Origin of the sequence: Pantoea sp. E2023-21 (assembly GCF_051302795.1) — a bacterium.
Classification (GTDB): domain Bacteria; phylum Pseudomonadota; class Gammaproteobacteria; order Enterobacterales; family Enterobacteriaceae; genus Pantoea; species Pantoea ludwigii_A.
Genome location: NZ_CP195344.1, coordinates 398187 through 455857 on the forward strand (window position 1 = coordinate 398187; position 57671 = coordinate 455857).

The 57671-nt window shown below is 57.5% G+C and carries 50 protein-coding genes (2 of these 50 cut by a window edge); 31 read left to right on the forward strand and 19 right to left on the reverse strand.

Features of this window, described 5'->3' with window-relative positions; all coding sequences use genetic code 11:
• The 3 genes in view from ACRQ84_RS01950 to ACRQ84_RS01960 are tightly spaced (each overlapping or abutting the next) and all read right to left on the reverse strand, a layout consistent with a single transcriptional unit that may run on beyond the window.
• A protein-coding gene (locus ACRQ84_RS01950; RefSeq protein WP_064740631.1) for a lysylphosphatidylglycerol synthase domain-containing protein crosses the window boundary here: on the reverse strand, positions 1-217 show its beginning. It extends 758 nt beyond the left edge of the window; 217 of the gene's 975 nt are visible here — the first part of the coding sequence; it begins with the start codon at positions 215-217; its stop codon lies beyond the left edge, outside the window.
• Positions 214-1461 carry a cardiolipin synthase ClsB gene (gene clsB / locus ACRQ84_RS01955; RefSeq protein ID WP_064740632.1) on the reverse strand — a complete coding sequence of 416 codons (1248 nt, stop codon included), beginning with the start codon at positions 1459-1461 and terminating at the stop codon, positions 214-216. The genes ACRQ84_RS01950 and clsB overlap by 4 nt, the downstream gene beginning before the upstream one ends.
• Positions 1458-2219: an endonuclease/exonuclease/phosphatase family protein gene (locus ACRQ84_RS01960; RefSeq protein ID WP_483817037.1), complete on the reverse strand. Its 762-nt coding sequence runs from the start codon at positions 2217-2219 to the stop codon at positions 1458-1460. The genes clsB and ACRQ84_RS01960 overlap by 4 nt, the downstream gene beginning before the upstream one ends.
• A gap of 177 nt (positions 2220-2396) precedes the next feature.
• Between ACRQ84_RS01960 and ACRQ84_RS01965 the strand changes: the two genes are divergently transcribed.
• The 4 genes from ACRQ84_RS01965 (at position 2397) to ACRQ84_RS01980 (ending at position 6742) form a co-directional block, all read left to right on the forward strand.
• The gene (locus ACRQ84_RS01965) at positions 2397-2789 is read left to right on the forward strand and encodes a YbhQ family protein (RefSeq protein ID WP_064740634.1); all 393 of its coding nucleotides are present in this window, start codon (positions 2397-2399) and stop codon (positions 2787-2789) included.
• A gap of 215 nt (positions 2790-3004) precedes the next feature.
• Complete coding sequence (gene rhlE, locus ACRQ84_RS01970) at positions 3005-4396, forward strand: ATP-dependent RNA helicase RhlE (RefSeq protein ID WP_064740635.1); 1392 nt, start codon at positions 3005-3007, stop codon at positions 4394-4396.
• 4 nt (positions 4397-4400) lie between these two features.
• Positions 4401-5351, forward strand: a complete 951-nt coding sequence (gene dusC / locus ACRQ84_RS01975) for a tRNA dihydrouridine(16) synthase DusC (protein ID WP_483817038.1) — start codon at positions 4401-4403, stop codon at positions 5349-5351.
• 182 nt (positions 5352-5533) lie between these two features.
• Entirely contained in the window at positions 5534-6742 is a 1209-nt protein-coding gene (locus ACRQ84_RS01980) for an MFS transporter (RefSeq protein ID WP_483817039.1), read from the forward strand.
• On the opposite strand, the gene ppk2 is transcribed toward ACRQ84_RS01980, so the two are convergent.
• The gene (gene ppk2 / locus ACRQ84_RS01985; RefSeq protein ID WP_483817868.1) at positions 6739-7659 is read right to left on the reverse strand and encodes a polyphosphate kinase 2; all 921 of its coding nucleotides are present in this window, start codon (positions 7657-7659) and stop codon (positions 6739-6741) included. The genes ACRQ84_RS01980 and ppk2 overlap by 4 nt on opposite strands.
• Before the next feature lie 12 nt (positions 7660-7671).
• Positions 7672-9282, reverse strand: coding sequence for an inorganic phosphate transporter (locus ACRQ84_RS01990; protein WP_483817040.1), 1611 nt, complete (start codon positions 9280-9282; stop codon positions 7672-7674).
• Between the two features lie 165 nt (positions 9283-9447).
• On the opposite strand from ACRQ84_RS01990, the gene ACRQ84_RS01995 reads away from it, so the two are divergent.
• Positions 9448-10473, forward strand: a complete 1026-nt coding sequence (locus ACRQ84_RS01995; protein ID WP_483817041.1) for a transporter — start codon at positions 9448-9450, stop codon at positions 10471-10473.
• 80 nt (positions 10474-10553) lie between these two features.
• Here ACRQ84_RS01995 and ACRQ84_RS02000 read toward each other — a convergent pair whose 3' ends face one another.
• Both ACRQ84_RS02000 and ACRQ84_RS02005 read right to left on the reverse strand, forming a co-directional pair.
• The gene (locus ACRQ84_RS02000) at positions 10554-11606 is read right to left on the reverse strand and encodes a L,D-transpeptidase family protein (RefSeq protein ID WP_483817042.1); all 1053 of its coding nucleotides are present in this window, start codon (positions 11604-11606) and stop codon (positions 10554-10556) included.
• A 195-nt stretch (positions 11607-11801) separates the two neighbouring features.
• Positions 11802-13616, reverse strand: coding sequence for a glycoside hydrolase family 15 protein (locus tag ACRQ84_RS02005; RefSeq protein WP_483817043.1), 1815 nt, complete (start codon positions 13614-13616; stop codon positions 11802-11804).
• A gap of 117 nt (positions 13617-13733) precedes the next feature.
• On the opposite strand from ACRQ84_RS02005, the gene ACRQ84_RS02010 reads away from it, so the two are divergent.
• Positions 13734-14510, forward strand: a complete 777-nt coding sequence (locus ACRQ84_RS02010) for an SDR family oxidoreductase (protein ID WP_483817044.1) — start codon at positions 13734-13736, stop codon at positions 14508-14510.
• On the opposite strand, the gene ACRQ84_RS02015 is transcribed toward ACRQ84_RS02010, so the two are convergent.
• Positions 14511-15086, reverse strand: a complete 576-nt coding sequence (locus tag ACRQ84_RS02015) for a DedA family protein (RefSeq protein WP_277975792.1) — start codon at positions 15084-15086, stop codon at positions 14511-14513.
• Positions 15087-15251: 165 nt separating this feature from the next.
• On the opposite strand from ACRQ84_RS02015, the gene ACRQ84_RS02020 reads away from it, so the two are divergent.
• From ACRQ84_RS02020 to ACRQ84_RS02030, 3 genes are all read left to right on the forward strand, one after another.
• Positions 15252-15839 carry a Yip1 family protein gene (locus ACRQ84_RS02020; protein WP_064740644.1) on the forward strand — a complete coding sequence of 196 codons (588 nt, stop codon included), beginning with the start codon at positions 15252-15254 and terminating at the stop codon, positions 15837-15839.
• Positions 15840-16102: 263 nt separating this feature from the next.
• Positions 16103-17032 carry a D-alanyl-D-alanine endopeptidase gene (gene pbpG, locus ACRQ84_RS02025; RefSeq protein WP_064740645.1) on the forward strand — a complete coding sequence of 310 codons (930 nt, stop codon included), beginning with the start codon at positions 16103-16105 and terminating at the stop codon, positions 17030-17032.
• A gap of 252 nt (positions 17033-17284) precedes the next feature.
• The gene (locus tag ACRQ84_RS02030; protein ID WP_483817045.1) at positions 17285-19729 is read left to right on the forward strand and encodes a DUF3772 domain-containing protein; all 2445 of its coding nucleotides are present in this window, start codon (positions 17285-17287) and stop codon (positions 19727-19729) included.
• 111 nt (positions 19730-19840) lie between these two features.
• Here ACRQ84_RS02030 and dld read toward each other — a convergent pair whose 3' ends face one another.
• Positions 19841-21550, reverse strand: coding sequence for a D-lactate dehydrogenase (dld, locus tag ACRQ84_RS02035; RefSeq protein ID WP_483817046.1), 1710 nt, complete (start codon positions 21548-21550; stop codon positions 19841-19843).
• Between the two features lie 156 nt (positions 21551-21706).
• On the opposite strand from dld, the gene bglX reads away from it, so the two are divergent.
• Positions 21707-24004, forward strand: a complete 2298-nt coding sequence (bglX, locus tag ACRQ84_RS02040; protein ID WP_483817047.1) for a beta-glucosidase BglX — start codon at positions 21707-21709, stop codon at positions 24002-24004.
• A 112-nt stretch (positions 24005-24116) separates the two neighbouring features.
• A complete protein-coding gene (locus ACRQ84_RS02045) occupies positions 24117-24980 on the forward strand; it encodes an oxygenase MpaB family protein (RefSeq protein ID WP_064740649.1) in 864 nt (287 codons plus the stop codon).
• A 2-nt stretch (positions 24981-24982) separates the two neighbouring features.
• Here the strand turns inward: ACRQ84_RS02045 and ACRQ84_RS02050 are convergent, their stop codons facing one another.
• Positions 24983-25276 (reverse strand): hypothetical protein, encoded by a 294-nt coding sequence (locus ACRQ84_RS02050; RefSeq protein ID WP_064740650.1) that lies wholly within the window; start codon positions 25274-25276, stop codon positions 24983-24985.
• A gap of 225 nt (positions 25277-25501) precedes the next feature.
• Here ACRQ84_RS02050 and ACRQ84_RS02055 point away from each other — a divergent pair, with 225 nt between their 5' ends.
• From ACRQ84_RS02055 to idi, 3 genes are all read left to right on the forward strand, one after another.
• On the forward strand, positions 25502-26614 hold the full coding sequence (locus ACRQ84_RS02055; RefSeq protein WP_064740651.1) for a suppressor of fused domain protein: 1113 nt from the start codon (positions 25502-25504) through the stop codon (positions 26612-26614).
• Positions 26615-26766: 152 nt separating this feature from the next.
• Positions 26767-28662: a methyl-accepting chemotaxis protein gene (locus ACRQ84_RS02060; RefSeq protein ID WP_483817048.1), complete on the forward strand. Its 1896-nt coding sequence runs from the start codon at positions 26767-26769 to the stop codon at positions 28660-28662.
• Between the two features lie 230 nt (positions 28663-28892).
• Positions 28893-29426, forward strand: coding sequence for an isopentenyl-diphosphate Delta-isomerase (gene idi, locus ACRQ84_RS02065; RefSeq protein ID WP_064740653.1), 534 nt, complete (start codon positions 28893-28895; stop codon positions 29424-29426).
• Between the two features lie 71 nt (positions 29427-29497).
• Here idi and ACRQ84_RS02070 read toward each other — a convergent pair whose 3' ends face one another.
• Positions 29498-30964, reverse strand: coding sequence for an MFS transporter (locus ACRQ84_RS02070; protein WP_483817049.1), 1467 nt, complete (start codon positions 30962-30964; stop codon positions 29498-29500).
• A 215-nt stretch (positions 30965-31179) separates the two neighbouring features.
• On the opposite strand from ACRQ84_RS02070, the gene osmF reads away from it, so the two are divergent.
• The 4 genes from osmF to ACRQ84_RS02090 are packed head-to-tail and all read left to right on the forward strand — an operon-like array spanning position 31180 to position 34917.
• The gene (gene osmF, locus ACRQ84_RS02075) at positions 31180-32088 is read left to right on the forward strand and encodes a glycine betaine ABC transporter substrate-binding protein OsmF (RefSeq protein WP_483817050.1); all 909 of its coding nucleotides are present in this window, start codon (positions 31180-31182) and stop codon (positions 32086-32088) included.
• 3 nt (positions 32089-32091) lie between these two features.
• On the forward strand, positions 32092-33258 hold the full coding sequence (locus ACRQ84_RS02080) for an ABC transporter permease (RefSeq protein WP_483817051.1): 1167 nt from the start codon (positions 32092-32094) through the stop codon (positions 33256-33258).
• A complete protein-coding gene (locus ACRQ84_RS02085) occupies positions 33251-34186 on the forward strand; it encodes an ABC transporter ATP-binding protein (protein ID WP_483817052.1) in 936 nt (311 codons plus the stop codon). The genes ACRQ84_RS02080 and ACRQ84_RS02085 overlap by 8 nt, the downstream gene beginning before the upstream one ends.
• Positions 34186-34917, forward strand: coding sequence for an ABC transporter permease (locus tag ACRQ84_RS02090; RefSeq protein WP_483817053.1), 732 nt, complete (start codon positions 34186-34188; stop codon positions 34915-34917). The genes ACRQ84_RS02085 and ACRQ84_RS02090 overlap by 1 nt, the downstream gene beginning before the upstream one ends.
• Before the next feature lie 170 nt (positions 34918-35087).
• Here the strand turns inward: ACRQ84_RS02090 and ACRQ84_RS02095 are convergent, their stop codons facing one another.
• The gene (locus ACRQ84_RS02095; RefSeq protein ID WP_064741200.1) at positions 35088-35822 is read right to left on the reverse strand and encodes a MerR family transcriptional regulator; all 735 of its coding nucleotides are present in this window, start codon (positions 35820-35822) and stop codon (positions 35088-35090) included.
• Positions 35823-35973: 151 nt separating this feature from the next.
• Between ACRQ84_RS02095 and ACRQ84_RS02100 the strand changes: the two genes are divergently transcribed.
• Entirely contained in the window at positions 35974-36537 is a 564-nt protein-coding gene (locus ACRQ84_RS02100; RefSeq protein ID WP_483817054.1) for a helix-turn-helix domain-containing protein, read from the forward strand.
• Positions 36534-37052, forward strand: a complete 519-nt coding sequence (locus ACRQ84_RS02105; protein WP_483817055.1) for a GNAT family N-acetyltransferase — start codon at positions 36534-36536, stop codon at positions 37050-37052. The genes ACRQ84_RS02100 and ACRQ84_RS02105 overlap by 4 nt, the downstream gene beginning before the upstream one ends.
• Before the next feature lie 72 nt (positions 37053-37124).
• Here the strand turns inward: ACRQ84_RS02105 and ACRQ84_RS02110 are convergent, their stop codons facing one another.
• On the reverse strand, positions 37125-38096 hold the full coding sequence (locus ACRQ84_RS02110) for a LysR family transcriptional regulator (protein ID WP_483817056.1): 972 nt from the start codon (positions 38094-38096) through the stop codon (positions 37125-37127).
• Between the two features lie 155 nt (positions 38097-38251).
• On the opposite strand from ACRQ84_RS02110, the gene argH reads away from it, so the two are divergent.
• Genes argH through ACRQ84_RS02145 form a run of 7 tightly spaced genes read left to right on the forward strand, consistent with a single transcriptional unit; the run spans position 38252 to position 45264 of the window.
• The gene (gene argH / locus ACRQ84_RS02115) at positions 38252-39679 is read left to right on the forward strand and encodes an argininosuccinate lyase (RefSeq protein WP_483817057.1); all 1428 of its coding nucleotides are present in this window, start codon (positions 38252-38254) and stop codon (positions 39677-39679) included.
• 10 nt (positions 39680-39689) lie between these two features.
• Positions 39690-40565, forward strand: coding sequence for an amino acid ABC transporter permease (locus ACRQ84_RS02120; protein ID WP_483817058.1), 876 nt, complete (start codon positions 39690-39692; stop codon positions 40563-40565).
• A gap of 13 nt (positions 40566-40578) precedes the next feature.
• Positions 40579-41343 (forward strand): amino acid ABC transporter ATP-binding protein, encoded by a 765-nt coding sequence (locus ACRQ84_RS02125; RefSeq protein ID WP_007887797.1) that lies wholly within the window; start codon positions 40579-40581, stop codon positions 41341-41343.
• A gap of 16 nt (positions 41344-41359) precedes the next feature.
• A complete protein-coding gene (locus ACRQ84_RS02130; RefSeq protein ID WP_483817059.1) occupies positions 41360-42181 on the forward strand; it encodes an ABC transporter substrate-binding protein in 822 nt (273 codons plus the stop codon).
• Between the two features lie 12 nt (positions 42182-42193).
• Positions 42194-43039 carry a polysaccharide deacetylase family protein gene (locus tag ACRQ84_RS02135; protein ID WP_483817060.1) on the forward strand — a complete coding sequence of 282 codons (846 nt, stop codon included), beginning with the start codon at positions 42194-42196 and terminating at the stop codon, positions 43037-43039.
• Positions 43032-43919, forward strand: a complete 888-nt coding sequence (locus ACRQ84_RS02140) for a polysaccharide deacetylase family protein (protein ID WP_483817061.1) — start codon at positions 43032-43034, stop codon at positions 43917-43919. The genes ACRQ84_RS02135 and ACRQ84_RS02140 overlap by 8 nt, the downstream gene beginning before the upstream one ends.
• Positions 43903-45264, forward strand: a complete 1362-nt coding sequence (locus ACRQ84_RS02145) for an MmgE/PrpD family protein (protein WP_483817062.1) — start codon at positions 43903-43905, stop codon at positions 45262-45264. The genes ACRQ84_RS02140 and ACRQ84_RS02145 overlap by 17 nt, the downstream gene beginning before the upstream one ends.
• A gap of 65 nt (positions 45265-45329) precedes the next feature.
• Here the strand turns inward: ACRQ84_RS02145 and ACRQ84_RS02150 are convergent, their stop codons facing one another.
• Both ACRQ84_RS02150 and speB read right to left on the reverse strand, forming a co-directional pair.
• On the reverse strand, positions 45330-46415 hold the full coding sequence (locus tag ACRQ84_RS02150; protein WP_483817063.1) for an iron-containing alcohol dehydrogenase family protein: 1086 nt from the start codon (positions 46413-46415) through the stop codon (positions 45330-45332).
• Entirely contained in the window at positions 46415-47371 is a 957-nt protein-coding gene (speB, locus tag ACRQ84_RS02155; RefSeq protein ID WP_483817064.1) for an agmatinase, read from the reverse strand. Before speB ends, ACRQ84_RS02150 begins: the two co-directional genes overlap by 1 nt.
• 124 nt (positions 47372-47495) lie before the next feature.
• On the opposite strand from speB, the gene ACRQ84_RS02160 reads away from it, so the two are divergent.
• The 3 genes from ACRQ84_RS02160 to ybiB are packed head-to-tail and all read left to right on the forward strand — an operon-like array spanning position 47496 to position 51612.
• Complete coding sequence (locus tag ACRQ84_RS02160) at positions 47496-48392, forward strand: LysR family transcriptional regulator (RefSeq protein WP_483817065.1); 897 nt, start codon at positions 47496-47498, stop codon at positions 48390-48392.
• A 54-nt stretch (positions 48393-48446) separates the two neighbouring features.
• Positions 48447-50591, forward strand: coding sequence for an ATP-dependent DNA helicase DinG (dinG, locus tag ACRQ84_RS02165; RefSeq protein ID WP_483817066.1), 2145 nt, complete (start codon positions 48447-48449; stop codon positions 50589-50591).
• 52 nt (positions 50592-50643) lie between these two features.
• Complete coding sequence (ybiB, locus tag ACRQ84_RS02170) at positions 50644-51612, forward strand: DNA-binding protein YbiB (RefSeq protein ID WP_483817067.1); 969 nt, start codon at positions 50644-50646, stop codon at positions 51610-51612.
• 76 nt (positions 51613-51688) lie between these two features.
• Here the strand turns inward: ybiB and ACRQ84_RS02175 are convergent, their stop codons facing one another.
• From ACRQ84_RS02175 to hutH, 3 genes are all read right to left on the reverse strand, one after another.
• Positions 51689-52846, reverse strand: a complete 1158-nt coding sequence (locus ACRQ84_RS02175) for a M20 aminoacylase family protein (RefSeq protein ID WP_483817068.1) — start codon at positions 52844-52846, stop codon at positions 51689-51691.
• Between the two features lie 197 nt (positions 52847-53043).
• On the reverse strand, positions 53044-54729 hold the full coding sequence (gene hutU / locus ACRQ84_RS02180; RefSeq protein ID WP_483817069.1) for a urocanate hydratase: 1686 nt from the start codon (positions 54727-54729) through the stop codon (positions 53044-53046).
• A 10-nt stretch (positions 54730-54739) separates the two neighbouring features.
• Positions 54740-56293, reverse strand: a complete 1554-nt coding sequence (hutH, locus tag ACRQ84_RS02185; protein ID WP_483817070.1) for a histidine ammonia-lyase — start codon at positions 56291-56293, stop codon at positions 54740-54742.
• Positions 56294-56613: 320 nt separating this feature from the next.
• Here hutH and hutC point away from each other — a divergent pair, with 320 nt between their 5' ends.
• The gene (gene hutC, locus ACRQ84_RS02190) at positions 56614-57369 is read left to right on the forward strand and encodes a histidine utilization transcriptional repressor HutC (RefSeq protein ID WP_064740674.1); all 756 of its coding nucleotides are present in this window, start codon (positions 56614-56616) and stop codon (positions 57367-57369) included.
• On the opposite strand, the gene ACRQ84_RS02195 is transcribed toward hutC, so the two are convergent.
• A protein-coding gene (locus tag ACRQ84_RS02195; protein WP_483817071.1) for a HutD/Ves family protein crosses the window boundary here: on the reverse strand, positions 57353-57671 show its 3' portion. Its footprint extends 221 nt past the window's final position; only the last 319 of its 540 coding nucleotides appear in the window; its start codon lies beyond the right edge, outside the window; the stop codon is at positions 57353-57355. The genes hutC and ACRQ84_RS02195 overlap by 17 nt on opposite strands.

Below are 57671 nucleotides of genomic sequence, written 5' to 3' on the forward strand. Positions count from 1 at the left end.
GCCCGATCAAATCGTACAGGCCATAGGTGAGATAACTCACCACCACCAGGGCGGCGGCGCTCAACACCACATAGCGGTTATAGCCGACGATGACGGTATAGACATCTTCCCAGTTCACCTTGCGCGCATACACCACCAGCAGCACGATCACCGCGATAAAAAACAGCCAGGTAAGGATTTTCTTCGTCAATTGCCAGCGCGGATTCTTTTTCGTCATGAGGGTTTTGCTCCTGAGTTATCGGCTTCGACCCGATCCTGGGTTTCCATTTCGGGTTGTACCGGTGGAGCGACCTGTGACAAACGCGGCGTATGCGCAGGCAACCAGCCAGCGATGGCCGGGAAATGGCGTAAAAAGTGGAACACAATCACGCCTTTGGTCAGCTGCCACCAGTTGCGCGGCGGCAGTTTGTCATCGTCCACGCGTACGCAGTCCTGCTGAATCAGCAATTCCAGATTGTCACGCAGCGTCTGGTTGAAGGCGCGATCGTGCACCATCAAATTGGCTTCCAGATTGAGCGACAAACTCAGCGGATCGAGGTTACTGGAGCCGACGGTAGACCACTGCTGATCCTGTACCGCAATTTTGCCGTGCAGCGGGCGGCGACAGTATTCATACACTTCTACGCCGCCATCGACCAGATAGTTGTACAACAACTCGGCCCCGACTTTCACAATCGGCATATCGGGTTCGCCTTGCACAATTAGCCTCACACGTACGCCGCGCTGTGCCGCGCTGCGCATCTCACGCAGCAGGCGATAGCCAGGGAAGAAGTAGGCATTTGCGATGATCACGTCCTTCTGTGCCTTGCGCAGCATGGCGAGATAATGCTGCTCAATGTCATCGCGGTGTTCGTCGTTATCGCGATACACAAACAGCACCTGCGCTTCGCCGGGCATCGCATTCACCGCCGGACGATGGGAACGCGCGCCCCACCAGCGCCGGGTGTGCTGTTCGCTGCCCATTTGTTGCTGCACATATTGGGTAATATCCAGCACCACCGGACCTTTCACCTCCACCGCATAATCCTGTTTGGCTTGCGCACCGAAATCGATGTTGTGTTCGGCAGAGAAATTAATGCCGCCGACAAAGGCGATCGCGTCATCGATCACCACAATTTTGCGGTGCAGACGACGAAACACATTGGTACGCATGCCGAGTACCAGCGGACGCGGATCGTAATAGATAAAACGCACGCCGGCGGCCGTCAGGCTATCAACAAACCGATCGGACAGATCTGGCGAGCCGTAGCCATCCACCATCACTTCGACTTTCACGCCGCGCTGCGCCGCCTGCAACAGTGCTTCGTGCAGGTCTGTGCCCACTTCATCTTCAAACAGAATGAAGGTTTCCAGCAGCAGCGTGCGCTCGGCGCGTTGGATCGCGCCCAATACGCGCGGGAAAAATTGGTCCCCATTTTCTAACAGACGGAGCTGGTTACCGTCGCGCCAATTGAAACTCATAGGAAAATCTCCACCGCTAACGGCGCATGATCGGACAGGTGGGACCAGGGTTTAACCGGTAACGCCCAGGGTTTACTCACCGTGGCGTTGCGGATGTAGATACGATCGAGCCTCAGCAACGGGAAACGTGCCGGGAAGGTGCGGGCAGGGCGACCGGTTTTGATACTGAATACTTCCTCTAAGCCGACCGCGCGTTTAAGAAAGCGATTGGCGCTAACCTGCCAGTCATTGAAATCACCTGCCACGACCAATGGCGCATCGGGTGGCAGCGTATCAATGAAGTCGCACATCATCTTCATTTGCGCCTGGCGATGCTTCTCCTTCAGGCCGAGATGCACGCAAAACACATGCAGCGGCTCGGCCCGATCCGGCAGGCGGATCTTGCAGTGCAACATGCCGCGCTTTTCACTCCCGGCGACGGAAATATCGCGGTTTTCATATTCAATGATGGGAAATCGTGACAATATCGCGTTCCCGTGATGTCCCTCAGGATAAACGGCGTTGCGGCCGTAGGCGAAATCGTCCCACATGGTATCGGCCAGAAACTCGTAATGCGAGGTTTCCGGCCAGTTATTAACGTTTAGCGAATGGATAGCGTGGGTGCCCATCACCTCTTGCAGGAAGACAATATCCGCTGAGGTTGCACGGACAGCGTCACGCAACTCCGGCAGGATAAAGCGACGATTGAAGCTGGTGAACCCCTTGTGGGTATTGATCGTCAGGACTTTAAATGAAAATCCTTGCTTATTTTGTGGCATACTGCGACGCGCTCCTTTTCATCATCAACAGCACAAAGTGTAGTCTTTGTCACAAATGAGTGGTGTTAAGGGCAGAAAATTAGGGCGTAATCCGAAATTTGCTTTACATTGAGGACGTTCGTCTGGCCTCCAGCCAGATACACTTGGGCGACCTATTGGGTCTGCCAGGAGAAGAGAATGAAATGGTCTAATCGTGTTCAGATTGTTACCGGACAAACCTGTTTGCACATTGCAATGCACCTGCTGGTGGTTGCTGCGCTGGTTTGGGGCTGGAAACATAGGGCGCTGGTTGAAGTGAGCAGTACCCTGGTGGCAGCTTATGCGGTGGTATTTATTACCATGCTGGTCATGCAGCGTAGTGCCCGTTTACGTAGAATGGGTGATTCCCTCGAAGAGGTGACCACCACTTACTACTTTGGTGCAGCAATGTTAACGCTGTTCCTGATCTCCCGCTTTATCCACAATAATTTGCTGATTGGTATGCTCGGCGTGGTGATGTTGGTGGGGCCGGCGCTGGTTTCTCTGCTGGCGAAAGAACCGGTTCGCCGCATCGAGAAGAAGCGCAGTTAATCGATTGAGGACCGCAGCAATGCGGACTCAATAAAAAGGAGCCACATGCGGCTCCTTTTTTTATGGATGCTGTAACGGCGGAAAGCTGCTAAACTCGCGCCCTTACGCATGGTAGTTTGTGCCCTTTTCACACGTGAGCCCCGCGCTTGCGTCATATCCCTCCTGAAAACTACACCGCTAACGGCGGTCAGGACGGTTCGGAGTAATACACCTGCATGTCATTTGACTCTCTCGGCTTAAGTGCCGATATTTTGCGTGCGGTAGCAGAACAAGGCTACCAAGAGCCGACGCCAATTCAGCGTCAGGCCATTCCTGTAGTGCTGGCAGGTCGTGACCTGTTGGCGAGCGCCCAAACCGGCACGGGTAAAACCGCCGGCTTTACGCTGCCGTTGCTGCAGCGTCTCACGGCAAAACCGTCAGCGGCGCGTGGCCGCCGTCCGGTGCGTGCGTTGATCCTCACCCCGACCCGCGAACTGGCGGCTCAGGTTGGCGAGAACGTGCGTGAGTACAGCCAATATCTCGATATCCGTTCGCTGGTGGTATTCGGCGGCGTCAGCATTAACCCGCAGATGATGAAACTGCGCGGCGGCGTTGACGTGCTGGTGGCCACACCGGGCCGTCTGCTCGATCTGGCGCACCAGAACGCGGTTGATCTGTCACAGGTTGAAATCCTCGTGCTGGATGAAGCGGATCGTATGCTCGATATGGGCTTCATCCACGACATCCGTCGCGTGCTGGCGCGTCTGCCCGCTAAGCGTCAAAACCTGCTGTTCTCCGCGACCTTCTCCGACGAGATCAAAACACTGGCGGAAAAACTGCTCACCAACCCAGAACAGGTTGAAGTCGCGCGTCGTAATACCGCGTCTGAGCAAGTTTCACAGCAAGTACATTTCGTTGATAAGAAGCGCAAGCGGGAACTGCTGTCGCTGATGATTGGTCGTGATAACTGGCAGCAAGTGCTGGTGTTCACCCGTACCAAACACGGTGCAAATCACCTGGCTGAACAGCTGAACAAAGACGGCATTACCGCCGCAGCGATTCACGGCAACAAGAGCCAGGGCGCACGTACCCGTGCATTGGCTGACTTCAAATCCGGTGGCATTCGCGTGTTGGTTGCCACCGACATTGCGGCGCGCGGTCTGGATATCGAAGAGCTGCCGCACGTGGTGAACTACGAGCTGCCAAACGTGGCGGAAGATTACGTTCACCGCATCGGTCGTACCGGCCGTGCAGCGGCAACCGGCGTGGCACTGTCGCTAGTGTGCGTCGATGAACACAAACTGCTGCGTGATATCGAGCGTCTGCTGAAGCGTGAAATTCCGCGTATTGAGCTGCCTGGTTTCGAAGTCGATCCAAGCATCAAAGCGGAGCCAATCCAGAACGGTCGTCAGCAGCAGGGCGGTGGTCGCGGTCAGGGTCAGGGGCGTGGTCAAGGTCAGGGGCGCGGTCAGGGCGGCAATGTCTCTCGTCCGCACAGCGGCAATGCACCACGTCCGCAGGGTGAAGCGCGTTCAGCGCGTCGTCCAGCGCAGGGCGCCAGCCAGGCCGCGCCAGCAGCCAACAGCGGTCGTCGTCGTCCGGCACCGAAGAAAACCGGGAACGCCTAACGTCATGAGGGTTTTGCTGGCGCCAATGGAGGGCGTGCTCGATTCGCTGGTGCGTGAGCTGCTCTCCGGGGTAAATGATTATGACTTATGCGTGACTGAGTTTTTACGCGTGGTCGATCAGCTGCTGCCGGTAAAATCCTTCTATCGTTTGTGTCCTGAGCTGCATAACTACAGCCGCACACCGTCAGGCACGCGCGTTCGTATGCAGCTGCTCGGGCAATATCCCGAGTGGCTGGCAGAGAATGCCGCGCGCGCGGTGGAACTCGGTTCCTGGGGCGTTGATCTCAACTGCGGCTGTCCGTCGAAGTTGGTCAACGGCAGCGGCGGCGGTGCTACTTTGTTGAAAGATCCCGAACTGATCTACCGCGGCGCAAAAGCGATGCGTGAGGCGGTGCCGGATCATCTGCCGGTGACGGTAAAAGTGCGCCTTGGCTGGGATTCCGGCGATCGTCGCTTTGAAATCGCCGATGCAGTGCAGCAAGCCGGTGCCAGCGAGTTGGTCGTGCACGGTCGTACCAAAGAAGATGGCTATCGCGCCGAAAGTATTAACTGGCAGGCGATTGGCGAAATCCGCCAGCGTCTGCGTATTCCGGTGATCGCTAACGGTGAAATCTGGAACTGGCAGGACGCGCAGGATTGCATGCGTATCACCGGTTGCGATGCAGTAATGATTGGACGCGGTGCGCTTAACGTGCCAAATCTGGCGCGCGTGGTGAAGTACAATGAAGCGCCGATGGCATGGCCTGACGTGGTCGCTTTGCTGTTGAAATATACCCAGCTGGAGAAGCAGGGCGATACCGGCATGTATCACGTGGCACGCATCAAGCAGTGGCTTGGCTATCTGCGCAAGGCGTATCACGAAGCCGATGGCTTATTCAGTGAAGTCCGCACCCTCAAAGTCTCCGCCGAGATCGCCACAGCGATTGAGCGGCATGCATCGGTGATTGTTGTTTAACTCACATCACGCACATGTCGTAGCGGCGCAATTTATTGCGCGATAAATCGCGCCGCTACGACATGTGCGTTCATTATTTCCTCAAGCTGGTTAAAACTTTATAACTAAAAAATCCGCGATCTATTAGCAGGCTAAGGTTATAGTTACGCCTCAATTCATCACCGTTCCCGACGCCATCTTCCATGTCTGACGCCGCTGTACTGAGTAATGCTCAGTTAAATAAACGTATTCTCTCCGTGATTGTGTTTACCTTCTTTTGCTACCTTTCGGTGGGTTTGCCGCTCGCGGTGCTGCCTGGATTTGTGCATAACCAGCTTGGTTTCAGCTCGTTTATCGCCGGATTGATCATCAGCCTGCAATACTTTGCCACGCTGTTAAGCCGCCCGCACTCCGGTCGTCTGGCAGATCGTTTGGGTCCAAAACGCGTGGTGATGATGGGATTGGTGTTCTGTGGCATGAGCGGCGTGTTATCGATAATCGCCGCGCTGTGCAGCGATGTACCGCTGCTGAGCCTGGCGCTGCTGGCGGCGGGGCGCTTGTTCCTCGGCGTGGGTGAAAGCTTTAGCAGCACCGGATCGACCTTGTGGGGCATGAACATTGTCGGTCCGCTACAAACCGCGCGCGTCATTTCGTGGAACGGCGTGGCGACTTACTTCGCTATGGCGATTGGTGCGCCGCTTGGCGTGCTGCTTAACCAGTGGTTTGGCATCAGCGGCTTTGCTGGTTTGGTGGCGATCATGGGCGTTGCCGGATTCTGGATGGCGAGCCGCAAAGCGGGCGTCAGCGTCACTGCGGGCGTGCGTATCCCGTTTCATCGCGTGGTCAGCCGCGTATGGATGTTTGGCCTGGCGCTCGGTTTTGGCACCATCGGCTTTGGCGTGATCTCCACCTTTATTACCCTCTATTTTGCCAGCCGCGACTGGAGCGGTGCGGCGTTCGCGCTCACCTTATTCAGCCTCGGTTTCGTGATCGTGCGTCTCGGTTTTGGCCGCTATATCACGCGGTTTGGTGGCTTGAAAGTGGCGCTGATGTCGTTCGTGCTGGAGTGCGCCGGATTACTGCTCATTTGGCAGGCCGACAGCATCTGGCTGGTGGATGTGGGTGCCTTCCTGACCGGCGGCGGCTTCTCGCTGGTGTTCCCGGCGTTGGGCGTTGAAGCGGTGAAACGCGTACAGCAGCAGGATCAGGGCTCGGCGCTGGGTACCTATTCGGCATTTCTGGATTTAGGGCTGGGATTAACCGGTCCGGTGGCGGGGTTGCTGATTGGGCATTGGGGCATGCAGTCGGTCTATCTGGCGGCGGCGCTGATGGTGCTGGGCGCGTTTGCGATCACGCTGCGTCTGCTCCAGCAGCACGGCCGCCCGTCGGCCGCGCAAGCGGTGAGCGATTAATACTTCTCCGGCACCACCATGTGCTCGGGTACCGGCGCGCGGCGATAGTCTTCAGAACGTTCGCGCGTCGGTAACATTATCGGTTTGGCTTCGCTCTCTTCGTACGGCATCTGCTGCAGCAGATGGCTGATGCAGTTGAGGCGCGCACGTTTCTTATCTACGCCCTGCACCACCCACCACGGCGCTTCCGCAATGTTAGTGCGCTCCAGCATCTCCTCTTTCGCCTCGGTGTAGTCTTCCCAACGACGCCGGCTTTCCAAATCCATCGGGCTCAGCTTCCACTGCTTGAGCGGATCGTGAATGCGGCTGAGAAAACGCAGTTCCTGCTCTTCATCGGTGATCGAGAACCAATATTTGATAATCTGAATGCCGCTGCGCGTCAGCATTTTTTCAAACTCCGGCACGATGCGGTAAAACTCTTCCACTTCATCTTCGTCGCAGAAACCCATCACGCGTTCGACGCCCGCACGGTTGTACCAGCTACGGTCAAACATCACGATCTCACCGGCGGCTGGAAGATGGGCGATATAGCGCTGAAAATACCATTGGGTTTTCTCGCGATCGTTGGGCGCGGGCAGGGCGGCCACGCGGCAGGTGCGCGGATTGAGGCGCTGGGTGATGCGTTTGATCACGCCGCCTTTACCCGCCGCATCGCGCCCTTCAAACAGAATCACCACGCGATGTCCGGTACGCATCACCCAATCTTGCAGCTTGACCAGCTCGCCTTGCAGATGCAGCAGTTCGCGGAAATAGCGGCGACGAAAGGCTTTATCGTCCTCAGCCTGTGGTTCGCCGCTGTGGTTAAAACGCAGGTCATCCAGTTCCATCTCCAGCTCTTCGTCGTAGCTGTCGTAAAATTCCTGCAGCAGACGCTGGTTAAAGGTCTCGCTATGGAAACTATTGTCGTGTGTCGCCATCATTTTCTCCCGTTACAGGTGGATAAACAGGGCGTACAGCAGCCCCGAAAGTAAAACGGAGACCGGCAGCGTCAGCACCCACGCCATCGCCAGATTACGAAGGGTGGCGAGTTGCAGACCTGAGCGGTTGGCGGCCATGGAACCGGCGACGCCGGAAGAGAGCACGTGCGTGGTGGAAACCGGCAGGCCGAACACGTCGGCCGCGCCGATGGTCGCCATTGCCACCAATTCGGCGCTGGCCCCTTGCGCGTAAGTGAGATGCGTTTTACCGATACGTTCACCTACGGTGACCACAATGCGGCGCCAGCCGACCATGGTGCCGAGGCCCAGCGCAATCGCTACGACCACTTTCACCCACATCGGGATAAAGCGCGTCGCGGCATCCAGCTCTTTTTTCACCGCCGTCAGGTTGCGCGCGGTCTCTTCCGGCAGCGCTACTTTGGCATTTTGCAGATGCTTAATGGTTTCCGATGCCAGATACATGTCATTACGTGTATTGGTCACCGCCTGCGCCGGAATATTCTCCACCGCGCCGTAGCGGCGAATCTGGTCGCCGATATCACCCAGCATCATGCCGAGCGCGGGCAACACGTGAGGACGATTCTGGTTGGTACGCACGAATTCGGTCAGCACCTCACGCGGGGCGGGCATCGCCGCTGGCGTGGGTTGCAGCGTCAACAATTGCTGCTCGGTGACTTGGGTTAATGCGGCGACGCGCGGGATTTGATCCGGCGGCAGCGAACGGTTTAGGGCGTAGGCAATCGGCATGGTGCCGACCAGAATCAGCATAATTAAGCCCATGCCTTTCTGACCGTCATTCGAGCCGTGTGCGAAGGAAACGCCGGTGCAGGTGAGAATCAGCAAGCCGCGAATCCATATTGGCGGCGGCTGGTTGTCTGTTGGCGCTTCATACAGTTGGCGGTTACGGATAAAGGCTTTCATTGCCAGCAGCAGCAATCCAGCGCAGATAAAACCGACAATCGGCGACAGCAGCAGCGCGTAGCCGACTTTGATCGCCTGATCCCAGTCCACGCCGCTGGTGCCGCTTCGGCCATGTAGCAACGCGTTCGCCACGCCGACGCCGATAATCGAACCGATCAGCGTATGCGAAGAGGAGGCTGGCAAACCAAAATACCAGGTGCCGAGGTTCCAGATAATCGCTGAGAACAGCAGTGCATACACCATGGCAAAGCCGTTGCCGCTGCCCGCCTGCAAAATCAGCTCGACCGGCAGCAGCGAGATAATGCCGAATGCCACCACCCCGCTGGAAAGCAGCACACCGAGGAAGTTACAGAAACCGGACCACATCACCGCCACGCCCGGCGACAGCGAATGGGTGTAGATCACCGTCGCAACCGCGTTGGCGGTATCGTGGAAACCGTTCACAAATTCAAAACCGAGCGCAATGATCAGCGCGACGCCGAGCAGCACGAACGGCGTGTAACTGGTGACCACCGCGCCAGTCTCTTCAACGTCATTGAACAGGTTAATGCCGGCATACATCAGGCCAGCAATCAGTAACAGCACAAAGATCAGGCGTGAGGCAGGGCCGTTGCCGCGGTTAAGGTTCGGGCGTCCGCTGTGGGACGAGGATATCGATGCAGGTAAACTGTTTTCAGCCATAAAACACCTCAGTGTTAAATCACGATGCTCGAACGGCACCCTGTGACTTCCAGTGTGATACGGGGTTTGTATGACAGAATGATGATGGCGCACGCCCAATGTCATCTTGCTGCAACATCCCTGTCGCACGCTGTGGATCTGACCGCTACGGAATGATCTGTTGCCATGCTCCAGCCCGTATTACCGCTTACTTCTCTGCCGGACTTTAATAACGAAGTCGCCGGATTAATTCACGGTTATCTGTTTATCCCCGCGTCGCCGCCACAGCGGCTGAATGCCCGTGAAGCGGCCCAACTGGCGCAGCAGCAGCTGCCCGCGTCCTACTTTATCTGGCTGCATATCAATCTTAATCACGCGCGTGCGGAGCGCTGGGTTCAGGACCACTTTGGCGTAGACCATGACTTTTTCGACGAGATACATTCGGCTTCGCCGCGCACCCGTTTAGCTCATCAAAACGATGCGCTGCTGGCGGTGCTCAACGACGTCACCTTCAGTAAAGAGGAACGCAGCACGCAGAACGCCACGCTGTGGATGTGGTGCTGCCCGCGTGTGGTGGTTACTGCGCGTTTTCGCCCGGTGGGCATGATCGAACGTATGCATCAGCAGATGGATCGTCTGACGTTCGCTGAGCCAGATGCGATGCTGCTGTGGCTGCTCGGCGAGCAGGAAGCGCAGCTTGAGCAGGTGGTGCGGCGATCCAGCCAGGCGGTGGATGCCATAGAAGAGCGCTTGCTGAGTGCGGCGATCAAAACCAATCGCCGTGAGTTGGGGCAACTGCGGCGCATGCTGCTGCGCGTGCAGCGTCTGCTGGCACCGGAACCGGCGGCGCTATTTCGCCTGTTGAATCGTCCGCCTAAATGGCTGAAGCGCGAACCGTTAGGCGAGCTGCGGATTTTCACCGAAGAGTTCAGCGTAGCGTTGAATGATTTGGCGAGTTTGATGGAGCGGATTCGCTTGCTGCAGGAAGAGATTGCCGCGCGTCTGATGGAGCAAAGCAACCGCACGCTGTTTTTGCTGACGGTGATTACCGTGCTGGCGCTGCCGATCAATATCGTGGCGGGATTTTTTGGCATGAACGTGGGTGGCATTCCGCTGGCGAATAATCCGCACGGTTTTTTGCTGCTGGTATTAGTGGTGCTGGCGTTTACGCTGGTGGCGGGTTGGCTGGCGTTTCGACGCCCGCGGGATTGAATCATAATGCGCGATGAATCGCGCCGCTACGGTATGTGCACGTATTTGTAGCGGCGCAATTTATTGCGCTTGAACCGCGATTACAGGCTGGTCGCCGGCTGCGCGGCAGGCGCAGCGTCGTTTGCACCTTGCGGGGTCATGGGCTCTTCTTTCGGCAATGCATCAGAAGATTCCTGCACCGGAACCGGTGTTGGCTGTACTTCGCCTGCTGGACCGTTAATTTTGATCGGCATACCGTTACGCGCCTGGATAGCGTTGTTGACGGCATCCTGGTTGGTGCTGGCATCGGCAATCACTTTGGTCACGGCAGACGTCAGGTTGATTGGCACCAGTTCACGCGAGTTGAACTGCTCTTCCGTGGTCGACAGCGGGTTGTGGACTTCCACATAGCGCGAACCGTCTGGCTCAACGGACGCTTTCACCGGCTGATCGATGAACTGAACGCGTGTGCCGACCGGCACGTTATCGAACAGCCATTTGATGTCATCAGAACGCAGACGCACACAGCCGTGGCTCACGCGCAGACCAATACCGAAGTTGGCGTTCGTGCCGTGAATCGCATACAGGCGGCCGATATACAGCGCGTGCAGACCCATCGGGTTATCCGGGCCCGCAGGGAACACCGCTGGGATGCTCTCGCCGCGTGCCGCATATTCCGCATGCATCGCTTTGGTTGGCGTCCAGGTTGGGCCATCTTTCTTACGCTCAACCTTCGTTGTCCAGTTCATTGGCGTGTCTTTACCCAACTCGCCGATGCCGATTGGCAGCACAACCACGGTCTTGGTGCCTTTCGGATAGTAATAAAGACGCATTTCAGCACTGTTGATGATGATGCCTTCACGCGGTGCGTCAGGCAGAATCAACTGCTGAGGGATGATCATTTTAGTGCCAGCTTTTGGCAGATAAACGTCAACACCCGGATTGGCTTCCAGCATATTGCTGAGGCCCATCTGATACTGCGCAGCAAAGGCTTCCAGCGGAAGTTTGCTGTCATCAGGGACAGTGATTTCAATATTTTCGCCGATCAGACGGCTGTTAGCCGGCGGCAGCGGATAGACTACTGCAAGTGCCGACTGGCTGAACGCCGCCAGTGCGAGGGCGAGTGAAGCGAACGCGCGAATGCTCATTTTCATTTTTTTCAAGTCGTTATGGCCATGTTTCAGGCTTGTCAGTGTGTCGAATCCATCGTGGTCAGTATGACCCGCTGCGCATTATATGTGCATTGGTGCATTGATGGAAATCAGGATTTTTGCTGGCTGCGGATACTTTACTCAAATCCTTGTCTTTACCCGAATATTCTCTTGGATCCGCCGCCCAAAATGTGAATTTCACGGCTGCCACAGCGTCACTTCATTACTCAGTTTACGATTGAGGAAAAAAGCGGCACTGATTAATGCCAGATGCGTTAACGCCTGCGGCATGTTACCCAATGCTTCGCCATGCGACGTAAATTCTTCGGCATACAGACCCAGTGGATTGGCGTAACTCAGCAGCTTTTCAAACTCAAAATGCGCCTCATGCACGCGACCCGCTCGCGCCAGACACTCCACATACCAGAATGAACAGGCAGCAAATGAGCCTTCTCCGCCTTCTAAAGCATCGGCAGGCGTCTCGTGAATGTTATAGCGTCTGACTAAACCATCGCTCACCAGATGGGTTTTAATCGCGTCCAGCGTTGAAATCCAGTCGGGATCGGTCGAACTCACAAAGCGCACCAGCGGCATCAGCAGCATCGACGCATCCAGGAAATTGCCGCCGCGCGTGGCGGTGAAATGGCCCAGTTCCGGGTTCCAGAAGTTCTGCCAGATATCGTCGCGGATCTCGCTGCGCACCTTATCCCAGCGTTCGTAGGGCATTGGCAGCGAGCGTTTCAGGCCGAGACGCAGTGCGCGGTCGAGCGCCACCCAGCACATCAGGCGTGAATGCAGGAAATGCTCTGGCTCACCGCGCATCTCCCAAATCCCGGCATCGGGCTGGTTCCAGTTCACGCAGACGTAATCGATCATATCGGAGACGTACTTCCAGCCGCGATGCGAAATCGCTTCGCCGTATTTATTAGCGAGGTAGATGGCGTCCATCAATTCGCCGTAAATATCGAGCTGGGTTTGCCGCCATGCGTCATTACCGATGCGCACCGGACGCGAATTGGCGTAGCCGGAAAGATTGAGCAACTCGGTTTCGTGTAATTCGGTGCCGCTGTCGAGGCGATACATCACCTGCAGATGCGGCGTGTCGTGGTGGCTGTGCTCGACGCAACGGCCGACCCATTTGGTGAAGTCGCGCGCCTCCTCGGTGTAGCCGAGGCGCATCAGCGCGTACATGCTGAATGAGGCATCGCGGATCCACGAGGCGCGGTAATCCCAGTTACGTTCGCCGCCCAACTCTTCCGGTAAACCAAAAGTGGCGGCAGCGGCGATTGAGCCGTGCTGATGCGACGTCAATAGTTTCAGTGCCAGCGCCGATCTCGTGACCATTTCCTGCCAGCGCCCGCGATATGAACTGTGGCTACTCCAGCGGCGCCAGTACTCCAGCGTGTCGTGGAAACACTGCTCGGTGGCGATCACTGCCACGTGAGGATCGTCATCGTTGCCGAAAACAAATTCGGCGGATTCGCCGGCTTTAAGGGTAAATTCGGCCACCGCGCTGTGATTTTCGCGCGTCATCACCACCGTAGCGCTGAGGCGCAGCGTGGGTTGACCGCTGGCCAGGAAGGCGATGCCGCCGGGGCGCAGTTCGGTGGTGGTTTCCGCACGCGCATAGTCGTGACGCGGCGCGCACAGCAGATGAAATTTCGCCGTGCCGCGCACCATTTTCACACGGCGTACCAGACGCGGCGTTTTGCGGTGCTCATCGCAGATCGGCATGTAATCGGTGATTTCCGCCACGCCCGCATCATCCAGCCAGCGGGTCTGCAAAATATTGGTATCAGGCAAGTAGAGTTGCTGCTGGCGGGCATGTTTCCAGTCGGGTGCGAGGGAAAAAAGGCCGGCTTCATCGCTATCGAGCAGGGCGGCAAATATGGAAGGACTATCGAGTGCTGGCCAGCAGAGGTAATCGATGGTGCCATCGTTGGCAATCAGTGCGCAGGTGCGTAAATCACCAATCACGCCGTGGTCGTCTATTCTGCGTTTAATCTCGCTCATCGTGCCCCCTTCGCCGTATGTAATTGTTAACTATAGACGAAACGGCAGATTCGGCGGCCACGAGGCACAGAAGGATAACTTCTATACTGTTAAGACACCCTCAATCAGGAGAACGTTATGAGCGCAGGAAAACAGAAAGTCGCTGTGGTTACCGGATCCAGTTCTGGCATTGGTCGCAGCTGTGCGGTGATGCTGGCCGAAGCGGGCTATACGCTTGGCATCACCTGGAGTGCGGATGAAGAGGGCGCCCAGGAAACCGCACGGTTGGTGGAGAGCCGCGGACAGATCGCGCAGGTGCGGCAGGTCGACCTCGCCGATCCGCAAGCCGGCGGACAGCAACTGGCGCAGTTGATCAACTCGCTGGGGCGCATTGACGTGCTGGTGAGTAACGCGGGCGTGATGACCAAAGCCGACTTTCTTGATGTCACCTTTGAAGATTGGCGCAAAGTGTTCGATGTGGATGTCGATGGCGCATTTATTTGCGGGCAGATTGCCGCACGCCATATGGTCGATCAGGGCGACGGCGGACGCATTATCAACATTACTTCGGTACATGAACACACGCCATTGCCGGATGCCACCGCCTATACCGCCGCAAAACATGCGCTCGGCGGCCTGACTAAGTCGATGGCGCTGAGTTTGTTGCCGCACCACATTCTGGTCAACGCGGTGGCACCGGGCGCGATTGCCACGGCGATGAACGATATGAAAGATGACCAGCAAGGGCGACGTATGCCGGAAATCCCGATTGGGCGTCCCGGCGATACGCGTGAAGTGGCGAGTTTAGTGGCGTGGCTCTGTTCGGAGTGGGCAACTTATACCACCGGACAATCGTTTATTGTCGACGGTGGTTTTATGCTGGCCAATCCGCAGTTCAAGGGTTACCACCCGTAATCAACCCGCGCGGCGGTGGTTCCAGTGGCGAATAATGTAGCGCAGTACGATGCCGAAAATCACCGCCGCCGCCAACCATAATACCGGCTTGAGATGCTGATCGATCTTATGCAGCCACGGCGCGACAATCTGTCCGGCAAAGTAGCCGAGCGAGACAAAGATTAGCGCCCACAGCGCTGCCCCAATCACGTTCAGAATAAAGAAGCGCAGCGGCTTGAGGCGGCTGGTGCCGATAATAATCGGTCCGACAATGCGGAAGCCATACATAAAGCGCACGCCAATCACGAATAAACTCGGGTGTTTTTGGATCAGGCGCTTGGCCTTGCCGATAGTTTCCTGATGTTTACTAAAACGACGCAAAATACGCGTGCCATAACGCCGTCCCAGCCAGAACAGCAACTGATCGCCAATAATGCCGCCGATCATCGCCGCCAGCACCACGCCGCTAAAGTGCAATAAGCCTTCATGCGCCGCCACACCGCCCAATAGCGTGAACGTTTCCCCTTCAGCGATACAACCAATCAGTAGCGCCAGATAACCGTATTGCGTGATTAATCCATTGATATCAAGATGCAAATTTTTCTCCCTGCAAATAGTGAAAACGCTATTAGTGTATACCAGCGGCTTAATTTGTGTGGCGGCCCGCAAAAACGACGGCGACGATTATACTTGAGGGACGCTGCCTGCGTTGACGAGGTCTTTTGCTTTAGGGGCAGCCCATAGCATGAGAGGAGCAACTGTATGAATCATGTCTGGGGTTTACTGGCGCATCCAGGTCAGGAAATGCGCGATATTAAACAGGAAAATGAGAGCGTTTCGCACCATTACACCCATCATGTTCTGCTAATGGCGGCGATCCCGGTGATCTGCGCTTTTATCGGCACCACGCAACTGGGCTGGAATCTGGGCGAAGGGCAATTCGTACAACTCAATCTACTGACCGGTATCGGTCTGGGCATTCTGTTCTATCTGATTATTCTCGGCGGTGTGGCGGTGATGGGCCGCGTGATCCACTGGATGGCGCGTAATTACCCGCAACGTCCCAGTTTGCAGCGCTGTACGGTGTTTGCCGGCTATGTGGCGACGCCGTTGTTCCTCAGCGGGCTGGTGGCGCTCTATCCGCTGGTGTGGTTGTGCGTACTGGTGGGCGCCATTGCGCTGGTTTACACCGGTTATCTGCTTTACGTCGGCATTCCGGTGTTCCTGAGTATCGATCGTGAAGAGAGCCTGCGCTTCTCCGGTTCAACGCTGGCGATTGGTGTGCTGGTGTTTGAGGTGCTGCTGGCGCTGACGGTAATTCTGTGGGGTTATGGCCCACGGTTGTTCTAACGCTCGCCGGGTCGCCATGAATGGCGACCCTACAACACCGCACCCGTAGGGTCGCCATTTATGGCGACCTACACGTAAAATCGCACCCAAACCAAAAGGTCACCGTTCATGGCGACCTTTTTAACGCTCAGAAACAATCTCGTTAAGAAATTTCTCAGGTAAGTGCGTATGATACTGCTGCCAGCCCGCATCCAGTCTGGATTGTTGCGGGCGGCCTGTGTCCTAACACAGCGCAAAACTCCTTACCGGACTTTTTTGACACGATGTCTGCAAAAATGCGTATTTCCTTGCTGTCGCTGGCACTGTTTGTCGCCGCGCCAGCCGCTGTGACGCCCGCGCTCGCTGCGCCGGCGGCACTCTCTAACCTCGCGCCGATTGCTCAACCGCAAATCGCCTCGGGGAGTGCCATGATTGTCGATCTGGAAAACAACAAAGTGCTGTTTTCCAGCCATCCTAATCGCGTGCGTCCGATTGCTTCATTGACCAAAGTAATGACGGCGATGGTGGTGCTGGATGCCAAATTGCCGATGGATGAGATGCTGTCGGTGGATATCAGCCATACCGCTGAAATGCGCGGCGTGTTTTCCCGCGTCAAATTGAACAGTGAAATCAGTCGCCGCAACATGCTGCTGCTGGCGCTGATGTCCTCGGAAAACCGTGCTGCTGCCAGCCTGGCGCATCACTATCCGGGCGGTTACGATGCCTTTATTCGCGCGATGAACGCCAAAGCACGTGCGCTGGGCATGACGCACACGCGTTATGTCGAGCCGACGGGCCTGTCGACTCAGAACGTTTCCAGCGCGGAAGACCTGGTGAAGCTGGTGAAAGCCACGCGCCAGTATCCGCTGATTGGCGAACTGAGCACCACCAAAGAAGACACCGCCGTCTTCAAGCATCCGAACTATGCGCTGCCGTTCCGTAACACCAATCATCTGGTGTACAAAAACGACTGGCGTATTCAGCTGACCAAAACCGGTTACACCGATGAAGCCGGGCACTGCCTGGTGATGCGCACGGTGATTAATAACCGTCCAGTGGCACTGGTGGTGCTGGATGCCTTTGGTAAATACACCCATTTCGCAGATGCCAATCGCCTGCGCGACTGGCTGGAAACGGGCAAAGCCGCACCGGTTCCGGCCGCTGCGCTGGCGTATAAAAAGCAGAAGTCGGGTCTGACCGCCAGCAATGAATAACAGCATTTAGCATGCACATACCGTAGCGGCGCAATTTATTGCGCATTGCCGATTTTGCAGGGTGCGCAATAAATTGCCCGCTACAGATTGTGCGTTGAGTTACAACGCTCACCTGCAAAAACGCTTATCGTTAGCGCCAAAGTTTTACACCTTCATTCCTATAGTTTCAGTGTCGGCAACGTCTTAAACTAGCCGCCATTCACCATCGCACTTGCGTTTATCGGCTGTTATTACGCTGGAATCTTATTAAATATGTTCACGTTCCGTTGCTTACTTACCCCGTTTTTACTGCTGCTGGTGTGGTTAACCCCGGCGCTGAGCTTTGCGGCCGATAGCGCCGTCACCGACCAGCAAGAGGACGCTGCACCGAAAGTTAATGCGTCGGTTGAGCTGCCTAAAATGCAGAAAATTCTCGACAAAATTAAAGGTCAGGTGTCGGGCGATACCAATGAAAGCCAGCTTAACCAACTCAATGAGATGGCGCTGGAGCTGTCCGGAAATGCCGAAACCCTCGGCCAGGCGCTGGTCCCACAGCGTCAGCAGCTGGATGCGCAATTGGCGGTGCTTGGCCCGGCGCCAAAAGCCGACAGCGGCGTGAAAGAGACGCCTGAAGTCACACGCAAACGTGCGGCGCTGGAGAGCCAGAAAGCCAAACTGGACGATCAAATCAAGCAGGCCGATGGCATCAAAAACGGCGCGCTGGTGCTGTCGTCGCAGATTGTCAACCTGCGGCGTGACCAGCTGAAAAGCCAACTGGCGCTCAATTCCGGCAGTATTCTCGGCCCGCGTTTCTGGGCGCCGTTGGTCAGCAGTCAGGATCTTGATGGCGAAAAAATCAGTGACTTCCGCGACGAACTTAAAGACACGGCAGCGCTGTCATGGGAGTCAGGCTGGCGCGTTGGCACTGTCGCCTGGCTGATGGCGGCGGTATTGGTGATGACGCTGGGTCGCCGTTACAGCGAAGAGTTCTTTGCCTGGGTCAGCATTCATAAAATGCCGGAAGGACGTTTACGGCGTAGCTTCCTGGCATCAACAACGGCACTGACCACGCTGGCCGCGGTGGTGCTGACTTTCAACTTTATCGCGCTGGCCTTTACGCGCCGTGATGAAGTTTCTGGCGATGTGCAGGATTTTGTTGATCGTCTGGTGCAGCTTAGTGTTTATTGCGGCTTGATTGCCGGTTTAGGGCGCGCCTTCCTCTCTACGCGTCGTCCAAGCTGGCGTTTACCTGCCATTTCCAACGAAGTGGCGCAGGCGTTGAAGCCGTTCCCGCCGTTTACCGCGGCGCTGGTGTTTGTTTTCCAGACGGTTGAAGCCTTTAACTACAGCGTAGGCACCAGCCTTAACACCACCATTTTTGCTAACGGCCTGACCGCACTGCTGATTGGCTGCACCGGTCTTGCTATTAGCATGCGCGTAAACCGCGTGCGTCGCCGTATGGCGCTGGAAGGCAATCAGCCCGAAGCGCGCTCGACGTTGGTGGGATTGGTGCAGTTGGCGTTAATGCTAACCGCACTGGCGGTCCTGATTTCACTGATCATCGGTTATGTTACGCTGGCGCGCTTCCTCAGCTATGAGTTGATTTGGTGCGGCATTCTGTTTGGCTCGTTCTATTTCCTCAGCCATCTGGTGCAGGACGGCTGCGAAAGTCTGTTCTCCACCAGTAATGTGACCGGCAAGCGTCTGCAAACGTCGCTTAACATCGACGAGCGTCATTTACAGCAGGCGGCAACGCTGCTGAGCGCGCTGGGTAAAACCTTGTTGATTGCCATCCTCGCGCTGGCATTGTTGAACGGCACGTTTGCCTCCTCAACGCCAATTGAGCTGATCCAGAAGGTGATTGAGTTCTGGGGCGGCAAAGGGCTGGAGTCGCTGAACATTGTGCCGGCGCATATGGTCAATGCGATTCTGTGTCTGGTGGTGGGAATTTACGTGCTGCGCTCGGTGCGTCGCTGGCTGGACAAAGACTTCCTGCCAAAAACCACCATGGATGTCGGCATGCGTGTGTCGCTGGTGACGCTGTTCAGTAACATCGGTTACGTGCTGATTATCCTGCTGACGCTGTCGATTATGGGCCTGCAATGGAACAAACTGGCATGGATCGTCAGCGCCTTGTCGGTCGGTATCGGTTTCGGCTTACAGGAGATTGTGAAGAACTTTATCTCCGGTCTGATTCTGTTGACGGAACGTCCGGTGAAGGTGGGCGATTTAGTCAGCATCAGCGGCATTGAAGGGGATATTCGCCGTATCAACGTGCGCGCCACCGAAATTCAGCTGGGCGATAAATCGACGGTGATCGTACCGAACTCGCAATTCATCTCGCAAAACGTGCGTAACGCTACCATGGGCAACGCGCAGGGTGTGGTGACCATCCAGCTAACCTTCCCGCTGGATATTGATCCGGTGAAAGTACGTGAAATCCTGCTGGAAGTGTATCAGGAGAACGAGCGTATTCTCGACACGCCAGAGCCGTCGGTATCGTTCAAAGATTTGACACCTGCGGGCATCGTGTTGAGCGTCACCGGTAACGTTTCGGGTCAGCGCCAGATTTCCGGTGCCAAGAGTGATTTGCTGTTTGATATCCTGACGCGTCTGCGTAAAGAGGGCATTATGCTGTCAACGCCGCAGACCATGATTATTGAACGCCGCGCTTTGGCAGCGGCTGCGCAAGAGCAGCAGGGCGAGCAACTGCCGTAATCACGTTGACGCTCATTTTGTAGCGGCGCGATTTATCGCGCAATAAATTGCGCCGTTACAGAGTGTAGAAAGGTGGCCATTCATGGCCACCTTTTCAACAACCGCACGTATTCAAACCTTTACCGCCCAACCCTTCTGCTTACTGGTTTTACCAATCCCCGGATTAAAACTGTTGGTGGGATCCAGCTGCTGATAAAACGCCTGCAGCTGCGGTTTTGCCTGATACAGGTGGCCAACGTTATGCTCAGCCGGATATTCGGCGCCGCGCGCGGCTAAAATCGCCAACATCTTCTCTTTCAGCGCATGCGCATCCACGCCTTTCTTCACAATGTAATCCTGATGGAACACGTGGCAGAAGAAGTGGCCGTAATAGAGGCGATGGCTTAAGTCCTTGTCGATTTCGGCAGGCAGGTGCTCGAACCACGCTTCATCGTTACGACGCAGCGCGATATCCAGCGCTAAAATGTCTTCCACTTCATCAGCATGTACAGCGTGATAACGCACGGCGGCGCCAGCGGCGGCAAAGCGATGCAGGAACGCGTGCGCGCCCTCTTTGGCGTCGCAGGCGAAGAACGCGCCGCCGCCTTCGCGGAAATATTCGCTCAGATAGGCCTGCGCTTCGGCCACGCCGTCGCCAGACATCTTCAGCATCAGGTGATGCTCGTATTTATCGCGATACTGTTTCAGGCGTTTAGGCAGATGCGCCGGCAGCCAGCTGCTGACGCGCTGCAACAGGCGATCGCTGAGATGCGGTTTCACCCAGCTGAGCTTGCCCAGCCAGGCATCAACACGGCCTTTGAGGGTGAAAAACAGCGGCATTTTGTCCGTGCCGAGCTTGTCGATCATCACGAAGGTATCTTTGCCATACACCTCGGCGATATCGAAAATGTCGCGGTGCATATATTCGCCCGCCACCGGCAGATGCGTAAATTCCGCTAGAATATGACGACGAATATCGCCCAGTTCAGCCGGATTGTTGGTGCCGATATAGAACACCTGCTGCTGCGGTTCAGTGGGGAAGGTATCCAAACGTACCGCAAAAACGGCCAGCTTACCGGCGCAGCCAGACGCTTCAAACAGGCGGCGTTCATCGGCGTTGAAGCGCGCGGGCGTATCCGCATTGATATCGCGCACGCGGTCGGCATACTCGTGATCCGAGGCGTGACGTTCATCCCAGCGCACATCATTCTGCTGCCAGCGATCGTCATCCAGGCGACCGAGCATCTCTTCCGGCGAATGGCCGAGATCGATGCCGAGATGGTTCACCAGCTTGAGTTTGCCGCTGGCATCAATCTGCGCAAACAGCGCCATTTCGCTGTAGGCCGGACCGCGCTTGATCAGCGAACCGCCGGAGTTATTGCAAATCCCGCCCATCACCGACGCGCCAATACAGGACGAGCCGATCACCGAATGCGGCTCACGCCCGAGCGGTTTTAGCGCTTTTTCCAGCTGATACAGCGTGCTGCCAGGGAAGGCGAGGATCTGTTTGCCGTTGTCGATCAGCTGCAACTTATCCAGACGCAAGGTGCTGATGATCACCACCGGACGATCATAATCGTTACCATTCGGCGTGGAACCTTCCGTCAGGCCGGTATTGGCTGCCTGCATCAAAATGATCGCATCGGCGCTAACCAGCGCCTGCAACGCACGCCATAGCTCCAGCAGCGAACCGGGGAAAATCACCGCCAGCGCTTCACCTTCGCCAGAGCGAAAGCCTTTACGGTAGCGCGCGGTCTGTTCCGCGTCGGTTAACAGGTTCGTCGATCCAACGAGGCGACGCAGGTCGGCGAGCAGAGTAGGGTGCGAAGTGTTGTTATTCATTGGCCTGTCCTTGTCTTTAACGTGGCGTTTCTACTGTAGCATGCGTAAGCCGCAAGGGGCGCGGTGTGACATTGGCGGCTACCTGCTATCCTCATCTTGTGGCAAACTGCCCCGGTTATTTCGATATTGCGCAGTCACTTAAGAGAACCCGACCTGATGAAATGGATTTACTCTGTTAGCCTCGCTGTCTCCTTAGCCATTCAGCCCGCTTTCGCGGACGACCTATTTGGCCCACACCCGATGACTGAACAGGCGCGTGACGCCTTTGTGAATCAGCTGCTCAGCAAAATGACCCTTGATGAAAAAATCGGGCAGATGCGTTTGATCAGCGTAGGACCGGATACGCCAAAATCGGCGATTCGCGACATGATTCAGCACGGTCAGGTCGGCGCAATCTTCAACACCGTGACGCGCCAGGATATCCGCGCCATGCAGGATCAGGTGATGCAGCTCAGCCGCCTTAAAATTCCGCTGTTCTTCGCCTATGACGTGGTGCACGGTCAGCGCACCATCTTCCCGATTCCACTCGGCCTGGCGGCGAGCTGGGATCTGGATGCCGTGGCCGAGGTGGGGCGCGTTTCAGCCTACGAAGCGGCAGATGACGGTTTGAACATGACGTGGGCGCCGATGGTCGATGTATCACGCGAACCGCGCTGGGGCCGTTTTTCTGAAGGTTTTGGTGAAGATACCTTCCTGACCTCACAAATGGGCAGCACCATGGTGAAAGCCATGCAGGGCAAAAGCGCGGCGGATCGCTTTAACATCATGACCAGCGTGAAACATTTTGCCGCCTACGGCGCGGTGGAAGGTGGGCGTGATTACAACACCGTCGACATGAGTCCGCAGCGGCTGTTCCAGGATTATCTGCCCCCGTATAAAGCCTCGCTTGATGCCGGCAGCGGCGGCGTCATGGTGGCGCTCAACTCGCTCAATGGCACGCCGGCAACCGCGGATGGCTGGCTGCTGAAAGAGGTGCTGCGCGGCGACTGGAAGTTTAAAGGCATCACCATCAGCGATCACGGCGCGATAAAAGAGCTGCTGAAACACGGCGTGGCCAGCGATCCGCAGGACGCGGTGCGCATTGCGGTGAAATCCGGCGTCGACATGAGCATGAGCGACGAGTTCTACAGCAAATATCTGCCGGGCCTGGTGAAAAGCGGCGCGGTGAGCATGGCGGAAGTGGATGATGCCGCGCGGCATGTGCTGAACGTCAAATATGACATGGGCCTGTTTAACGATCCTTATAGCCATTTGGGCGCAAAAGAAAGCGATCCGCAGGACACCAACGCCGAAAGCCGTCTGCATCGCGCTGAAGCGCGTGACGTGGCGCGTAAAAGCATTGTGCTGCTGAAAAACTGGCGTGAAACGCTGCCGCTGAAGAAAGACGCCACCATTGCGTTGGTGGGACCGTTAGCCGATAGCCAGCGCGACATTATGGGCAGTTGGTCGGCCGCAGGTGTAGCGAAACAGTCGATTCCGCTGCTGCAAGGCGTGCGTAATGCGATGGCGGGCAAAGGCACGGTGCTGTATGCCAAAGGCGCTAACATTAGCGATAACAAAGGCGTTCAGGACTTCCTCAATTTGTATGAGCAAGCCGTGAGTGTGGACAAACGTTCACCGCAGGAGCTGATTGATGACGCGGTAGCGCAGGCGAAAAAAGCCGATGTGGTGGTGGCTGCCGTCGGCGAAGCGCAGGGCATGGCGCACGAAGCATCCAGCCGCAGTGAACTGTCGATTCCGGAAAGTCAGCAGAAGCTGCTGGCCGCGCTGAAAGCCACCGGTAAACCGCTGGTGATCGTGTTGATGAACGGCCGACCGCTGACGGTGGTGAAGGAAGATCAGCAAGCCGATGCGATGCTGGAAACCTGGTTTAGCGGCACCGAAGGCGGCAACGCGATTGCCGATGTGCTGTTTGGCGATTACAACCCGTCGGGCAAGCTGCCGGTCTCCTTCCCGCGTTCGGTGGGTCAGATTCCGATTTACTACAACCATTTGCCAACCGGTCGTCCGTATAACTTCGCCAAGCCGAATAAATATACTTCGCATTATTACGACGCGGTGAATGGTCCGCTCTATCCGTTTGGTTACGGTCTGAGCTACACCACGTTTACCGTGTCGCCAGTGAAAATGTCCTCGCGCACCATGCCGCGTAACGGCTCGGTGGAAGCGTCAGTGACCGTCACCAACAGCGGCAAACGCGACGGTGCCACTGTGGTGCAGCTCTATCTTAACGATCCGGTGGCCAGCATTAGCCGTCCGGTGCAGGAGCTGCGCGGCTTCCAGCGCATCATGCTGAAAGCCGGTGAATCGCAGACCGTGAAGTTTAGGATCGATGTTGATGCGCTGAAATTCTGGAACCAGAAGATGCAGCACGTTGCCGAGCCAGGCAAAATTAACGTGATGATTGGACTGGATTCGGTGCGCACCCAGGATGCGCAGTTTGATTATCTCTAAGTAAGGCAACGCCGTTTGGCCAGGTCAGCATGAATGCTGACCCTACATGTTATGCTTCACTGATCTGTAGGGTCGGCATTGATGCCGGCCAGGCCAATGAGCGCATCAACCCATGAACATTCGCGAACGCATCCAACAGCAAGTTTTCCGCCTTAACGGCCTGTCGCTCAACGAATTCGATATCTCGCAGCCGCCTGGCGATCCCGGCTTGTTTGGCCCGGATCATGTTATCTGGCGCGTACACGGCGACTTCACTTCGATGCTGTGTGGCGGCATCAGCGCCCTGATGTTGCAGATGCTGCATCCGGCAGCGCTGGCGGGCGTGTGGGATCACTCCAATTTCCGTCAGGACATGATGGGCCGCCTGCGTCGCACCAGCCAGTTTATTGCCGTTACCACGTTCGGCAATACCGCAGATGCCAACATCCTGATCGAGCGCGTCAAACGGATTCATCTGCGCGTCAGCGGCGTCGATAATGCTGGCAAGCCCTATGCCGCCAGCGATCCCCATCTGCTTACCTGGGTGCACGTCGCTGAAACCAGCCGCTTTCTGGCGGCGCATCTGCGCTACAAAAATCCGCAGCTCAGCCTGGCCGATCAGAATCGTTATTATCAGGAAGCCGCGCGGGTGGCCGAAGCGCTTGGCGCGCAGCAGGTGCCAAAAAGCGTGCAGGCGGTTGAGGAGTATCTACAGAGGATGCGGCCCGCGTTGATCTACGATGCGCGCACCCGGGAAGTGATGCAGCTGTTAATCAACGCGCCTGCACCGAGCTGGCAGGCAAAACCGGCAATGCGGGTGATGCTGAAAGCGGGGATGGGATTACTGCCTGACTGGGCGCAACAGCAAATCCAGCAGCCGGTTGGTCCGCTCAGCCAGTGGCGAGTCGATCGGGAAATTGCGGTGCTCGGCGGGCTGCTGCGCTGGTCGATTCAGCGCGGCGCTTATTCACGCGCCATGCAGCGCATGGGCCGTTAGCGTTACAGGTTTAGCTCATCCTGCTTCTGCGTGTAGGTGCGCGGCGTGCGCGCTTCACGTTTCAGCGCCAGCTGACGTTGTTGGTAATGATGCAGCAACATCCCCAAGCCGAGCCCGATAAGAGCCAGCGGCAGCAAGCTGTAATAGATATCAATGGGTAACAACACCAGCAACGCCACGCCGCTCAGCACAATGCTCAGCGCCGACATCACCCACGTATAGCGGATAAACAGCCACACCAAAAGCGCGAAAATCACCACATCGCGCACGTTCAAATCAAGGTTTTGCAGCACCATGTTGACAGATCCACTGAGGCGAGTGCGCAGACAATATCATGCGGCATGACAAAAGAATCGCGAATTAATGTGAAGCATGTCAGCGCGTTATGCGGCTATTCATCAGCTACGCTCATCTATTCATCCCTGCACTTTGAGAGTTTTACCCTTGTGTCACATGGCACGAGTGCCGATCCTGCTCTATTCTCGGGGAAAATGGATTCCTCCAGGTAATATCGAGGCGTTATGACCCACCAACCTCTGATTGCTGAGGTGCCGAATCAGCAACACACACTAACCGCTATCGTCGAGCAGGATGCGCGTACGGCCTATTTTTACATCTGGCCGAACGACCTGTTTCGCAGTCAATACGCGGTGCGCGGCTGCTGGCTGCGTAATCTGCTGCCTGCGCCGGCGCAGGAAGATCGTGAAGCGATGGAGCAGGGCATTGCGCCGCTGCTGAGTGCCGAGTATTGCCGTACGCTGGAAGCTGAGCCGATGCTCGATCCCGCCGGCTTACAGGTGCTGTGGGAGCCCAGCGATGACGGCGCCGCGCTGTGGTATTACGGCCAACTGCTGGCGGTGATCCCCGGCTGGAGTCTGTATCAGGATAAGCAGGTGAGTTTTTCTGCTGCCTGCATCAAAGAGAATCGCCTGACGGCGCCGCTCGGTTCGGCTTCCACCAACGATTACTATGCGCGCGCTGAACAGCAGCGTCACTTCTGGCGTGACTGGCACGACGGTCATCTGTGGGATGTGGTGCAGCGTGAACTCATGCAGTGCTATCAGGCGCAGTTTGGCGAGTCGATAAAATATTACGCCATCGATCAAGGTAACTGGCCGCCGATGGCGATTTCACAGCATTGGCATAATGGTGTTTGGTACTTCCTCACGCTTGGCATGGGGATCCGCCCGATGCCACAGGTCGATCACCTGTTTGACGAGCTGGCCCCGCAGTATCGCCGTGTTGAGCTGGCGATGGCGGTGGACGGAGAAGTGATGACCGAAGCGAATGCGGTGCAGATGGCGAGTGCGCTGGCGGAGTTTGCTCATCTGCCGTGGGCGCGTCTGACCTGGATTGGCGAAGGGCATACTTTGGCATCAGAAGTGGCGCCGGTTGGCTTTGAAAGTTTCCTGCTGGCGAATGATCTCGCTCCGGAAGCGGCGCAGTTCCGCCTGCCGAAACGCGAGGGCGATCGGGTAAATCTACTGTGGTCTACGCCGATAACCGAAGCCGAACGCCAGTTCGCGCAGGCTGACGATCGCGGTGGCCAGCAGCTGCTGCAGCGTTTGCTGGCGGACGGGAATAACCATGTGTTTCGGCCACGGCAGGAAGTGGTGGAAACCCCCGCACCGTAAATCAGGTCGGCATCGTGCCGACCTTGCGATTTTTAAATTATCACCCAAATCAACTATTTCACTTCTTTGTGATCTCGCTCACCTCAAGATCCCCATTAACACGCCGTTAACCTCGATCAGGCAACTCGCCAACCAGGGTAAGGGCACACAACATGTTCAAAACAACACAATCCCGTTTCACCGCGACGCTGGTCGCTTTTTTTGCGGGTCTGATGCTGATTACCGTGCTGGTAATCAATCAGTTCATCGCTCCGCAGCTCTCACATAATGAAAGTCGTTTGGTGCGTTACGAAGTGGACGGCCTGGCCGGACGCATTGTCGAGCAGATGAACCGTGTGCAGGCGCAGCAGCGCGCTATTACTGAAGCCGCTGGCGTGATGGACAGCGCCGCCATCGACATCTTGCTGCCCGCCTTAGTCAACCAATATCAGGACAGCAACGTGTTCGGCGGCGGCATCTGGCCGTTACCTAATCGTCGCGATCCGGCGAAAGAGAAAAACAGTTCGTTCTTTGCGCGAAACGCCAGCAACCAGCTGCAGGTTAATACCTACTGGAACTCTGACGCCGCCGACAAATACTGGGAGCAGTCCTGGTACAAAGACGGTTTAGCCGCGCCGAAAGGCCAGTGTGCCTGGGCGAAAGCCTATCAGGATGCCGCCAGCCCGCAGCCGCGAACCAACTGCGCCATGGCGATCTATCGCGATGGCACGGCGTGGGGCGTGGCAACGATTGACGTGACACTCGGCTTCTTCAACCAGCTGGCAAAACAGATGGGCGAGGCGATTCAGGGCCGCGTATTGATTGTTGAAGCCGACGGCAAAGTGGTGGGTAACGCCGCGCTGGTGGATGGCGCACCGAAGCTGGAAAACCTTGCTGATACGCAATTGCCGATGGCATCTGCGCTGAAAGGTTTGTTAGCGCAGGCGGGTAGCCAACCGATGCAAAGCACCTTTGAGGGTGAAGATGGCGAACACACGCTGTTCGTGCAGGCGATTGCTGGCAGCCCGTGGTATCTCGCCAGCGATGTGCCGTCCAGCTTGCTGGATGCGCAAACGCATAGCATGTTGACGCGTCTGGGTCTGGTGCAAATCCCGCTGGCGGTGATCCTGCTGCTGGTGCTGCTTGGCTTCGTGCGCGCCATGATGAAACGCCTTGCCTTGCTGCATCGTAACATCGAAGCTTTATCTACCGGCGGCGCCGATTTGACGCAGCGTCTACCCGCCAGCAACAGCCCGGAATTCAACGCCGTGGCGCAGAGCTTCAACCAGTTTATCGCCTATCTGCAAGGCCTGATGCGCCAGGTGGGCGACAGCGCATTGGCCATCACGGCGGCTTCGCGTGAAATCGCCAGCGGCAACGCCGATCTCTCGGCGCGTACTGAATCGCAGGCCAGTTCGATTGTTGAGACGGCCGCGTCGATGGAAGAGTTAACGGGCACGGTGCGCCAGAACGCCGACAACGCCACGCACGCTAACCAGCTGGCAGATGGCGCCTCGCAGGTTGCTGCACGCGGCACGGAAGTGGTGCGTCAGGTGGTCAGTACCATGGGCGCGATTAACCACTCCTCGCGTAAAGTGGTGGATATTATTAGCGTCATCGACAGCATCGCCTTCCAGACCAATATCCTGGCGTTGAACGCGGCGGTAGAAGCGGCACGTGCCGGGGAACAAGGACGCGGTTTTGCCGTGGTGGCATCGGAAGTGCGTAACCTGGCGCAGCGTTCGGCTAACTCGGCGCGTGAAATCAAAAAGCTGATTGAAGAGTCGGTGGCCAACATTGATACCGGCAGCGATTTGGTTGAGCAGGCTGGTCAAACCATGGATGAGCTGATGCAGGGCGTTAGCAGCGTCACCACGTTGATGAGCGAGATCATGTCGGCGAGCCGCGAGCAGAGTTTGGGTATCGATCAGGTTAACGTGGCCATTACCCAACTCGATGGCAGCACCCAGCAAAACGCCGCGCTGGTCGAGCAGGTTTCTGCCGCCGCGCAAGCGATGGAGCAGCAGAGCGTGCAGCTGGAGCTGGTGGTGCAGAGCTTTAAGTTGTAATTGCTTAACACCCATCGTAGCGGCGCCGTTCAGTGCGCCGCTACAGATTAATGCCCAGTGCCACACCGTAATCTCCTCTCTAAACACCTTTCCCCGCCTTTTTATGCTGAATTCTCCGCAGGCTGCTACGCTTTAATGTGCCCACGTTAACGCACGGAATGTGCGCTATTTCCTCCATCAACCCTTTGGCGGTTGTGTACAATAGTTGCGAATTTTCCGAAGGAGATGTCATGTCCGCCATTGAAGTTATTCTCGTTGACCACCTCGATCGCCCTATCGGCAAAATGGAAAAGCTGGAAGTGCATGAAAAAGGATTGCTGCATCGCGCGGTGACGGTTTACGTATTCAATTCGCGACATGAAGTGCTGCTGCAACGCCGTGCCAGCAGTAAATATCATTGTGGTGGATTGTGGAGTAACACCTGCTGCAGTCATCCGTATCCGCAGGAATCCACGCGCGATGCCGCTGAACGCCGCTTGCGTGAAGAGATGGGCATGAATGTGGCGCTAACGCCGGTGTTTGAATTGAGCTACAACTTGCCGCTGAGCAACGGCTTAACCGAGCATGAATACGGCCACGTGTTCTTCGCCATCAGCGATGAGCAGCCGGTTCTCAATCCGGAAGAGGCCGATGCATGGTGCTATCGCTCGATTGCGCAGATCCAGCAGGAGATGGCGGAAAATCCACAGCAATTCACGCCGTGGTTCCTGCACACGTTTCCGCGCATTCCCAATACGCTGGGTGATTTCCGTCTGACTGCATGATTGCACATTCCGTAGCGGCGCAATAAATTGCGCCGCTACAACACGTGCTCGGTGACGTCAGTGTTCAGGTATCACTGAAAATCTTCCGCATCCACGTCATATCCTGACGGTTCCCAGCGAATCGCCAGTAGCGCCAGTAAACCAATCAGCGGTGCGAGGAAAATCACCCAGAACACGCCAGTTCCAAACGCCGCCACCAGCAGCGGGAAGGCGAACAGCGACACGGTAGAGCTGCCGCGCATCAGCGTCTGGTTGAAGCCGACGCCCACACCGCGCAGCGAAGCCGGATAGCTCAACGACGCAAACGTCATGGTATGCGAGCCGGGACCAAAGCCCTGACCGAACAGGAATAGCGCCAGCATGGCAATCGCCACCGCCGCTTGTTCGCCACCTTCCGGACGACCAATCAACGCCAGCCCAAGCAGCGCCACGCATTGACAGGCGTAACCCGCAACCGACATCTTCCACGCGCCGAGACGCGGCACCAGCCGCACCGCCAGTAAGCCGCCGACAAACGCAAACAGCAAATTCAGCGCCAGCGACACCAGAATGGTGGTCAGCATCGATTGCGCAAAGAAGCTGGAGATAATCACCGGCAGGCCAAACGCCACCGCGTTATAGGCAAATGACGAGGCGATGGAGGTGACGGTAGCCAGAATGGTACGACGGCGATAGACGCCCTGCAGCAGCGCGCCGTAGTTGCGCCAGCTGGCTTTACGTACCGCTTTCTGCGGCGTCAGATCGGCGTCATCCGCCACCTGCGCGTTAATGTTATAGGCTTTACGCAGAATCTCGGCCGCCCCTGCAAGGTTGCCCTGGTTTGCCGCCCAGATCGGCGATTCACTCATGTAGCGGCTGCGAATGGCGATGATCAGCAGCGCAGGCACCGCACCAAAACCCAGAATCAAACGCCACAGCCAATCGGTGTGGGTTTCTGGCAATACCGCATACAGCAGCAGTACCAGCAGATAAGAAATACTGATCGCTGCGTACCACGTCGGACACCACATCGCCACGCTGGCGGCCTTATTACCTTGTCCGCGCAGCTTCGAGAATTCGGCGAGAAACGCCATTGCCACCGGCAAATCGATGCCAACGCCAAGGCCCATCACAAAACGCGCGCCCGCTAGCACATACTCGTTCGGCGCAAAGGCACAGGCTAACGCCGCCACCACGAAGAAAAACATATCGGCCATGAACACGCGATAACGACCAATTTTGTCGGTGAGGTAGCCACCAATCAGCGCGCCGACGATCGCACCAAAGGTAATCGCCGACGCCACCATGCCGGTGCCCGCGGGCGTCAGCTGGAACTCGCGCGTGACGTCTTTAATACCAAAGGCCAGGGCGCCGAGATCGTAGGCATCGAGGAACACGCCGCCCAGCGCAATGGCGATGACAATGCGCGCGTTGCTGCGCGATTCGTTGCTGTTATTTACCAACCCGGAGACATCGGCCGCGCTGCGGATCCACTGGGTCTCACCGGTTGGCGTATTCCCTGCCTGCGCGACGTGCGCCGGAGATGCTAAATCGGTCATGATGTTTTGTAATTTATTGTAATGAGTGGGCCTGTGAGCATAATCCGCCGGCCCGGCATCGAAAATTCAATTTGGGTATAAGTGCTGCGATTTGGTTATAACCGAAGCGATATTGATAGCAAAAAAAGCACGAAGTAAGCCGCTTGACCGCGCCCATCCCCATTCGCCAGGCTACGCTTGATCGTTACACAACGAAAACAAATGAGGGAAGCGAGATGATAAAGCAGGGTTTATGGGGAATGATGGCATTGGCAATGAGCGTGTCTGCGGCGCATGCAGCGGATGCGGTGAAAGTCGGTTCTAAGATTGATACCGAAGGCTCGTTACTCGGCAACATCATCCTGCAGGTGCTGGACAAACATGGGGTGAAAACCGTTAACAAAATTCAGCTGGGGACCACGCAAGTGGTGCGCGGCGCGATCACCGCCGGCGAGCTGGATATCTACCCGGAATACACCGGCAACGGCGCGTTCTTCTTTAACGATGAGAAAGACGCCGCGTGGAAAAACGCGCAGCAGGGCTACGAGAAAGTGAAAAAACTCGATGCCGAGAAAAATCATCTGGTATGGCTGACGCCCGCGCCCGCCAACAATACCTGGACCATTGCGGTACGCGGCGATGTGGCGCAAAAAAACAACCTCACTTCACTGGACGATCTCAGCGCCTACCTGAAAAAAGGCGGCACTTTCAAACTGGCGGCGTCAGCCGAATTTATTGAACGTAGCGACGCGCTTCCGGCCTTTGAGAAAGCCTATAACTTCAAGCTGGAGCAGTCGCAGTTACTGTCGCTGGCCGGCGGCGACACCGCAGTGACCATCAAAGCGGCGGCGCAACAAACCTCCGGCGTGAATGCGGCGATGGCGTATGGCACCGATGGTCCGGTGGCGGCGCTGGGTCTGCAAACGTTGAGCGATCCAAAAGGCGTGCAGCCGATTTATGCCCCTGCGCCGGTGATCCGCGAAAGCGTGCTCAAGCAATATCCTGACATCGGCAACTGGCTGCAACCGGTCTTCAGCAAGCTGGATGAGAAAACCCTGCAGCAGCTGAATGCGCAGATCGCGGTGGATGGTCAGGATGCCAGCCAGGTGGCGAAACAGTGGTTACAGACCAATAAGTTGCTGTAAGCAGTGTCGTCGCTGTTATTGAGACCGCGCCAGCAGCCGGTGCTGCTGGTGTTGATCGTGCTTATCACGCTGGCGCTGTTTGCTTTGCCGCTGCTGAGCTTTGCCGCCAATCGGCTGGTCTCCGGCCAGCCGCTGCCGTTGTGGCAGGTGACCAACAGCGCACTGTTGTTGCTACCGCTGGTGTGGCTGTGGCAGGGCTTATGGTGGCCACCGCGCCGCATCAGCGCCGTTACCTTGCTGCTGGCGGCCGAAGTGCTGCTGGCCTTACTCATCTGGCTGGCTGGTGCGCAGGCCAGCGAACTGGCGAACAACGGCAGCCCGCTGGCACGCACTGCGTTTGGCAGCGGTTTGTGGTGCGCGGCGGCATTAACGCTGCTGCTGGCGGCGGAAGCGGTACGGCAAATCACGCGCAGTACGCCGTGGCGCATTGTGCTCAACCTGCAAATCTGGCTATTGCCACTGGCGCTGTTACTCAGCGGCCATCTCGATCGTCTCTCGCTCATGAAAGAGTACGCCAACCGCACGGCGGTGTTTGATGCAGCCTTCACGCAGCATTTGTGGCTGCTCGGCGGCACGCTGCTGCCAACGGTGCTGATCGGTTTGCCGCTTGGCCTGGCAATTGCGCGTCGTCCGCGCTGGCAAAATGCAGCGTTCAGCGTGCTCAACCTGATTCAAACCGTGCCGTCGGTGGCGCTATTCGGCTTGCTGATTGCGCCACTGGCGGGATTGGTGGCGCATTTCCCACTGCTGGCGCGTTGGGGCATTAGCGGTATCGGCATCGCACCGGCCTTGATTGCTTTGGTACTTTACGCGCTGCTGCCGCTGGTGCGCAGCGTGGTGGCCGGTTTGCAGCAGGTGCCGCAGGAAGTGCGTGAAACCGCGCGTGCTATGGGCATGAGCGCGTGGCAACAGTTCTGGCACGCCGAGCTGCCGCTGGCGCTGCCGGTGTGGCTCTCCGGTTTGCGCGTGGTGGTGGTGCAAACCGTTGGCCTGGCGGTGGTCGCCGCGTTAATTGGCGCAGGTGGATTCGGCGCCATTGTTTTTCAGGGATTGCTGAGCAGCGCGCTGGATCTGGTGCTGTTGGGCGTGATTCCGGTGGTGGCGCTGGCGGTAATTTTTGATGCACTGCTGCGTTTACTGTCGGCACTGCTGGAGAGACGTCATGATTGAATTTCATCAGGTGAGCAAAGTGTTCGCCGGGAAAGAGGCGATACGCAATTTATCGCTGAAGATTGAGAAGGGCAGTTTTACCGTGCTGATCGGCACCTCAGGTTCCGGCAAATCGACCACGTTGAAGATGATCAACCGGCTGGTAGAACACGATAGCGGAGAAATTCGCTTTGCCGGCGAACCCATCGAACGTATGGACGCCCGTGCGTTGCGCCGCCGCATTGGTTATGCCATTCAGTCAATTGGTCTGTTTCCGCACTGGAACGTGGCGAAGAACATCGGCACCGTGCCATCGCTGCTCGGCTGGCCGCAGGCGAAGATCAACCAACGCGTCGACGAACTGTTGGCGCTGCTCAATCTCGATCGCCATTTGGCGACGCGCATGCCGCATCAGCTATCGGGCGGACAGCAGCAGCGCGTCGGCGTGGCGCGCGCGCTGGCGGCCGATCCCGAACTGTTGCTCATGGATGAGCCGTTCGGCGCGCTCGATCCGGTCAACCGTCTGGCGCTGCAACACGAGATGCTACGTATTCAGAAAATGTCCGGTCGTACCGTGGTGCTGGTGACGCACGACATCGACGAAGCGCTCACGCTGGCCGATCAGCTGGTGCTGATGGATGGCGGCGAAATTGTGCAGCAGGGCAGGCCGATCGATCTGCTGACTCAACCGGTGAATGACTTTGCCCGTGAGTTTTTTGGTCGCAGCGAGCTGGGCGTGCGGTTGCTGGCGCTGGGGCGTGCGGGCAACGCGGCGCGGCGCGGGGAATGGCTTGATGTCGAACCGATTGCCGAATCGCTGACGCTGCGTGAAGCGCTGTCGCAGTTTATTGCACGCCGCACTGACAAATTACCGGTAATCGATCAGCATCAACAGCCGCTCGGCGTGCTGCATTTCAGCGATCTGCTGCGCCAGCGGGAGGCGAGCTGATGCGGCTGTTACGCGATCCGCTTTACTGGCTGTTGGCGGCATTTCTGCTGTTGCTGTGGGGCTTGCCGCACAGTGGTCCATTGTTTGCACATTGGTTTCCGCAGCTGGAGCGCCCGTTGTATCAGCAGGAGAGTTTCTGGCGTCTGGCGCTGGCGCATCTGGCGTTAGTGGTGAGCGGCAGTGTGTTGGCATTGGTGGTCGGCGTGGGCTGCGCGGTGTTTGCCACGCGTCATGCCGGACGCGCCTTTCGTCCACTGCTGGAAACCGTTGCGGCGGCCGGGCAAACCTTCCCACCCGTTGCGGTATTAGCGATTGCGGTGCCGGTGATGGGGTTTGGTGCTGCCCCGGCGGTGATGGCGCTGTTTCTCTACGGTTTGCTACCGATTTTGCAAGGTACGTTGGCGGGCTTAGATAGCGTACCGGCCAGCAATCGTGAAATCGCTGTGGGGCTTGGCATGGGGCCGTGGCGACGCTTGTGGCAGATTGAGCTGGCGCTGGCGGCACCGGTGATCATGGCGGGCGTACGGACCTCGGTGATGATCAACATCGGCACAGCAACCATCGCCTCTACGGTGGGGGCGGAAAGCTTGGGATCGCCGGTGATCATCGGTTTAAGCGGCTTTAACACCGCCTATGTGATTCAGGGCGCGCTGCTGGTGGCGCTGCTGGCGTTGATTTGCGATCGCCTGTTAGAGCGCGTGCAGCGCAAACTTAGTTGGTATGCACAATAAGGCTGTAGCCAACCAGCATCATGCCACCCATGCCGCCAAGCGCCATGATGGCAAACAGGGAACCGATAAGGAGTTTATTCCAGTTCATGAGGAGACCTGAGAAAAGAAATTTAGGGCGGCATGATAACGCGCACACCACGCCAGGCAAAGGCCGTGTGTGCGATTTTTACTTATGCGGGATCGTGCAGGTGAATAGCAAAACCTTGTGCCTGCCAGTGTTCAAACTGCTCAACCTGGCGACGTGTCGGTTTTTTGCCGGTCCAGATAAACAGGTTTTGACCGGGGAATAACTCAGGGCGCGGCATGTCCAGCGGCTCCGCCAGCACATCCATGCGCCAGCCTTGCTGCGACAAGCGCCAGGCTTCCAGCCAGATGCGGGTACGATCTTCCACCGCCCAGCCCACCATCAGCGCATCTTTACCGGCTTTTTTACGCGCACCGGCCAGGCAAAACGCCACATAGTCAATCAGCGCGCCGTCAAGCAGGCTGCACATGGTGCGCGCGGTATTCTGATCCAATCCCAGACGCTGACGAACCGGCACGAACACGTGATCGATCAGCGCATCCACCGGATGTTCCCGGCCGATGGTGGCAATTTTGGTGCGTAATTTCGCTGGGCGAACATGCCGCAGCACGCTCATCAACTCTTCCTGTAACGCCGACCAGCCGTCATGCACATTGATGGTGGCACCTTCCAGCAACGCTTTCACTTTGCCGACGGGCACACCGCTCTCTATCCAGCGTTTTATCTCTTCGATACGCTGAACATCTTCATCATCAAACTGCCGATGACCACCTTCGGTGCGCTGGGGTTTTAACAGACCGTAACGTCGCTGCCAGGCGCGAAGCGTTACCGGGTTGATTCCACAGCGTTCGGCAACATCCCCGATACTGTATAAGGCCATAAAGTCCTCAAAAATTCTGACCTGCATAACAACACCTTAACCCCCATGCTTGGGTTGTACAATGATTTTTTAGTTGTACAACTTGACCGGCTGGCTTAAATACGGTCATATCTCATATGTGAGATTAATTTCCCATAAATGAGAGGTGAAGATGTCTGCTTCGGATACCGACGATAGATTGGCGGCGCGACTGGCCGAATTACGCGTACAACGCGGTTGGTCATTAGATGAATTGGCGATGGCGACCGGCATCAGTCGGGCATCATTGTCGCGCATTGAACGCGCCGAAACTAGCCCCACAGCCGCTTTGCTTAACCGACTTTGCGTGGCCTATGGTGTGACCATGTCGCGCTTGCTCAGCGAGGTGGAAGAGGAGGCGGCGCTGCTGCTGAAAGCGGAGCAGCAGCCGGTGTGGCATGACGACGCCAGCGGTTTCCAGCGCCGTAACGTATCGCCGCCCGCCAGCCACTTTAAAGCGGAAGTGGTGGAAGGCGTGCTGCGTCCGGGCGCGCGTATTGATTACGATGCGCCGCCCATTCAGGGACTGGAGCAGCATATCTGGCTGCAATCAGGCGAGTTGACCATCAGCATGGACGATCAGCACTGGACGCTGCAGGCGGGCGATTGTCTGCGCTTCCATCTCACCGGCAAATCTGCGTTTGCCGCCCATGCGGAAGGCGGCGCGCGCTACATTTTGGTGGTATGTAAACCATGATTAAAATTGAACCTCTCAGCGCCACTCAGGCGCAGCCGCTGCTGGCGGCATTGAGTGATGTGCTGCAAGCCTGTGTGGCCGACGGCGCCAGTGTGGGCTTTATTGATGCAGACGATCGCGACGCCATTGAGCGCTTCTGGCAGGACAAAATTTACAGTCTGGCGAGCGGTGATAATCAACTGCTGGTGGCCTATCAGCAGGGCGTGATGGTGGCGACGGTGATGGTGGGTTTCAGCGCAATGCCCAACGGTCGCCATCGTGCGGAGATCAGCAAGCTGCTGGTGCATCCGCAGGCCCGGCGTCAGGGCATTGCGCGCCGCTTGATGCAGCAGGCTGAGCAGCGGGCGGCGCAGCAGGGCAAAACCTTGTTGGTGCTGGACACGCGCAGCGGCGACGTGGCGACGGATCTGTATTTGTCGATGGATTGGCAGATTGCCGGATCGATTCCTCATTATGCGGAGTCAACTGAAGGCGTGCTGGATGCCACCACGGTGATGTTTAAGCAGCTGCGCTGACCAGGTCGGCATAAATGCCGCCCCTACCGTAGGGTCGCCATTCATGGCGACCTCTGCAAACCCTGCACCAACTCAGTGCGCCGCTTCCGCCTCAGCAATCCCCAGCGACTGCATAAACAGCCGAATGATCGGGTTTATTTTGCGGCCCTTTTTCATCAGCAGACAAAACGGGTTTTCCCGGCGAATCGAATCATCACCCAATTCGCATAGCTGACCGCGCGCAATAAAGGTGGCGGCATAATGATCCGGTAAATAGCCAATGAAATGGCCGGTTAAAATCAACATGGCGACAGATTCAACCTGAACCGCTTGCGCACCGCTGTCCTGCAACGGAACGATGCGCTGATCGTCGCGTGGCGTCACATATAAATGATTAATAATTTTTTGCTCACGTAATATGTCGGAAGAGATAGTTTTATCACGGGAGCCTGAATATAAAGGATGTGACATGGAGCAATATAATTTTGAATATTCCGTATAAAGCGGAAAGTAATCAAAATCACTTTTCATTTCATAAACCGGTGCAATACCACAATGAAAACGGCCCTCACTGATGCCGCGCTCAATATCATCTAACTGGGCGGTTTGCAGTCGAATTTGCACTTTTGGCGCTTTCTGGTGCAGCTGTTGCACCGCCGCGGTGACCGGCGATTGCGGATCCGAAATGGTATTATCCACCACGCAAATCGCAATGTCGCCCAGCAGTTCATTGCGGCTATTGTGCAGCCGCTCACGAAACAGATTCAACGACACGAACAGTTCCAGCGTGGCTTGGTAGACGTTGATGCCGTATTGCGTGAGCTCAAAACCCTCGCGTCCGCGGCTGCAAAGCGTCATGCCGAGACGAATCTCCAGATCGGACACCTGCTTACTGATCGCTGCCAAACCAATATTCAATTCGTGACTGGCGGCGGTTAATCCGCCCGCTTCCACCACGCATTTAAATACCCGCAGTAATTTTAAATCGATATTACTCAGTGCCAGAACTGCATTATCGCTGCGATTATTTGCATTGTTTCCGGACTGGGAAACTTTACTTTCCATTTTTGCTATTCAACTCCGGAATAAATACGGTGATTGTACAGTGAACCTGAAATGTGACTTTAATACCAGCGTAGCCAGGAAATAAGTTTTTGTTATCGCTGATTGATTATTCATATCTTTTTCATATCGCTGAATTATCTGTAAGGGGAAATAGCATGTCTGATAATGCCGAACTGTTATGGGGCGCGCGTTTTAAAGCGGCACCGGCGGCGAGTTTAACCGCGCTGTCTCGTAGCCCGGATTATTACTTTGCATTGGCACCTTACGATCTGGCGGGCTGCCGGGCGCATGCCCGTGAACTGGCGCGTGGTGATCTGCTGAGCGCAGAAGAACTCCGCACCATGCTGGCGGCGATTGACGCGCTGGACGCCGATTACCGCGCCGGTCAGCTGCATCCGATTGCCGCTGACGAAGACGTCCACACCTTTATCGAACGTGCGCTGACCGAACGTTTAGGACCGCTGGGCGGCAAGCTGCGCGCCGGGCGTTCACGTAACGATCAAACCGTCAACGACCTGCGTCTCTATCTGCGCGACAACGGCCGCAAGGTGGTTAGCGCGCTGCTGAGTTTGCAGCAGGCGCTGGTCGAGCAGGCGGCGCAGCATACCGAAAGCGTCGCGCCCGGTTTTACCCACCTGCAACAGGCGCAGCCGATTGTGTTTGGCCATCAACTGCTGGCGCATGCGCAATCCTTTGCCCGCGATATTGAACGTATGCAGGATTGGGATCGCCGCAGCGCGCGTTGTCCGCTCGGTGCTGCGGCGATGGCCGGTTCCGCTATTGCCCGCCAGCCAGAGCAAGCCGCCGCTGATCTTGCCTATCTTGCGCCGTGCGAAAACTCCATCGATGCCGTTGCCAGTCGCGATTACGCCGCCGAATTCCTGTTTGTCACCAGCATGATTGGCATCAACCTGTCGCGCTTGTGTGAAGAGGTGTGCATGTGGGCGTCACGTCAGTTCCGCTGGGTGGAGCTGCACGACAGCTACGCCACCGGCAGTTCGATCATGCCGCAAAAGAAAAATCCGGACATCGCCGAACTGACGCGCGGTCGATCTGGACGTCTGGTCGGCAACCTGATGGCGCTGCTCACCACCATGAAAGCGATGCCGCTCTCCTACAACCGCGATCTCAGCGACGACAAACGCAACGTGATAGATGCCGTGGATACGCTGCTGCTGGTGCTGCCAGCGATGGCGGGCATGATGGCGACGCTGAAATTCAACACCGAGGTGATGCGAGAGCAGGCACCGGACGGCTTCACGCTGGCGACCGAAGTGGCCGACTGGCTGGCGATGCGCGGCGTGCCCTTCCGCGAGGCGCATGAGATCACCGGCCAACTGGTGCAGCTGTGCGAGCGCGAAAGCTGCGGCCTGGCGGATCTCAGTGATGCGCAGCTTCACGCAGTGGATGCGCGTTTAACGCCAGAAGTGCGCAGCGCCCTGACGCTGGAGGCCGCGCTGGCCGCGCGCAGCGGCTACGGCGGCACCGCGCCGGTGCGGGTGCGTGAACAGTTGGCTCGTTTGCAAACTTTGATGCAGGACCAGCAGCGCTGGACTGAAGATTACGCTGGCCCACGCGCCTGAGGAGATCGCTATGTCGACAACGCCCATTGAGCCGAGTTTGAACAACAGCCGCGAGCAGACGCATTACGATCTTGACCGCTATCAGGTGGTGCCACGTCGCTATTACGGCCGCATCACAGCATCAGCGGTGATTTTGGTGCTGCTGGCGCTGCTGGTGAACGCCTTTGCTCACGGCAATATTGAATGGTCGTTTGTCGGCCAGTTCTTTACGGCCCAGGCAATCCTCAACGGCGTGGTCAATACGCTGATCATGTCAGTACTGGCGATGGGGCTCGGCGTGCTGTTTGGCGTCATCACCGCCATCATGTACATGTCGCCGAATCCGGTGCTGCACTACATCGCCGTGGGCTACGCGTGGATTTTTCGCGGCACGCCGCTGATTTTGCAGCTGCTGCTGTGGTTCAACCTTGCGCTGGTGTTTCCCACCATCAGCATTCCCGGCGTATTCAGCGTGCAAACTGTCACCATCATGACGCCGTTCCTCGCCGCGCTGCTTGGCCTGAGTATCAATCAGGGCGCGTACACCTCGGAAGTGGTGCGCGCCGGCCTGCTGTCGGTGGATACCGGGCAATACGAAGCGGCGAAAGCCATCGGCATGCCGCGTCTGCAGGCGCTGCATCGCATTATTCTGCCGCAGGCGATGCGCGTGATTCTGCCGCCGGTGGGCAACGAATTTATCAGCATGATCAAAACCACCAGCCTTGCCAGCATGATTCAGTACTCCGAGCTGCTCTACAACACGCAAACCATCTACTTCGCCAACGCGCGCGTAATGGAACTGCTGTTCGTGGCGGGCATCTGGTACCTGATTGTGGTCACGCTGCTGTCGTTTGGACAGAGTCGGCTGGAACGTTATTTCTCACGCGGCCATCGTCAGCGTCAGTAATCAGGAGCCAAACATGAGAAACATCGTGCGCGCCGTTAAGGTGAATAAATATTTCGACCAGTTCCACGCCCTGAAAGATGTCAGCCTGGAAGTGAATTACGGCGAGGTGATGTGCATCCTCGGTCCGTCCGGATCCGGTAAAAGCACCTTTTTGCGCTGCATTAATCAGCTGGAGAAGGTCGATAAAGGCGGGATTTGGGTCGACAACGAGCTGGCGGGCTATCGCATCGCCGGTAACAAATTGCACGCGTTAAGTGACAAGCAGATTGCGCGTCAGCGTCTGCAAACCGGCATGGTTTTCCAGCGCTTCAACCTGTTTCCACACAAAACTGCGCTGGAGAACATTATCGAAGGGCCGTGCCGCGTGATGCTGCGCCCGAAACGCGAAGCCTGTGAAGAGGCGATGGCGCTGCTGGATCGCGTTGGTATGGCGCACAAAGCTCACGACTATCCGCAGTCGCTCTCCGGCGGCCAGCAGCAGCGCGTGGCAATTGCCCGCGCGCTGGCGATGAAACCCAAACTGATGCTGTTTGATGAACCCACCTCGGCGCTGGATCCGGAGATGGTGGGCGAAGTGCTGGCGGTGATGCGCCAGCTGGCAAAAGAGGGCACCACCATGCTGGTGGTCACCCACGAAATGGGCTTTGCCCGCGAGGTGGCCAATCAGGTGGTGTTTATGGACGAGGGACGCATCATCGAGCAGGGCGCACCGGAAGACATTCTGCTGAACCCGCAAAATCCACGGATGAAAAACTTTATTAACGCGATTCTTCTTTAACGTGACCGGGGTGAATATGAAAAAGCTGTTATTGAGTGCCATCAGTGCCGCCGTGCTGCTGCAATCCTCTGCCTGGGCAGATATCGCCGTGCCTGCCGCCATTAAAGAGAAAGGGCTGACGGTTGCCATCATGCCGAACTATCCGCCGATGGATTTCAAAGATCCGGCGACCAACCAGCTGACCGGCGTGGATTACGATCTCGGCCAGGCGATTGGTGAAAAGTTGGGTGTGAAGATCAACTGGCAGGAGATCGCCTTCGAGCAGATGGTAAATGCGGTGGTGACCAAACGCGTTGATCTGGTGATGTCTGGCATGACTGACACCAAAGAGCGTCAGCAGGTGGTGAATTTTATCGATTACTTTAAAACCGGCCCGCAGTTCTACACCCAATCCGCGCGCAGCGATATCAATAGCGCGATGGATCTGTGCGGCAAGAAAGTCGGCACCAGCCGCCGCACCACCTTCCCATTAGAGATTGCCAACTGGTCCAAAGCGCATTGTGAAGCCGCCGGTAAGCCCGCGATCATTGTCGTAGGCGCCGAAGGTACCGCTGATGCGCGTACTCAGCTGCGCCAAAACCGTCTCGATGGCGTGGTGCAGGGCAGTGAAACGCTGCCGTACATCATGGATCTGGAAAAGGGCAAATATAAGCCGCTCGATAAAGCCTTCTCCTTCCAATACACCGGCATGGCGATTGGCAAAGATGCGGGCGAGCTGACCACGGCGGTGCAGGCCGCTATCGACGCGATGATTGCCGACGGTTCCTACCAGAAAATCCTCAGCAAATGGGGCCTGGCCGACAACGGCGTGACGAAAGCAACGGTCAACCAAGGCTAAAGGAGCACACAGATGCAGCAACCGGGCGCAGTGCGCTGGCCGCAGGGTAAACGCGGCTGTATGGCGCTGGCATTTGACCTCGACGGTCCCACCGGCGATGCCATGCTGAATGGCAGCCTGTGGTCAACGCCAGAGTATTTTACCTTTGGCGCTTACGGGCCGTACCGCGCGCTCGGGCGTCTGCTTGATCTGCTGCGCGCCTTCCAGATCCCCGCCACCTTCTTTGTGCCGGCGTGGGTGGTGGAGCAGTGGCCGCAGCAGTGTCAGGCGATCATCGAACAGGGCCACGAAGTGGCCTATCACGGCTATCGCCACGAATCCTTCTGGGCGATTTCACCGGAAGAACAGCGCGCGGTAATGGCGAAATCCGCTGAGATCTTTAAGCATTATCTCGGCATCACCGCCTGCGGGTTTCGGACGCCGTCGGGCGACTGGCATGCCGAAACGCCGCAGATCCTTCGCGACGCGGGTGTGATTTACTCCAGCAGCATGCGCGGCGACGATCGCCCTTACAGCATTGCGGTGGCGGGCCATACGCCGCTGGTGGAGATCCCCGGCAAGTGGGAGATGGACGATTACGCCTCGCTGGCCTATACGCGCCAGCCCGATTTCCCCAAAGGCGGCGACCGCATCGCCAGCTATGCGCATACGCGGGATAACTGGCAGCGCGAGTTCGATGGCGCGATGGATGAAGGTTTGTGCCTCACTACGCTGTTCCACCCGAAAATCTCCGGTCAGCCGGGACGCCTGCTGCTGCTCGAACAGCTGTTTGAACATATGACGGCGCGCGATGACGTGTGGTTTGCGCGCTGCGACGCGGTGGCGCAATGGTATTTGCAGGAGCAACAGCATGACTGAACCTTCACGCTGGCCGCTGGGCTTCCAGTCGGCGGCGATCCTCACCATCGACTTCAACGACATTCACGGCATTCTCACTCAGGCGCCGGCGGTGGCGGGGCGCGATAAAACGCTGTCGGTGTGGCGCTACGGCACGCTGCGCGGCGTCGATCGCGTGCTGGCGCTGCTGGCGGAAAAGCAGCTCAAAGCAACCTGGTGTATGCCAGCCATTGTTGCTGAAGAGCAGCCGGAGTTGGTGCGGCGCATGGTGACCGACGGCCATGAAATCGCCTGCAGCGGCGATGTGCATGAAGATTTTTCGCTGCTCACGCTCGAGCAGCAGATCGGAAGCGTAGTACGCGGTTGCGACAAACTGGCGCACATCACTGGCCGCCCTATTATCGGCTTCCGTACACCCGCCGGGCAGTGGAAACCAGGACTGGCTGAGGCGCTGGTCGCACGCGGCATTCGCTGGTCATCGAGCTGGCGCGGCGATGATTTGCCGTACTTCCATCCCGGCACGCGCTTAGTTGAACTGCCGATGCACTATACGCTGGAAGATGAGCCGTACTTTGCTTTTAACCTCAGCCCGGCGATTCCGCCTGGACAATCGCGCATTGCGCCTTATGCCGAAACGCTGGCTAACCTGACGCAGGATTTCCACGGCTTCCACCGCTTTGGCCTGTGCTATTTACTGCGCCTGCACCCGGAAATTATCGGCACCGCCGGGCGCATTGGGCTGCTGCGCTCGCTGCTCGATACGCTGCAACAGCACAACGTGTGGATCGCCACCGCTGAGCAGGCGGCGACGCACTGGCAGACGCAGCCGGATAATGATGTCTCGCATCCGGCCGAAGTCTTTACCCGCATCATTGGAGGTGCGCATGGCGAACACGCTTGATCAACTGGCGGCGTTTATCGCCGATACGCGCTTTGAGCAGCTTCCCGAACCGCTCGTCGAGCAGGCGAAGCGCCATCTGCTCGATACGCTCGGCGCCTCGCTGGCCGGCTGTGACAGCCCGATTTGGCGTGCATGTCTGGCGCTGGTGCAGGCAGAAGGCGGACGCGAACAGGCGCAGGTTTGGGGTAGCGCGCAGCAGGTTAATGCGCGTCAGGCGGCATGGCTGAACGGCGTGGCTGCGCACATGTATGAACTCGACGATACCGGTGGCTGCGATCACTCCGGCGCAGTAGTGATCCCGGCGCTGCTGGCGGCACTGCCGCTGGCGACGCAGCCGGTGGATGGGCAGGCGCTGATCGTCGCGATGGTGATTGGCTATGATGTTGGCCGCCGCGTGCTAGAAGCCTGCGGCGGCTATTCAGCGCACAACGGCGCAGGATGGCACTCCACCGCCAGCTGCGGCGTGTTTGGTGCGGCAGCGGCGGTCTGTTCGCTGCTGCAACTGGATCGCGCGCAGTGTGCTTCCGCGCTGGGGATTGCTGCCAGCTTCAGCGGCGGTTTATGGGGCTTTATCCACGACGGCTCGCACACCAAAAAGCTGCATGCCGCGCGGGCTGCGGAAGGTGGCGTGCAGGCCGCACTGCTGGCACAACGCGGTATCAGCGGGCCTTCCGCCGTGTTTGAGCCACGCTGGGGCGGCTTCCTGCAAACCGTCGCGCCAGAGACGCAGCAGCCGCAGGCGCTGACGGCGGATCTTGGCGAGGTGTGGAAGCTGGCGCGCTGTTCCATCAAGCCCTACGCTTCGTGCCGTGGTACCCATGCGGCGATTGATGCACTGGGGATGTTGCTGCAGCAGCATGCTGTGCGGGTAGAGCAGATTGCGCGCATTGTGGTGGGCGTTAATCCATTCCTGCTGGAGATGTGCGGCGGGCGCGAGCTGCACAGTCTGGCGGCCGCGCAGATGAGCCTACCTTATGCGCTGGCAGCGCGTGCGCTGTACGGTTCGGCAGAGCTGGCGAGTTATGACGATGCCAAACGCCTGCATCCTGATGTCGAAGCTTTGCTGGCGCGCATTGATCTGGTGATCGATGAGCAGCAAAGCCGCGACGACGAGCCGTGGGTGCGGCTGGAAACCGTGCAGGGCGCGCAGTGGCAGCTGCATGTGCCGGTGCCGTCGGGCGCGCCGACCCATCCGTTAAGCCTTGAAGCGCTGCTGGCGAAGTATCGCAGTCTGGCGGGGCGCGTGCTGCCGCTGCAGCAGGTCGAACAGCTGGAAGCGGTGTGTCTGGAGCTGGATGAAGTGGCGGATGTGCGGGAAATGGTGGCGTTGTTGGCGTTTAGGTAAACACCAGGTCGGCATGAATGCCGACCCTACGGTCATTGTAAGGTCGCCATTTATGGCGACCGCTATCACATTCGTGCCGCCAACCCTTCAACCCGCGCAATCGCCGCCAGCAACCGTGCTTCGGTCACCGTTTCGCCCATATTCGCCATATCCGGTGCGTGTACCGATTCGCGCACAATCAGCGCCAGCTCACGCTCATCCAGCGGCGCAATCGCACTCAGCGTCAGCGGTACGCCACAATCGCGCGCCAGGCGCATCTCATCCAGTATTTCCTCATCTGCGCGGTTCTCCAGCGCCAGCAAACAGAGATTGCCGAAGCCGACCAGCAAGCCGTGACCAAACTCGCGAGTTTTATCACAGAAGGTAAAGCCTTCATAAATCGCGTGCGACGCCGCCGCGTGTGCGCCGTTGCTCATCAGCGAAGTCAATCCGGCCCAGGTGAAGATTGCATCCAGCACCTGATCCAGCGCCGCGCTGCTTTCTCCGCGTAATACTGCCGCATACGCTGCCGGACCGTGTTCGGCAATCACCTCATAACAGATTTGGCTGTGCGCCAGTGACGAGAGCGCATTGCCTGCGCGCGCGGGATGACGTGCGCTGACCGCGCGAAACTCGTACCACTTCGCCAACGTATCGCCCAGCCCGGCCGCCAGCCAGCGTGCGGGCGCGTTAGCCAGCAATTCGCTGTCGATAATCACCGCCGCCGGAGCCTGCGGCAGCGGGAAGATATCGAAGAAATTGCCGTTGTCGTCGTAGCGAATGCTGAGCGGCGTCACCGCTGAACAGGTGGCGGCGATGGTTGGCAGCGTCACCACCGGCAAGCCGAGCTGCGCGCCGACCGCTTTCACCGTATCCAGCGACTTACCGCCGCCGACGCCAATCAGCAGCTCGGCGTGCAGTTCGCTGGCCATCGCCGCCAGACGATTGATGTGCGTGATCGAGGTTTCGCCGCCAAACCACGCCTGCGCCAGCAGCGTGACGTTGGCGGTCAGCAGTTGCGCACGCACCTGCGCTTCTACTGCCTGCAACGCCTGATGGCCGCCAATCAGCAGCGCACGCTGGCCCAGTCCGGCACAGATTGCGCCTAATTGATCGATCACGCCGGCACCGCGCAGCACGCGCGCCGGAAACACCAGATTCTGTTGGGTCATCACTTTTTCTCTGTGTAACGGACGCCGGGCAACACGCACAGCATCTCATAAAGGATATTGGCCGCCAGCTGCGAGGTCATGCCGCTGATATCATACGGCGGCGAGACTTCCACCAGATCGGCGCCCACCAGATTGAGTCCACGGCAGCCACGCACGATCTCCAGCCCCTGCATTGAGGTTAAACCGCCCACTTCCGGCGTGCCGGTACCGGGCGCCCACGCGGGATCGAAGCTGTCGATGTCGTAAGAGAGATACACCGGGCCGTCGCCGATACGCGCACGCACCTCGGCCATCAGCGGCGTCATCGAGCGATACCAGCACTGCTCGGCGGGTACCAGATGGAAGCCCTGATCGACGCCCCACTGAAAATCATCGGCGGCGTAACCCTGCGCACGTTGCCCAATCTGCACCACGCGCTGACAATCAAGCAGGCCTTCTTCCACCGCGCGGCGGAAGGTGGTGCCATGGGCGATCTTCTCGCCAAACATCTCATCGTTGGTATCAGTGTGCGCATCAATGTGAATGAGACCTACAGGTCCGTGCTTCTTCGCCAGCGCGCGCAAAATCGGTAGCGTCAGGGTGTGATCGCCGCCGAGCGTTAAGGGAATAATCGGCCAGTTATTCAGCTCGGTATAATAGTTTTCAATGATATCAACCGATTTCAGCAGGCTGTAAGTGTTGATTGGCACATCACCCAGATCGCCGACGCGCAGCGAATCAAACGGCGCTGCACCGGTGGCCATGTTATACGGGCGAATCATGACCGAATCGGCGCGAATGGCGCGCGGGCCATAGCGCGTGCCGCTGCGCTGCGAGGTGCCAATATCCAGCGGAATGCCGACGAACGCCACATCCAAATCGGCCGGGGATTCCACGGCGGGCAGACGCATCATGGTGCCGCGTCCGGCGAAGCGGGGCATCTCATTGCCGCCTTGCGGCTGGGGGAAATCGGTCATCTCGGGCTCCTTCGGTTAAGTGAAGCCCATCATTACCCGATTGTCTGACGGGAAAAATCCTTGACAGCCGATAATCACTTCAGAGATTACTTAACTTTAGTTAGCAATCGCTGAAGGAAAATCGGTGCAGACACTTCCCAACCTTAAACTGCTGCAGGTCTTCGCCAGCGTGGTGGAAAATCAGGGCTATTCGCGCGCGCAGCAGGCGTTGAACATGACCACGCCGGCCATCAGCGCCTACATGAGCGAGCTGGAAAGTCAGCTCGGTTTTATCCTGTGTCAGCGCGGGCGCGGCGGCTTTACGCTCACCAGCAAAGGCGAGCAGTTCTATCGCTACAGCCAGGAGATGCTGGCCACGCTGGCGGGCTGGCAAGAGCAGGTGGAAACGCTTAAAAGCGCGCAGGGCGGTACCTTCTCGCTCGGCGTGGTGGACGCCACCGTCACCGACAGCATGCTGGATCTGCCCGCCGCGATTGCTCGCTTCAACCAGCGTTTTCCGGCGGTGTTCTTTAATCTGAGCGTGCGCGATCCCAATGAGTTACAGCAGCAGCTGCTGGAGGATCGGCTCGATTTGGCGATTGGTCATTTTCCACTGCGCGCCAGCAATTTGGTGACCATTCCGCTGTATGAAGAGCAGCATTGGCTCTATTGCAGCCCTGAACATCCGCTGGCGACCGGCCAACCCGATGTGCGCACCGTGCAGCAAACCGGCATGGTGACGCGCCGCTACTGGAATCAGCAGGAGCTGAACAAGCGCGGCTTCCGTCAGAGCAATGCGTCGGTAGAGAGCATTGAAGCGCAGCTGACGCTGATTCTCTCCGGCCGCTTCATCGGCTATTTGCCCGAACACTACGCGCGCAGCGGGGAACAGCAGGGCACGCTGCGGCGCCTGCTACCGCATCATTTTCACTTCCGTGCGCCGTTCTCTTTTGCTTTCCGCCGGGGCCGCGCGCGGGAAACCTTGATCCGCGCGATGCGTGAAATTCTGAATCCAGCGCGAAAAAATAGCAGCGAAAGCTGACGCTGCGCCAATACTGTGTAAAAATACAGGCCAATTCAGCAAACAGTAACGACAATGGCCCTGACAGCAGCGATAAAAAGCCAGATTGCGCAATGGTATAAGGCGCTGCAGCAGCAGGTTCCTGACTTTATCCCGCGTGCGCCGCAGCGCCAGATGATTGCCGAAGTGGCGAAAAGTCTGGCCGGTGACGAAGGGCGCCATCTGGCAATTGAAGCGCCAACCGGCGTAGGTAAAACCCTCTCTTATTTGATTCCCGGCATTGCGGTGAGCCGCGCCGAGGAAAAACGCCTGGTGATCAGTACCGCCAATGTGGCGTTGCAGGATCAGATCTTCACTAAGGATCTGCCGCTGCTGAAGAAAATTATTCCCGATCTCACTTTTACCGCCGCCTTTGGCCGCGGACGCTATGTCTGTCCACGCAACCTTGCGGCACTGGCCGCGACTGAAGATCAGCAGGGCGATTTGCTGCTCTATCTTGATGACGAAGCGGTCACCGGTTCGAAAGAGGAGCAGAAATTCTGCGCCAAACTGGAGAAGCAGCTCAGCAGCTACCGCTGGGATGGTTTGCGCGATCACACGGATGTCAACATTGAGGACAGCTTGTGGCAACGCCTCTCCACCGACAAAGCCAACTGCCTGGGTCATCACTGCCGCTGGTATCGCGAATGCCCGTTCTTTGTCGCTCGTCGCGAGATTGAGCAAGCGGATGTGGTGGTCGCCAACCATGCGTTAGTGATGGCGGCGATGGAGAATGAATCGGTGCTGCCGCCGGCGAAAAACCTGATGCTGGTGCTGGACGAAGGCCATCATCTGCCGGAAGTGGCGCGCGATGCGCTGGAGATGAGCGCGGAAATCACGCCGGGCTGGAGCAGTTTGCAGCTCGATCTGTTTGTGCGGCTGGTGGAAACCATCATGGCGCAGTTCCGTCCGAAATCACCGCCGCCGCTGACCAATCCGGAACGCCTGAAAGGTCACTGCGACGAAATGCGCGAGCTGCTGCAGACTCTCTGCGATGCCCTTAATCCGCTGCTGCCGGGCCATAATCAGCCGGGCGAGTTCCGCTTTGTACTGGGCGAATTGCCGGAAGAGCTGCTGAGCCTGTGCGCGCGATTGTTCAAGTTGAGTGACGCGCTGCGCGGCTTAAGCGAAGGCCTGCTCAACGAGTTGGGCGATCAAACCGGGAAAGCCGACATCATGCGGCTGCATAAAGCCATCATCCAGCTCAATCGCCACTTCGGCTGGTTTGAATCGATCAGTAAACTGTGGCGGCTGGCGGCGATGGAGAAAGCCTCGAATGCGCCGGTGTCGAAGTGGATTACGCGTGAGATTCGTGAAGGGCAGGCGCATTTGCTGTTCCACTGCGCCGGAATTCGCGTTAGCGATCAGCTGGAAAAAATCCTGTGGCGCAAAATTCCGCATGTGGTGGTGACTTCGGCCACCTTGCGATCGCTGAACAGCTTTAACCGCTTGCAAGAGATGTCCGGCCTGAGCGAAAAAGCCGGCGACCGCTTTGTGGCGCTGGATTCGCCGTTTAATCATATCGATCAGGGCAAGCTGGTCATTCCGCAGATGCAGTATGAGCCGCAGATGGCGCAGGAAGCGGAGCACATCGCAGAGATGGCGCGTTTCTTCCGCCAGCAGATTGCCGAAGAGAAGCACAAAGGTGTGCTGGTGCTGTTTGCCAGTGGCCGGGCTATGCAGCAATTTGTCAGCCACATCCCTGACCTGCGCCTGTCGATGCTGGTACAGGGCGATCAGCCGCGTTCGCGCTTGGTGGCGCTGCATCGTGAACGTGTTGAGGCCGGTAAAATCAGTATTTTGGTCGGGCTGCAATCGTTCGCCGAAGGGCTGGATTTGAAAGGCGATCTGCTGTCGCAGGTGCATATTCACAAAATCGCTTTTCCACCGGTGGACAGTCCGGTAATTTTGACCGAGGGCGAATGGCTTAAAAGCCTGAAACGTTATCCCTTCGAGGTGCAGAGTTTGCCGAGCGCCTCCTTTACCTTGATTCAGCAGGTAGGGCGTTTGATTCGCAGCCACAGCTGCTTTGGCGAAATCGTGATTTACGATCGTCGCTTACTCAATAAAGCTTATGGCAGCCGACTGCTGGCCGCATTACCGGTGTTCCCGATTGAGCAACCGCCTATGCCGGAAGCCAGCAGTGACAAGACGAAAAAACGCCGCAGTAAAAAAACATAACGATCAATTTTGGCAGCCGCATGGCGGCGCGCCCTGGAAGCGGGAATGCCTGATGGAACTGAATAAAATCATTAAAGAGATTGGGCGCGGTAAAAATCACGCGCGCGATATCGATTTCGACACCGCGCAGGCGCTCTATACCGCGATGCTAGCCGGAGACGTGCCGGAACTGGAGTTGGGTGGCGTACTGATTGCGCTGCGTATCAAAGGCGAAGGCGAAGAGGAGATGCGCGGTTTTTATCACGCGATGCAGCAACAGATGATGCAGCTGCAGGCACCCGCTCATCGCCCGATGCCGATTGTCATCCCCAGCTACAACGGCGCGCGTCGTCAGGGTAATCTGACGCCGTTACTGGCGCTGCTGTTGGTGAAACTCGGTTTCCCGGTGCTGCTGCACGGCGTCAGCGACGACCCGACGCGCATCACCACGGAAGCGGTGCTGGCGGCGCTGGAGATCGCGCCGGTAACCTCCGCCGAACAGGCGCAGACCAAGCTGGATAACGGCGAGCTGGCGTTTATCACCATCGATCATCTGTGTGCGCCGATGGCGCAACAGCTGTCGCTGCGCTGGCGCATGGGCGTGCGTAACAGCGCGCATACGCTGGCGAAACTGGCGACGCCATTTGCGGAACGCGCCGCGCTGCGTCTGGCCAGCGTGTCGCATCCGGAATATGTGCCGCGCGTCGGGAAATTCTTCCAGGATATCGATGCGCCGGCGATTCTGCTGAACGGCACGGAAGGTGAGGTGTACGCCAACCCGCAACGCTGCCCGGCCATCAACTACATTCGCGGCGCGGGTGCAGAAGCGGAAGTGTGGGTTGAACGCCAGCCTGAAGTGAGTGTGGAACTGCCGGAAAGCAAAAACGCGCAGGATACCGCCGCGTGGATCAATCAGGTATTAGCCGGGGAACGCGCGGTGCCGCAGGCGCTGCGTTTGCAGCTGGCGTGTTGTTTGGTAGCCACCGGAGAATCTGCCAATCTGGCGGATGCGGAAGCGCGGTTACAGCAGGTAGGGATTTGAAGGTTTCGTAGGGTCGCCATTTATGGCGACCAATCGCGCAATCATTTTGTAGGGGCGCCATTTATGGCGACCATCATCACGCTTTCGCCAGCACGCTCTCCACTAACCGCTGCCAGAAGGTAATGCCGATGGGCAGCAGTTCATCATTGAAATCGTATTTGGCGTTGTGCAGCGGCGCGGACGGCGTGGCACCATCAGCACCCAACCAGAAATAGGCGCCGGGACAAGCTTCCATCATGCAGGCAAAATCTTCCGATGCCATGGATGGGTTCACCTGCCAGTTAACTTGCGCCTCACCGAGCATATCCACGGCAACTGCGCGCACTTGTTCGGCTTGCTCCGCATGGTTGGCGGTGACCGGATAACCGGGATACCAGTGAATCTCGCCGCTGACGCCAAACGGGCGCGGCAAGGTGGTGACAAAATCCTCAATCAGACCGCGCACGCGATTGCGCACGTCGGTCTGCAAACATCGCACGGTGCCGCGCAATACAATCTGTTCAGGGATGACGTTAATCGCTTCACCGCCGTGAATTTGCGTCACGCTCACCACCGCCGAGGCCAGCGGCGACAGGCGACGCGACGGAATGGTTTGCAGCGCCAGAATCAGTTCTGCGGCGACCACCATTGGATCGGCCCCGCTTTCCGGCATCGCCGCATGGCAGCTTTTACCGTGCAGCGTAATTTCAAACGAATCGAGTGACGCCATCATCGCATCCGGATTCACCGCCAGCGTGCCCACCGGCATGCCCGGCCAGTTGTGCATGGCGTAAACCGCATCCATCGGGAAGCGCTGGAACAGACCTTCTTCCACCATCTTGCGTGCGCCACCGAGGTTCTCCTCGGCAGGCTGGAAGATGAAGTGAAGGGTGCCGCTGAAGTTGCGCGTCGCCGCCAACTGACAGGCCGCAGCCAGCAGAATAGCGGTGTGGCCATCGTGGCCACAGGCGTGCATCACACCGGTTTTCTGTGACTTCCACTGTGGATCGCCTTTTTCGGTGATCGGCAGGGCATCCATATCGGCACGCAAACCAATAATCGGACCAGGGCCGTTTTCAAGCGTTCCTATCACGCCGGTGCCGGCTAAGCCGCGAAACACCTGTAGTCCGGCATCCGCCAATACCTGAGCGACCAGCGCGCTGGTCTGCTGCTCCTGGTAACCCAGTTCAGGGTTTTGGTGTAACCGACGACGCCAGTTCAAGGCGTTTTCCAGCAGGACAGCAGGCAGGCTCATAAGGTAAGGCTCTCCATCAGCAGCGTGAGCTGCAAAATAATGTATTTACTGTAGTGGCAAGGGCATGGCGGCGTCTATCGCGGAACGGAATAATTTGGCTATAGGGTATAGCGGAATGGAATAAGCGGATTGGATAAAATAGGTCGCCATGAATGGCGACCCTACGACGATAGTGCGCGGTTTTCGGCGCAGCGGGATTATTTCTGCATTGGCAGATTTAGATCGTGTTGCTGCGCACAGCTTTGCGCTAATTCGTAACCCGCATCCGCATGACGCATCACGCCGGTGGCCGGATCGTTCCACAACACGCGGCTTAAGCGCGCATCAGCCTCTTGGGTACCGTCACACACAATCACCACGCCGGAGTGCTGTGAGAAGCCCATGCCGACGCCGCCGCCATGATGCAGGCTGACCCAGGTCGCGCCACCTGCGGTGTTCAGCAAGGCGTTCAGCAGCGGCCAATCGGATACCGCGTCCGAACCGTCTTTCATCGCTTCGGTTTCACGGTTCGGTGACGCCACGGAACCGCAATCCAGATGGTCGCGACCAATGACGATAGGCGCTTTCAGCTCGCCGTTGCGTACCATCTCGTTGAACGCCAGCACTGCTTTGTGACGCTCGCCAAGGCCCAGCCAGCAGATACGTGCGGGTAAGCCCTGGAAGGCAATACGCTCTTGCGCCATGTCGAGCCAGCGATGCAGATTCTGATGATCCGGGAACAGCTCTTTCAGCTTGGCATCGGTTTTATAGATATCCTCGGCATCGCCTGATAGCGCCACCCAGCGGAACGGGCCTTTACCTTCACAGAACAGCGGACGAATATAGGCCGGGACAAAGCCAGGGAAATCGAAAGCATTTTTCACGCCTTCATCCAGCGCCACCTGACGGATGTTATTACCGTAATCCACGGTCGGCACGCCCATGTGATGGAAATCCAGCATCGCCTGTACATGCACCGCCATGGAGGCGCGCGCGGCTTTCTCCACCGCTTTCGGGTTGCTGACGCGCTCGGCTTCCCAGCGCGCGACATCCCAACCGACCGGCAGATAACCGTTAATCGGATCGTGTGCTGAGGTTTGGTCAGTAACGATGTCCGGCTTCATGCCACCCGCTTTGGCGCGTTTAACCAGCTCTGGCACGATTTCAGCGGCGTTGCCCAACAGGCCAACAGAAATTGCGCGCTTCTCTTGATTCGCCTGATCAATCAGTTCCAGCGCTTCGTCCAGCGTATACGCTTTGTGATCAACGTAGCGAGTGCGGATACGGAAATCGATACGTGATTCCTGGCACTCAATCGCCAGCACGCTAGCACCGGCCAATACGCCAGCCAGCGGTTGTGCGCCGCCCATGCCGCCCAAACCGGCGGTGAGGATCCAGCGGCCGCGGAGATCGCTGTCGTAATGCTGGCGACCCGCTTCGGCAAAGGTTTCAAACGTGCCTTGCACGATGCCTTGCGCACCGATGTAGATCCACGAACCCGCGGTCATCTGGCCGTACATCATCAGGCCTTTTTTATCCAGCTCGTGGAAGTGATCCCAGTTGGCCCAATGCGGTACCAGATTCGAGTTAGCCAGCAGCACGCGCGGCGCATCGGCATGGGTGCGGAACACGCCCACCGGTTTGCCGGACTGGATCAGCAATGTTTCATCGGGCTGCAGGGCGCGCAGCGAACGCAGGATCTGCTCGAAGCACGCCCAGTTACGCGCGGCTTTACCGATGCCGCCGTACACCACCAGATCTTCCGGGCGCTCTGCTACGTCAGGATCGAGATTGTTCTGGATCATGCGGTAAGCCGCTTCAATCAACCAGTTGGCGCAGTGCAATTCATTACCGCGCGGCGCACGGATTTCACGGGCTACAGCCTGAGTCAAAGTTTCGCTCATTATCGATTCCTTAATTAACAGTCTTACGCTGGCTTGGCAGCAGCGCGGTAAGGGATTCAGGCCATGCGGTTGCGCTGGCCCACAGACGCATGGATTCGATATCCGGCGCCAGTAAACGGTCATGATCGAGGAAGGCTACGTTGTCGCGGATGCGGCTTATCTCTTGCTCCAGCAGCGGTGAGCTCTGCAGCGGACGATGGAAATCAATGCCTTGCGCGGCGGCCATCGCTTCAATGCCGACTACCGCGGCGGTGTTGAAGCACATGCTGCCGAGACGGCGCGCGGCGTAAGTCGCCATCGAGACGTGATCTTCCTGGTTAGCGGAGGTCGGCAGACTGTCAACGCTGCCGGGATGTGCCAGTGATTTGTTTTCAGACGCCAGCGCTGCTGCCGTAACCTGCGCGATCATAAAGCCGGAGTTAACGCCACCATCATTGACGAGGAACGGCGGTAAACCTGAAAGACCGGTATCCAGCAGCAGCGCCATACGACGCTCGGAAATCGCACCGATTTCGGCAATTGTCAGCGCCAGAATATCGGCGGCGAAGGCTACCGGCTCGGCGTGGAAATTACCGCCGGAAATGACGTCGCCGCTGTCACTGAACACCAGTGGGTTATCTGATGCGGCGTTGGCTTCAATCTGCAACACGCGCGCGGCGTGCGTCAGGTTATCAAGGCAGGCGCCCATCACTTGCGGCACGCAGCGAATTGAGTAGGGATCTTGCACCCGGCCACAGTCGGTGTGCGAGCCGAGAATTTCACTACCGGCTAATAAAGAGGAGACGGCAGCGGCTACGTTGATCTGGCCAACCTGACCGCGCGCCTCGTGAATGCGCGCATCGTAAGGTTTCACCGAGCCCTTAATGGCTTCCAGCGACAGCGCACCGGCCATCAGGCCCGCCGCGAATACGTTTTCCGCTTCAAACAGACCGCGCAGCGCCAGCGCATTCGAGACCTGCGTGCCGTTCAGCAGCGCCAGACCCTCTTTGGGTCCCAGCACAATCGGCTGCAGGCCAACGCGCGCTAAGCCTTCGGTTGCGGGGATTAATTCGCCGTCGACGCGGACCTGACCTTCGCCCAGCAGCATCAAGGAAAGATGTGCCAGCGGCGCCAGATCGCCAGACGCGCCGACCGATCCTTTCTCCGGAATGCACGGCATGATGCCAGCGTTGAACAGCGCCAGCAGCGCTTCAATCAGTTCGATGCGCACGCCAGAATGGCCGCGTGCGAGGCTGATAATTTTGGTGGCAACCACCAGACGCGCTACATTGTCCGGCAGCAAATCGCCCAGGCCAACGCTGTGCGACAGCACCAGATTACGCTGCAGTTCTGCCAGCCGCGCGGCAGGGATCTGCGTCTGCGCCAGCTTGCCGAAACCGGTATTAATGCCGTACACCACCTTGCCGGAGGCAACAATGGCATCAACAGTTTCATGGGCGCGAGCGATAGCTGCTCGCGCTTCATCGGCCAAGGTGAGCGTTACCTTGCTTTGATAAATGGCGCGCAAGGTAGCGAGGTTCACTTTACCGGGAACGAGGCAAATTTGCTGAACCGAACCTGACATAGTCTACTCCTGTCTATACAAGTGAGCTGGCAGTTATTGGACGCCGATATTTTGCGATGTGGCTGTCCGATTTGCCGTGAATTTTGTTGAGTGAAACATAAGTGTCTAATCTTGTCTATACAAGTAGCAAGCGCTATGCCAGATTGTTGTTGTTCTGTGAATTACGACGCAATGCGCGTTATGCGGTATAACCGCAGCGTCATTGCACCGGAGTAGGGCGCAAGCTGCACCAATGCTGAGCTGTCTGCACCATTAGATGTATATACATTTACGGACTGAGACAGTAAACTTTGGGCATTATTCTTCAAAAGGAACAGGAAATGGCGGAGCAAACAGCAGTAGCACAGCTGGCTGCGGCGATGGGTGATGAGCCTGCGCCGATTTACCAGCGGGTGAAGCAGGCGATCGTCAGCCAAATCCGCGAAGGTCACTGGAAAGCCAACCAGCGCGTGCCGTCTGAAAGTGAACTGGTGAACGAACTGGGCGTCAGTCGTATGACCATTAACCGCGCGCTGCGTGAACTCACCAGCGAAGGATTTCTGGTGCGCATGCAGGGCGTGGGCACCTTTGTGGCGGAGATGAAGGGCTATACCGCGATGCTGGAAGTCCACAACATCGCCGACGAGATTGCGCAGCGCGGTCATCGACACAGCTGCAAAATTTTATCGATTGGCCAGATGAAAGCCGATCCGGAACAGGCGGCGGTGCTGGGACTCTCCACCGGGCAAACGCTGTTCCACTCGCTGATTGTGCATTACGAAAACGACCTGCCGGTGCAGCTGGAAGATCGCTTAGTGAACCCGCTGATGGCGCCGGATTATCTTAGTCAGGATTACCATCAACTGACGCCGTACACTTATTTGATGCGCGTAGCGCCGCTGACGGCAGGTGAGCATATTGTTGAAGCGGTGTTGCCGGATCTGCGCCAGCGTAAGCATCTGGCGCTGGATGAACATGAGCCGTGCCTGCTGATTCGTCGTCAGACGTGGAGCGACAACAAGATTGTGACCTATGCGCGGCTGCTGTATCCGGGTTCACGCTATAAGTTGCTGGGGCGCTTTAGAGGACACGGCTAAGCACCACAAACAGCAATTTGGCATCCGGCGTTTGCGGCTCCAGCTGCATGTTTTCCTCCAGCCACCAGAGCCCCTGATCAACCGCCAGCGCTTCCCCGGCTGGCGTGTGCCATTCTCCTGCTATCACCCACGCCACGCCGTTTTCACTGCTGACCACTTCTTGCGCGATGCTTACCGCAGAGCGCCAGCTGTCGCGCCGCGTCATGATATTAAAATCCTGACAGCTGCCGCTGACGTGAGCGTTAATCGCCCATTCACCGGGAAACGCCCACGGCTGCAGCGGCGCTAAGCGTTGCTGGGCT

Excerpts from the sequence above, each read along its gene's own strand:
- argH (WP_483817057.1), top strand. The coding sequence starts at position 38,252 with ATGTCTGATAATGCCGAACTGTTATGGGGCGCGCGTTTTAAAGCGGCA.
- ACRQ84_RS02060 (WP_483817048.1), top strand. The coding sequence starts at position 26,767 with ATGTTCAAAACAACACAATCCCGTTTCACCGCGACGCTGGTCGCTTTT.
- ACRQ84_RS02055 (WP_064740651.1), top strand. The coding sequence starts at position 25,502 with ATGACCCACCAACCTCTGATTGCTGAGGTGCCGAATCAGCAACACACA.
- hutC (WP_064740674.1), top strand. The coding sequence starts at position 56,614 with ATGGCGGAGCAAACAGCAGTAGCACAGCTGGCTGCGGCGATGGGTGAT.
- ybiB (WP_483817067.1), top strand. The coding sequence starts at position 50,644 with ATGGAACTGAATAAAATCATTAAAGAGATTGGGCGCGGTAAAAATCAC.
- idi (WP_064740653.1), top strand. The coding sequence starts at position 28,893 with ATGTCCGCCATTGAAGTTATTCTCGTTGACCACCTCGATCGCCCTATC.
- ACRQ84_RS02145 (WP_483817062.1), top strand. The coding sequence starts at position 43,903 with ATGGCGAACACGCTTGATCAACTGGCGGCGTTTATCGCCGATACGCGC.
- ACRQ84_RS02130 (WP_483817059.1), top strand. The coding sequence starts at position 41,360 with ATGAAAAAGCTGTTATTGAGTGCCATCAGTGCCGCCGTGCTGCTGCAA.
- ACRQ84_RS01980 (WP_483817039.1), top strand. The coding sequence starts at position 5,534 with ATGTCTGACGCCGCTGTACTGAGTAATGCTCAGTTAAATAAACGTATT.
- ACRQ84_RS02125 (WP_007887797.1), top strand. The coding sequence starts at position 40,579 with ATGAGAAACATCGTGCGCGCCGTTAAGGTGAATAAATATTTCGACCAG.
- ACRQ84_RS02135 (WP_483817060.1), top strand. The coding sequence starts at position 42,194 with ATGCAGCAACCGGGCGCAGTGCGCTGGCCGCAGGGTAAACGCGGCTGT.
- ACRQ84_RS02005 (WP_483817043.1), bottom strand. The coding sequence starts at position 13,616 with ATGAGCGAGATTAAACGCAGAATAGACGACCACGGCGTGATTGGTGAT.
- ACRQ84_RS02175 (WP_483817068.1), bottom strand. The coding sequence starts at position 52,846 with ATGAGCCTGCCTGCTGTCCTGCTGGAAAACGCCTTGAACTGGCGTCGT.
- ACRQ84_RS02030 (WP_483817045.1), top strand. The coding sequence starts at position 17,285 with ATGTTCACGTTCCGTTGCTTACTTACCCCGTTTTTACTGCTGCTGGTG.
- hutH (WP_483817070.1), bottom strand. The coding sequence starts at position 56,293 with ATGTCAGGTTCGGTTCAGCAAATTTGCCTCGTTCCCGGTAAAGTGAAC.
- ACRQ84_RS02095 (WP_064741200.1), bottom strand. The coding sequence starts at position 35,822 with ATGGCCTTATACAGTATCGGGGATGTTGCCGAACGCTGTGGAATCAAC.
- ACRQ84_RS01995 (WP_483817041.1), top strand. The coding sequence starts at position 9,448 with ATGCTCCAGCCCGTATTACCGCTTACTTCTCTGCCGGACTTTAATAAC.
- bglX (WP_483817047.1), top strand. The coding sequence starts at position 21,707 with ATGAAATGGATTTACTCTGTTAGCCTCGCTGTCTCCTTAGCCATTCAG.
- ACRQ84_RS01960 (WP_483817037.1), bottom strand. The coding sequence starts at position 2,219 with ATGCCACAAAATAAGCAAGGATTTTCATTTAAAGTCCTGACGATCAAT.
- ACRQ84_RS02020 (WP_064740644.1), top strand. The coding sequence starts at position 15,252 with ATGAATCATGTCTGGGGTTTACTGGCGCATCCAGGTCAGGAAATGCGC.
- ACRQ84_RS02000 (WP_483817042.1), bottom strand. The coding sequence starts at position 11,606 with ATGAAAATGAGCATTCGCGCGTTCGCTTCACTCGCCCTCGCACTGGCG.
- osmF (WP_483817050.1), top strand. The coding sequence starts at position 31,180 with ATGATAAAGCAGGGTTTATGGGGAATGATGGCATTGGCAATGAGCGTG.
- ACRQ84_RS02045 (WP_064740649.1), top strand. The coding sequence starts at position 24,117 with ATGAACATTCGCGAACGCATCCAACAGCAAGTTTTCCGCCTTAACGGC.
- ACRQ84_RS01965 (WP_064740634.1), top strand. The coding sequence starts at position 2,397 with ATGAAATGGTCTAATCGTGTTCAGATTGTTACCGGACAAACCTGTTTG.
- hutU (WP_483817069.1), bottom strand. The coding sequence starts at position 54,729 with ATGAGCGAAACTTTGACTCAGGCTGTAGCCCGTGAAATCCGTGCGCCG.
- dld (WP_483817046.1), bottom strand. The coding sequence starts at position 21,550 with ATGAATAACAACACTTCGCACCCTACTCTGCTCGCCGACCTGCGTCGC.
- ACRQ84_RS02110 (WP_483817056.1), bottom strand. The coding sequence starts at position 38,096 with ATGGAAAGTAAAGTTTCCCAGTCCGGAAACAATGCAAATAATCGCAGC.
- clsB (WP_064740632.1), bottom strand. The coding sequence starts at position 1,461 with ATGAGTTTCAATTGGCGCGACGGTAACCAGCTCCGTCTGTTAGAAAAT.
- ACRQ84_RS02150 (WP_483817063.1), bottom strand. The coding sequence starts at position 46,415 with ATGACCCAACAGAATCTGGTGTTTCCGGCGCGCGTGCTGCGCGGTGCC.
- ACRQ84_RS02070 (WP_483817049.1), bottom strand. The coding sequence starts at position 30,964 with ATGACCGATTTAGCATCTCCGGCGCACGTCGCGCAGGCAGGGAATACG.
- ACRQ84_RS02010 (WP_483817044.1), top strand. The coding sequence starts at position 13,734 with ATGAGCGCAGGAAAACAGAAAGTCGCTGTGGTTACCGGATCCAGTTCT.
- ACRQ84_RS02140 (WP_483817061.1), top strand. The coding sequence starts at position 43,032 with ATGACTGAACCTTCACGCTGGCCGCTGGGCTTCCAGTCGGCGGCGATC.
- pbpG (WP_064740645.1), top strand. The coding sequence starts at position 16,103 with ATGTCTGCAAAAATGCGTATTTCCTTGCTGTCGCTGGCACTGTTTGTC.
- speB (WP_483817064.1), bottom strand. The coding sequence starts at position 47,371 with ATGACCGATTTCCCCCAGCCGCAAGGCGGCAATGAGATGCCCCGCTTC.
- dusC (WP_483817038.1), top strand. The coding sequence starts at position 4,401 with ATGAGGGTTTTGCTGGCGCCAATGGAGGGCGTGCTCGATTCGCTGGTG.
- ACRQ84_RS02050 (WP_064740650.1), bottom strand. The coding sequence starts at position 25,276 with ATGGTGCTGCAAAACCTTGATTTGAACGTGCGCGATGTGGTGATTTTC.
- ACRQ84_RS02085 (WP_483817052.1), top strand. The coding sequence starts at position 33,251 with ATGATTGAATTTCATCAGGTGAGCAAAGTGTTCGCCGGGAAAGAGGCG.
- ACRQ84_RS02100 (WP_483817054.1), top strand. The coding sequence starts at position 35,974 with ATGTCTGCTTCGGATACCGACGATAGATTGGCGGCGCGACTGGCCGAA.
- dinG (WP_483817066.1), top strand. The coding sequence starts at position 48,447 with ATGGCCCTGACAGCAGCGATAAAAAGCCAGATTGCGCAATGGTATAAG.
- ACRQ84_RS02090 (WP_483817053.1), top strand. The coding sequence starts at position 34,186 with ATGCGGCTGTTACGCGATCCGCTTTACTGGCTGTTGGCGGCATTTCTG.
- ACRQ84_RS01990 (WP_483817040.1), bottom strand. The coding sequence starts at position 9,282 with ATGGCTGAAAACAGTTTACCTGCATCGATATCCTCGTCCCACAGCGGA.
- ACRQ84_RS02120 (WP_483817058.1), top strand. The coding sequence starts at position 39,690 with ATGTCGACAACGCCCATTGAGCCGAGTTTGAACAACAGCCGCGAGCAG.
- ACRQ84_RS02105 (WP_483817055.1), top strand. The coding sequence starts at position 36,534 with ATGATTAAAATTGAACCTCTCAGCGCCACTCAGGCGCAGCCGCTGCTG.
- rhlE (WP_064740635.1), top strand. The coding sequence starts at position 3,005 with ATGTCATTTGACTCTCTCGGCTTAAGTGCCGATATTTTGCGTGCGGTA.
- ppk2 (WP_483817868.1), bottom strand. The coding sequence starts at position 7,659 with ATGGCGACACACGACAATAGTTTCCATAGCGAGACCTTTAACCAGCGT.